61 protein-coding genes (2 of these 61 running past the window's edge) are annotated in these 57,671 nt (G+C 41.7%); 58 read left to right on the top strand and 3 right to left on the bottom strand.

What is annotated here, in order from left to right; translation table 11 throughout:
• From WJP93_RS01615 to WJP93_RS01340, 56 genes are all read left to right on the top strand, one after another.
• On the top strand, positions 1-32 hold the end of the coding sequence (locus tag WJP93_RS01615) for a hypothetical protein (RefSeq protein ID WP_337546520.1). Its footprint begins 115 nt before the window's first position; only the last 32 of its 147 coding nucleotides appear in the window; its start codon lies off the left edge, out of view; its stop codon occupies positions 30-32.
• Positions 33-57: 25 nt separating this feature from the next.
• Positions 58-1,281, top strand: coding sequence for a hypothetical protein (locus WJP93_RS01610; RefSeq protein ID WP_337546488.1), 1,224 nt, complete (start codon positions 58-60; stop codon positions 1,279-1,281).
• Between the two features lie 15 nt (positions 1,282-1,296).
• On the top strand, positions 1,297-1,425 hold the full coding sequence (locus tag WJP93_RS01605; protein ID WP_262536554.1) for a hypothetical protein: 129 nt from the start codon (positions 1,297-1,299) through the stop codon (positions 1,423-1,425).
• Between the two features lie 54 nt (positions 1,426-1,479).
• Positions 1,480-2,775: a hypothetical protein gene (locus WJP93_RS01600; protein WP_337546484.1), complete on the top strand. Its 1,296-nt coding sequence runs from the start codon at positions 1,480-1,482 to the stop codon at positions 2,773-2,775.
• A complete protein-coding gene (locus tag WJP93_RS01595; protein WP_337546483.1) occupies positions 2,765-3,040 on the top strand; it encodes a hypothetical protein in 276 nt (91 codons plus the stop codon). The genes WJP93_RS01600 and WJP93_RS01595 overlap by 11 nt, the downstream gene beginning before the upstream one ends.
• A 100-nt stretch (positions 3,041-3,140) precedes the next feature.
• Complete coding sequence (locus WJP93_RS01590; protein ID WP_337546481.1) at positions 3,141-3,314, top strand: hypothetical protein; 174 nt, start codon at positions 3,141-3,143, stop codon at positions 3,312-3,314.
• A gap of 22 nt (positions 3,315-3,336) precedes the next feature.
• Positions 3,337-5,862, top strand: coding sequence for a type IV secretory system conjugative DNA transfer family protein (locus WJP93_RS01585; RefSeq protein WP_337546479.1), 2,526 nt, complete (start codon positions 3,337-3,339; stop codon positions 5,860-5,862).
• 21 nt (positions 5,863-5,883) lie between these two features.
• Complete coding sequence (locus WJP93_RS01580; protein ID WP_337546477.1) at positions 5,884-8,319, top strand: hypothetical protein; 2,436 nt, start codon at positions 5,884-5,886, stop codon at positions 8,317-8,319.
• 27 nt (positions 8,320-8,346) lie between these two features.
• Positions 8,347-8,658, top strand: a complete 312-nt coding sequence (locus WJP93_RS01575) for a DUF5592 family protein (protein WP_337546476.1) — start codon at positions 8,347-8,349, stop codon at positions 8,656-8,658.
• Positions 8,655-11,105: a hypothetical protein gene (locus tag WJP93_RS01570; RefSeq protein ID WP_337546474.1), complete on the top strand. Its 2,451-nt coding sequence runs from the start codon at positions 8,655-8,657 to the stop codon at positions 11,103-11,105. The genes WJP93_RS01575 and WJP93_RS01570 overlap by 4 nt, the downstream gene beginning before the upstream one ends.
• Before the next feature lie 4 nt (positions 11,106-11,109).
• Complete coding sequence (locus WJP93_RS01565) at positions 11,110-11,790, top strand: phage tail tip lysozyme (protein ID WP_337546472.1); 681 nt, start codon at positions 11,110-11,112, stop codon at positions 11,788-11,790.
• Between the two features lie 15 nt (positions 11,791-11,805).
• On the top strand, positions 11,806-12,372 hold the full coding sequence (locus WJP93_RS01560) for a C39 family peptidase (RefSeq protein ID WP_337546470.1): 567 nt from the start codon (positions 11,806-11,808) through the stop codon (positions 12,370-12,372).
• A gap of 20 nt (positions 12,373-12,392) precedes the next feature.
• A complete protein-coding gene (locus tag WJP93_RS01555) occupies positions 12,393-12,662 on the top strand; it encodes a hypothetical protein (protein WP_337546468.1) in 270 nt (89 codons plus the stop codon).
• Positions 12,652-12,825, top strand: a complete 174-nt coding sequence (locus WJP93_RS01550; RefSeq protein ID WP_337546466.1) for a hypothetical protein — start codon at positions 12,652-12,654, stop codon at positions 12,823-12,825. Before WJP93_RS01555 ends, WJP93_RS01550 begins: the two co-directional genes overlap by 11 nt.
• A complete protein-coding gene (locus WJP93_RS01545; RefSeq protein WP_337546465.1) occupies positions 12,786-13,658 on the top strand; it encodes a hypothetical protein in 873 nt (290 codons plus the stop codon). Before WJP93_RS01550 ends, WJP93_RS01545 begins: the two co-directional genes overlap by 40 nt.
• On the top strand, positions 13,655-14,737 hold the full coding sequence (locus WJP93_RS01540; protein WP_337546463.1) for a hypothetical protein: 1,083 nt from the start codon (positions 13,655-13,657) through the stop codon (positions 14,735-14,737). The genes WJP93_RS01545 and WJP93_RS01540 overlap by 4 nt, the downstream gene beginning before the upstream one ends.
• Positions 14,734-15,651, top strand: coding sequence for a hypothetical protein (locus WJP93_RS01535; protein WP_337546461.1), 918 nt, complete (start codon positions 14,734-14,736; stop codon positions 15,649-15,651). The genes WJP93_RS01540 and WJP93_RS01535 overlap by 4 nt, the downstream gene beginning before the upstream one ends.
• A 44-nt stretch (positions 15,652-15,695) precedes the next feature.
• Positions 15,696-16,292, top strand: a complete 597-nt coding sequence (locus WJP93_RS01530) for a hypothetical protein (protein ID WP_337546460.1) — start codon at positions 15,696-15,698, stop codon at positions 16,290-16,292.
• A 328-nt stretch (positions 16,293-16,620) separates the two neighbouring features.
• Positions 16,621-16,893, top strand: a complete 273-nt coding sequence (locus tag WJP93_RS01525) for a hypothetical protein (RefSeq protein ID WP_227100417.1) — start codon at positions 16,621-16,623, stop codon at positions 16,891-16,893.
• Positions 16,894-16,898: 5 nt separating this feature from the next.
• Positions 16,899-17,312, top strand: a complete 414-nt coding sequence (locus WJP93_RS01520) for a hypothetical protein (RefSeq protein ID WP_337546458.1) — start codon at positions 16,899-16,901, stop codon at positions 17,310-17,312.
• A gap of 36 nt (positions 17,313-17,348) precedes the next feature.
• Positions 17,349-18,587: a MobP2 family relaxase gene (gene mobP2, locus WJP93_RS01515; protein ID WP_337546456.1), complete on the top strand. Its 1,239-nt coding sequence runs from the start codon at positions 17,349-17,351 to the stop codon at positions 18,585-18,587.
• Positions 18,588-18,609: 22 nt separating this feature from the next.
• Positions 18,610-18,918: a BlaI/MecI/CopY family transcriptional regulator gene (locus WJP93_RS01510; RefSeq protein WP_227100414.1), complete on the top strand. Its 309-nt coding sequence runs from the start codon at positions 18,610-18,612 to the stop codon at positions 18,916-18,918.
• Between the two features lie 27 nt (positions 18,919-18,945).
• The gene (locus WJP93_RS01505; RefSeq protein WP_262536557.1) at positions 18,946-19,077 is read left to right on the top strand and encodes a hypothetical protein; all 132 of its coding nucleotides are present in this window, start codon (positions 18,946-18,948) and stop codon (positions 19,075-19,077) included.
• Positions 19,067-19,840 carry a DUF5688 family protein gene (locus tag WJP93_RS01500; RefSeq protein WP_337546454.1) on the top strand — a complete coding sequence of 258 codons (774 nt, stop codon included), beginning with the start codon at positions 19,067-19,069 and terminating at the stop codon, positions 19,838-19,840. The genes WJP93_RS01505 and WJP93_RS01500 overlap by 11 nt, the downstream gene beginning before the upstream one ends.
• Positions 19,841-19,894: 54 nt before the next feature.
• Positions 19,895-20,035, top strand: a complete 141-nt coding sequence (locus tag WJP93_RS01495; protein WP_337546453.1) for a hypothetical protein — start codon at positions 19,895-19,897, stop codon at positions 20,033-20,035.
• 1 nt (position 20,036) lies between these two features.
• Entirely contained in the window at positions 20,037-21,104 is a 1,068-nt protein-coding gene (locus WJP93_RS01490; protein WP_337546452.1) for a zincin-like metallopeptidase domain-containing protein, read from the top strand.
• A gap of 139 nt (positions 21,105-21,243) precedes the next feature.
• Positions 21,244-28,197: an SNF2-related protein gene (locus WJP93_RS01485; RefSeq protein WP_337546450.1), complete on the top strand. Its 6,954-nt coding sequence runs from the start codon at positions 21,244-21,246 to the stop codon at positions 28,195-28,197.
• Between the two features lie 70 nt (positions 28,198-28,267).
• On the top strand, positions 28,268-28,864 hold the full coding sequence (locus WJP93_RS01480; RefSeq protein ID WP_337546448.1) for a hypothetical protein: 597 nt from the start codon (positions 28,268-28,270) through the stop codon (positions 28,862-28,864).
• Between the two features lie 21 nt (positions 28,865-28,885).
• Positions 28,886-29,473 carry a 3'-5' exonuclease gene (locus WJP93_RS01475; protein ID WP_337546446.1) on the top strand — a complete coding sequence of 196 codons (588 nt, stop codon included), beginning with the start codon at positions 28,886-28,888 and terminating at the stop codon, positions 29,471-29,473.
• 119 nt (positions 29,474-29,592) lie between these two features.
• Positions 29,593-29,814: a helix-turn-helix transcriptional regulator gene (locus WJP93_RS01470; RefSeq protein WP_337546444.1), complete on the top strand. Its 222-nt coding sequence runs from the start codon at positions 29,593-29,595 to the stop codon at positions 29,812-29,814.
• Positions 29,780-30,010 (top strand): hypothetical protein, encoded by a 231-nt coding sequence (locus WJP93_RS01465; protein ID WP_337546442.1) that lies wholly within the window; start codon positions 29,780-29,782, stop codon positions 30,008-30,010. The genes WJP93_RS01470 and WJP93_RS01465 overlap by 35 nt, the downstream gene beginning before the upstream one ends.
• A 41-nt stretch (positions 30,011-30,051) precedes the next feature.
• The gene (locus tag WJP93_RS01460; RefSeq protein ID WP_337546440.1) at positions 30,052-30,429 is read left to right on the top strand and encodes an XRE family transcriptional regulator; all 378 of its coding nucleotides are present in this window, start codon (positions 30,052-30,054) and stop codon (positions 30,427-30,429) included.
• Positions 30,419-31,210 (top strand): DUF6036 family nucleotidyltransferase, encoded by a 792-nt coding sequence (locus tag WJP93_RS01455; protein ID WP_337546438.1) that lies wholly within the window; start codon positions 30,419-30,421, stop codon positions 31,208-31,210. The genes WJP93_RS01460 and WJP93_RS01455 overlap by 11 nt, the downstream gene beginning before the upstream one ends.
• A 66-nt stretch (positions 31,211-31,276) precedes the next feature.
• Positions 31,277-31,507, top strand: coding sequence for a hypothetical protein (locus WJP93_RS01450; RefSeq protein ID WP_337546437.1), 231 nt, complete (start codon positions 31,277-31,279; stop codon positions 31,505-31,507).
• A gap of 26 nt (positions 31,508-31,533) precedes the next feature.
• Positions 31,534-32,739: a hypothetical protein gene (locus WJP93_RS01445; protein ID WP_337546435.1), complete on the top strand. Its 1,206-nt coding sequence runs from the start codon at positions 31,534-31,536 to the stop codon at positions 32,737-32,739.
• Positions 32,740-32,911: 172 nt separating this feature from the next.
• Entirely contained in the window at positions 32,912-33,463 is a 552-nt protein-coding gene (locus tag WJP93_RS01440; RefSeq protein WP_337546434.1) for a recombinase family protein, read from the top strand.
• Between the two features lie 299 nt (positions 33,464-33,762).
• The gene (locus tag WJP93_RS01435) at positions 33,763-34,791 is read left to right on the top strand and encodes an IS30 family transposase (RefSeq protein WP_337546433.1); all 1,029 of its coding nucleotides are present in this window, start codon (positions 33,763-33,765) and stop codon (positions 34,789-34,791) included.
• Positions 34,792-35,001: 210 nt separating this feature from the next.
• Positions 35,002-36,285 (top strand): dihydroorotase, encoded by a 1,284-nt coding sequence (locus WJP93_RS01430; RefSeq protein WP_227100457.1) that lies wholly within the window; start codon positions 35,002-35,004, stop codon positions 36,283-36,285.
• A 34-nt stretch (positions 36,286-36,319) separates the two neighbouring features.
• Positions 36,320-37,237: an orotidine-5'-phosphate decarboxylase gene (pyrF, locus tag WJP93_RS01425; protein ID WP_066561904.1), complete on the top strand. Its 918-nt coding sequence runs from the start codon at positions 36,320-36,322 to the stop codon at positions 37,235-37,237.
• Positions 37,238-37,265: 28 nt separating this feature from the next.
• Positions 37,266-38,036 carry a dihydroorotate dehydrogenase electron transfer subunit gene (locus WJP93_RS01420; protein ID WP_337546431.1) on the top strand — a complete coding sequence of 257 codons (771 nt, stop codon included), beginning with the start codon at positions 37,266-37,268 and terminating at the stop codon, positions 38,034-38,036.
• Between the two features lie 2 nt (positions 38,037-38,038).
• On the top strand, positions 38,039-38,974 hold the full coding sequence (locus WJP93_RS01415) for a dihydroorotate dehydrogenase (protein WP_337546519.1): 936 nt from the start codon (positions 38,039-38,041) through the stop codon (positions 38,972-38,974).
• A gap of 101 nt (positions 38,975-39,075) precedes the next feature.
• The gene (gene pyrE, locus WJP93_RS01410) at positions 39,076-39,750 is read left to right on the top strand and encodes an orotate phosphoribosyltransferase (RefSeq protein WP_066561964.1); all 675 of its coding nucleotides are present in this window, start codon (positions 39,076-39,078) and stop codon (positions 39,748-39,750) included.
• Between the two features lie 38 nt (positions 39,751-39,788).
• Positions 39,789-39,950 carry a hypothetical protein gene (locus WJP93_RS01405; protein WP_227100459.1) on the top strand — a complete coding sequence of 54 codons (162 nt, stop codon included), beginning with the start codon at positions 39,789-39,791 and terminating at the stop codon, positions 39,948-39,950.
• Positions 39,951-39,968: 18 nt separating this feature from the next.
• Positions 39,969-40,295, top strand: a complete 327-nt coding sequence (locus tag WJP93_RS01400) for a hypothetical protein (protein ID WP_337546429.1) — start codon at positions 39,969-39,971, stop codon at positions 40,293-40,295.
• Between the two features lie 48 nt (positions 40,296-40,343).
• Entirely contained in the window at positions 40,344-41,078 is a 735-nt protein-coding gene (locus WJP93_RS01395; RefSeq protein WP_337546428.1) for a hypothetical protein, read from the top strand.
• 58 nt (positions 41,079-41,136) lie between these two features.
• Positions 41,137-41,661, top strand: coding sequence for a 5-(carboxyamino)imidazole ribonucleotide mutase (gene purE, locus WJP93_RS01390; RefSeq protein WP_066561898.1), 525 nt, complete (start codon positions 41,137-41,139; stop codon positions 41,659-41,661).
• 96 nt (positions 41,662-41,757) lie between these two features.
• Complete coding sequence (gene purM, locus WJP93_RS01385; RefSeq protein WP_337546426.1) at positions 41,758-42,783, top strand: phosphoribosylformylglycinamidine cyclo-ligase; 1,026 nt, start codon at positions 41,758-41,760, stop codon at positions 42,781-42,783.
• Entirely contained in the window at positions 42,780-43,412 is a 633-nt protein-coding gene (gene purN, locus WJP93_RS01380) for a phosphoribosylglycinamide formyltransferase (protein WP_337546425.1), read from the top strand. The genes purM and purN overlap by 4 nt, the downstream gene beginning before the upstream one ends.
• A gap of 29 nt (positions 43,413-43,441) precedes the next feature.
• Positions 43,442-44,713, top strand: coding sequence for a phosphoribosylamine--glycine ligase (purD, locus tag WJP93_RS01375; RefSeq protein ID WP_066561887.1), 1,272 nt, complete (start codon positions 43,442-43,444; stop codon positions 44,711-44,713).
• A gap of 179 nt (positions 44,714-44,892) precedes the next feature.
• Positions 44,893-46,479 (top strand): hypothetical protein, encoded by a 1,587-nt coding sequence (locus WJP93_RS01370; protein WP_337546423.1) that lies wholly within the window; start codon positions 44,893-44,895, stop codon positions 46,477-46,479.
• 255 nt (positions 46,480-46,734) lie between these two features.
• Complete coding sequence (gene purH / locus WJP93_RS01365) at positions 46,735-48,300, top strand: bifunctional phosphoribosylaminoimidazolecarboxamide formyltransferase/IMP cyclohydrolase (RefSeq protein WP_337546421.1); 1,566 nt, start codon at positions 46,735-46,737, stop codon at positions 48,298-48,300.
• 76 nt (positions 48,301-48,376) lie between these two features.
• The gene (locus WJP93_RS01360) at positions 48,377-48,988 is read left to right on the top strand and encodes a cyclodeaminase/cyclohydrolase family protein (protein WP_337546419.1); all 612 of its coding nucleotides are present in this window, start codon (positions 48,377-48,379) and stop codon (positions 48,986-48,988) included.
• A 27-nt stretch (positions 48,989-49,015) separates the two neighbouring features.
• Positions 49,016-49,894: a bifunctional 5,10-methylenetetrahydrofolate dehydrogenase/5,10-methenyltetrahydrofolate cyclohydrolase gene (locus tag WJP93_RS01355; protein ID WP_337546418.1), complete on the top strand. Its 879-nt coding sequence runs from the start codon at positions 49,016-49,018 to the stop codon at positions 49,892-49,894.
• The gene (locus WJP93_RS01350; RefSeq protein ID WP_308731563.1) at positions 49,875-51,785 is read left to right on the top strand and encodes a YgiQ family radical SAM protein; all 1,911 of its coding nucleotides are present in this window, start codon (positions 49,875-49,877) and stop codon (positions 51,783-51,785) included. Before WJP93_RS01355 ends, WJP93_RS01350 begins: the two co-directional genes overlap by 20 nt.
• A 2-nt stretch (positions 51,786-51,787) precedes the next feature.
• Entirely contained in the window at positions 51,788-53,029 is a 1,242-nt protein-coding gene (gene glyA, locus WJP93_RS01345; RefSeq protein ID WP_227100466.1) for a serine hydroxymethyltransferase, read from the top strand.
• A 24-nt stretch (positions 53,030-53,053) separates the two neighbouring features.
• Positions 53,054-53,488, top strand: coding sequence for a deoxyuridine 5'-triphosphate nucleotidohydrolase (locus tag WJP93_RS01340; RefSeq protein WP_118612824.1), 435 nt, complete (start codon positions 53,054-53,056; stop codon positions 53,486-53,488).
• 203 nt (positions 53,489-53,691) lie between these two features.
• Here the strand turns inward: WJP93_RS01340 and WJP93_RS01335 are convergent, their stop codons facing one another.
• From WJP93_RS01335 to WJP93_RS01325, 3 genes are all read right to left on the bottom strand, one after another.
• Complete coding sequence (locus WJP93_RS01335) at positions 53,692-54,312, bottom strand: hypothetical protein (protein WP_066561874.1); 621 nt, start codon at positions 54,310-54,312, stop codon at positions 53,692-53,694.
• Between the two features lie 114 nt (positions 54,313-54,426).
• Positions 54,427-55,239, bottom strand: coding sequence for a diaminopimelate epimerase (gene dapF / locus WJP93_RS01330; RefSeq protein WP_066561872.1), 813 nt, complete (start codon positions 55,237-55,239; stop codon positions 54,427-54,429).
• 253 nt (positions 55,240-55,492) lie between these two features.
• Positions 55,493-55,984: a TetR/AcrR family transcriptional regulator gene (locus tag WJP93_RS01325; protein WP_066561870.1), complete on the bottom strand. Its 492-nt coding sequence runs from the start codon at positions 55,982-55,984 to the stop codon at positions 55,493-55,495.
• Between the two features lie 307 nt (positions 55,985-56,291).
• On the opposite strand from WJP93_RS01325, the gene WJP93_RS01320 reads away from it, so the two are divergent.
• Together WJP93_RS01320 and WJP93_RS01315 are read left to right on the top strand one after the other, a co-directional pair.
• Entirely contained in the window at positions 56,292-57,242 is a 951-nt protein-coding gene (locus WJP93_RS01320) for an alpha/beta hydrolase (RefSeq protein ID WP_066561963.1), read from the top strand.
• Positions 57,243-57,591: 349 nt separating this feature from the next.
• On the top strand, positions 57,592-57,671 hold the beginning of the coding sequence (locus WJP93_RS01315) for an alpha/beta hydrolase (protein WP_082868646.1). Its footprint extends 868 nt past the window's final position; the window shows 80 of its 948 coding nt (coding positions 1-80); it begins with the start codon at positions 57,592-57,594; its stop codon lies off the right edge, out of view.

Genomic DNA, 57,671 nt, shown 5'->3' with positions numbered 1-57,671 from the left:
ACAGATCCTATGCAGAAGTCAAAGAAAAATAAGGAAAGACAAAGGAGGCATCAAGGAATGAGCAAGAAAATATCAGTTGATCTTACCGACGAGAATGCAGGAGCCTTGTACCAAAATAAGAAAGTACACGGACTAGGTTATGGTCCAACAATCAATATGTTAATTCGGATTTTTTTTAGATCGCCTGATATTCGCGACGATCTAATTGAGATATGCAAGTCAAAAATACAAAGCGGTAATCTTGTTTATCTTGATATGCTACAGTTTCTGACATATGACACACAGCTTACACTTGATGCTGTTTTAGACGGAGTGAGACTTATGAAAAAAATAAATCGAAGGATCTTTCAACCGAATCAGTTTACAGATATTATGCTTAATGGAGCTTGCGACAAAAATAAAGCCAATTTAAGTGATTTTATTAACGATGTTATTGAAGAATATTATAGACCTCTCAATTCACAGTTAAAATACGAAACAGAACTTTTATTTATGAAGCTGAAAATGTCGCAACAGGATAACGGTTTGGAAGAACTGTGTTCTGAAAACGGGACGCAGTTGCAGGCATCGAAACAGGAGACTATATCTCCAAAAGAATTAAAGTCAACTCTTGCGCGATGTGTAGAGATCCTCAAGGATTATCCGATCAGAGATGTCACACCTTTACGCCAGATTTTCACCCATTTTACAAACAGGAGTGGACTTGTATTAAGGTACGATTACATCAACATTGTTAACAGTTGGCAGGATGAAATGTTACATCACCTTAATGATGTGATCAAAACTGTTGATCCAGATTATCCTCTTGGCACTCGCGAATTTGGTGAAAGAAGTAAATATATATTCGCCCATTGGTCAGAACTGTATCAATACTCTGAGATCTATATCGCTTTAGCTACTATTATTGAATGCGAAAAGGTCTACTATCCATTGGATGCTTTTACAACGATCAGCTTAATAAAGCAACTCGATAGAGCAATCATGGAATCATCAAACATCGCCCCTGTTAAAGAACCTTTTGCAATTGATATCTCAAATAGGGACAGATATTATGGAATCCGCTATGAGATAACTATGTATTATACCCATATCGGCTATAGTATATTATCCGGTGATGGTCACTGTGAAAACATACCATCGGGGTTTCAAGCATTCTTGTTGAAAGTGGTAAATATCAATACTCCGCCTGATCCAATAACAGAGGACAATATTGACGCGATTGCAAAGCTCGAAACAGAAGGTCGACGCTTACTTAAACAGTTGGCAACAGCAAGTAATTAACTAGGAGGACAAAACATGACAGTTAGCATTGGTACATTATTGATAGGTGGTATTTGCTTGTTTCTTGCAGGGACATTTGTTGGAGTCGGATTGACTTCGGTTGTGTCGGCTGGAAAGAAAACACAATCGGCTGATACGCTTTGATAACAGCCGTTTATTTCGTGTCCGATTCGGACACGGGAAGGGAGTTAGAAATCTTTGAGAAAGAAAAGAAGAGAACTTATATTGTTTTGCAGTCTGCTGTTGGCAACGACACCAGCATATGCAGAGAATGCAACAGAAGCCGTGTCCATTTCGGACACGGCTTCTGACATAGGATGGACAATAGATGCAAATGAAGAGGTTCAAAGCGTGTCTGAATCGGACACACCGAAAACTCTTGCATCAAATGAAGAAACATCCTCTCCGGAAATTTGGCAGGAAACATATACCTATCTTGCCGATACACAGGATTCACATGCGTTTCCAGACCGGGTTGAAAAGAATGGGGTGCAGTATCAGTTAAAAGATACCCAGTATCAAATCACAGAGCTGACGAAGGAATATAGAAAAAGCAGCACCAATCTATGGGCATATGCAGAATATAATCCAGAGCAGGAAATTGAAGTAGATGGACTGCATTATACACTTGTGGATACCTCCAAAGAAGAGTGGACAGAAAGTGGGCGAAGTAAGACAGTCTCAGTTGATCGTACCTATTTGGAGGGGCAGGAAATTCCAGAAGCCATTGATATTGAATCGACCGATGATATAACAGGAGAAACAATATATGGTAATATTCCGCGAACAGATCTACAAGATGATGGAGCAGGTTGGTGGGAAGGCGGTCTGGAGCAATGGGTAAAGTACAGATGGAACGATGAAACAAGCCAATGGGTATTTGAAGTCGGTGATGAAACCTTTCCGGCAGCATCTGATGATAGTCCGTGGTTTGACGGGTGTGAAAGTAAAATTTTGCAATCATTGAATCTGGATGGAACATTCAATCAGATTACTGGAATCGCATGGGATAGTGACGGCTGGCAGGATGAGAATGGCGGTTGGTGGAAAACCGTGAAAGCAACCGGAAATCGAATGATTAAGCGCTCTCGTGCATGGTTTTCTGGAGAAGTGGCAGAAGCGGATCTACCAATGGTGCGCTATACCAGTCGTTATGTGTCGGACGTAACAGGCTATCTTATTACAGCAAATGTTACTTATGAGGAGATACAGAAGGAAGAACCAATTGTTGAAACGCAAGCACCGACTCAATCAGAACCGACAACTGAGCCTATAACGGAACCGACAACTGCAAGCGTGTCCGATTCGGACACGAAAAACACAATAGCAGGAATGCCGTGGCAGGATCTGGTATTGCTGTTCTTGGAGACAGGAAGCGTTGCACTCGGACTTATTATGATTGGTCTGTTAGCAAAATATCGTCCGAAACCGAGAGCATGGCTTACCGTACCGAAAAAAGAAAGCAAAGGAAAAGGAGAAAAGAATGATGACTAATACAATGAATGTAATGTTACCAGCAGCAGGATCGTTAACCGACTTTTTTACGGCAATTTCGACATTAGCACACGAGTATCAGGCAGCAGGAAATGCAGTGCTGATCGGAATTGCATTACTGATTCTTGGAAGCAAATTTTTGATTGGAGATGATGAGAGTAAGGCGAGAGGGAGAAAGCAGGTTCCATACATTATTATTGGAACTGCAATTATCATGTCAGCTTTTAATATTGCTGCGTCAGCAGGTGCATCGTTAACATTCTGAGTACTGCGAAGGGAGAAAGGGAAGGTATGACAGTGCCTGCATACCTTCTCAGAATAAAATGGATTTTATTAAGATTATATTTACAATAATGGTGAGTGGAATGGCAGTTAGTATTGGCTTTGCTCTTGGAATAGTAGCAGGTGCAACTGTCATTACACGAATTACATTTTCAAAACAAACAGAGCAGAAAGTTCTATACATATTTGGTGTAATAGGTATGGTAATCGGTACTTTATGCAGCCTGTGGTTTGTAGTAAAGCTGTTTTGGAAATGAGCAGGCAAAGGAGGGAGAAAACATGCAGCAGAAGAAGCAGCAAAAACAGGGAAAGAGACAGGAATGGAAAGACCAGATGAAGGAATCAGATCGTATGCTGAAAGGAAATGTACTTCTGGAAAAGCCACAGTGGGTACTTATGCTGACACTTGCAGCAGAGTTTTTGTTGCTTGTTGTACTGCATGTATTGGTTAATACGTTTATTCGATTCTGTAAAGGACATTTAACAGACTGTTTTTCTTGGAGTTGTCTAACGACTTTTTATCCGGCTTTAGCTCCAGTGTATATTTTTTTGGTTATTGTGGCGATTGCAGTAGCAATATTGAACGTATATCGGTTTCGCAATGCTTTTCGTAGTTTGGAGGCAGGGCAAAAAGGAACCAGCCGTTTCACAACAATGGAAGAAATCAAGGAGCAGTATCCGGCAGTATCGGAAATTCCTCAGAAAAATGAAGACGGAAGTATTAAGAGGATACCGGGAAATGGTGGACTTCCGGTTGCAAGTAAAGACGGCTATATGTATTTGGATGAAAGTGCAACCAATGCATTGATTCTTGCGATTACCAGAGCCGGAAAAGGAGAAGTTTTTTCGCTGCGTATGCTGGATAGTTACAGTCGCAGTGAAAAGCAACCGTCACTTATTATACTGGATATGAAGTTTGATCTGAGAAAGATGTGTACGAAAGCATTTCAGGATCGTGGATACGAGGTAATGTCAATCAACTTGGAAAATCCAATGCGCGGTGTTGGATACAATCCACTATATCTGATTACACGTTATTATCAGCAGGGACGAGATTCAGATGCAGAACTTTTGTGTAAAGCATTTGCCTATCCGCATTTTGCTAGTGCAGGTGGAAAGAGCGATGATAATTCTGATTTCTTCCTATCAAACGCGACCAGTGCGTTAGTGGCAACGATTATGGCACATACTGTTGATTGCTTGAGACAGGATAAGAGAGAAAATGCAAAGCTGGCTATGCAGTATCTTACGAAGCGGCAGGCTTATGAGCAGCTAACTGAGGAAGAAAAAAAGAAAGCAAATCAAAGTTATGAAGAGCTGCGCAAAGAAAAAACATTTGTCCAGTGTGTTTTAGAGGCAAAAGTAATACCGGATGATGTCCCGTTTGAAGTACAGGAAACAAATGCAAGGAAAAACAACATGGCATCCGTGATGAATATGTTTACGAACCTTGCTGGAGAGACAGCAGGTAAAAATAAAACGAAGTTGGATGAATATTTTGATTTGAGAGGCAGATTTGATCGTGCAAGAGCTGTATATAGCAGTATTAACGTATCGGGAGATAAAACAAAGGGCAGTATTTTCAGTCAGATGTTGACAAAGCTGAGTCAATATACGTTTGGTGGTATGGAGCAGCTGACGCGAGAAAGCACCTTTTCACCAGAAGAACTTGGCTTTGGAAAAAAGCCAATTGCTCTTTTCCTTCAAGTCCCTTTTTATGATCGATCAAAGGATGCAATTGCTATTTCCATGATTGATCAGCTGTATCAGGCTAATGCAAGAGCCTGTGTGCAAAGTCCGTCTGGAAAGTGTGACCGACGAATCATCTTTCACTTAGATGAGGTTGCACAGTTTCCACCAATTGAAAATTTGGATTCTAAACTTTCAATTTGTTTGGGACTGAACATGGCGTTTAATCTGATCATTCAGACCGATGCGCAGCTGACGCTGAAATATGGCGAAGCTGCGAAAATCATCAAAGGAAACTGCGGTAATCAGGTTTATCTTCAGACAAGCGAGGAAGAAACGGCAAAACTGTTTTCATCATTGCTTGGGTCAAAGACAATCACAAATGTAAATCGAGTAGGAACAAGATTTGCACTCAATAAGAGTTATACGGAAACGCTGGAGGAACGTCCATTACTTAATCCGCGAGAACTGATGGATTTGGAGGAGGGTGAAAATGTGGTTTTGCGAACCATGTATCGTCGCGATATGCAGGGAAATAAGATTAAACCTCGTCCGATCTTTAATTCACGAAAGGAAGGACGTGCTTTTTTATATCGTTACCAGTACTTACAAGAGTACTTTCCTGATGCAGATACCGTATCAGAAGAATCGTTGCATCTGCCAACACTGAAAGCCGTTCGTGCAGATGAGATGATGTATGATTACGATATTAGCTTTGAAGCTGCAAAATTTGCACAACTTCCCAAACAGATGGAAGAGATTCAGGATGAAATAAAGCGAATGGAAGACGGAGGAGCATTAGAGGAGGACATAGAAGACTTGGATGAAGTATACCGGCAGATGGAAGAGGAAAAAGAGAAATTGGCAAAGAAACAGTTGTATCAGTGGGATACACCAATGGCGCAATCGGAAGATGAAGAAATGGCAACACATGAAAAACAACTTTTGCAGTTTTGCGAAAAACTGGGAGAATATGATATTGAAATTTTTAAGTTACTAAATCAAACCTGTACAGCAGGAGAACTTCTGGTACAAGTAACAAACAGTACGAGCATTCCATTTAAGGAAAAGTATAATCTACTGTTACAGTTAAAAGGAAAGCTGGGACTGGCATGAAAGGAGGCTTGGTGAGCGTGTATGGACTACAAGGATATCTTGTATAACTATGCTGAATATTTTGAGCAGAGTGATGTCGCATCTAACGTGATACGTTGGATTGGATGGCAAATCATTAAGCTGTTGCATGGTATCTGTGATATGTGTCAGGGACTGTGGGAGGCTGTCTTTCAAGCACTAGACTTTACAAAGACATTTGCCGATAAACTGGGAGTTTATTATCCGATATGGTCTGCCATTTTTTTGATTACAATTCTGGCAGTTGGAACGGTGTTTCTATATTCAGAACACCGTCCCCCTTTTTTGAAAAACTTAGTTATCACAATGGCAGTAGTAATGCTGCTTCCGAGCGGAGTGCGCTTGAGTGCGCAGTTGCTTCAGATAGAGCAGACTGTTTTCATGGCGAATGGAAACAGTGTTGCAGATACAACCGTAATCACAAATGTTACTGATCTATTGTATCAGAAAAACAATGACTGGAGTTTTGAGTCACCAAATTGTTTCTCAGGTGCGACGATTAAGTACATTGATCCCAACGAGCAGGTAGAGAAGAAAACAGCTAAAGTTTTTAAGTATTACATGGTAGTAGATGAGGCAAGTGGTGAGGTTACTTATAAAAAGATTGGAAAAGGCTTTTTTGGACTTTTGACACCGCTTTACTATCGGTATTCCATCCACTTCATGGCGATTATTGGTGAGTTAATTGTTAATTCATTGGTGTTGATTTTTGCATCATATCGTTTGTTTCGATTGATTTGGGACATGATATATGGCGAAATTTTGGCATACATATTGTCAGGTGATGTGGTATCCGGTGAAAAAACGAAACAAGTACTTCAATATCTTTTGAATCTGTTTTGGAGCATATCTATTATGATATGGGGCTTTGCGATTTGGAGAGAGTTTGAAATATGGGTAGCAAGCCAGTACACCAATAATTTCATCCGAATCATAATGATTGCATTTGGTGGTGTTGCAATGATTGATGGACCAGATGTTGTTGAGCGTGTCATGGGAATTGATGTCGGCGTGAAGGATGGTATGATGAAAACCATGGGAGCAATGCATTTGATGCAGTCTGGTATTGGAGCTGCGAAAGCAGGAGCAGGAGCCGCAAAAAAAGCTGCTGGGGTTGCAAAAAAAGCAGGCGAAAGCATGTTGAATCCGGGCGGACAGGCACAGCAAAGTCGAATGCAGGAGGCGGCAGGAACAAATGGAAGATCACAGCAGGCACAAGAACCGCCGGGAGGTGCTGGAAATCCCGGAGGACAGGGATCAGAAGACAATGCAAGGAGAGAGCCGCCGGGAGGCACACAGACTTCGGAGCAGCAAATGTCCAATCCTAGCGAGCAGACTGAAAACAGACAGGATGTAGGAAACGAGCAGTCAGGCACAGATTTTTCCGCAGGATCTGGCACAGAAAGTGGAGAAAAACAAGCGGATTCGTCAGTTGCTAATGCAGAAGCGGTACCAACGAATGCAGCAGGAGCAGGTGATGCCACACAGAGTATGCCGGAAATGCCAACAAGCCAGTCAGAATCAACTCAGGGAGCTGGAAAAGAATCATCATCTGGTGATCAGTCACAAAATGGCAATGCTCAAAATAGCAATGCTCGAAACGGACACGCAAATGAGGCAGCTGGTAGCAAAACAGGAAATGAACCACCGGGAAAGGCAAGCACTCCATCTGACAAGCAGGCTACAGCAGAAGGAACGCAAAAGACTACAGGCGAAAACAGTAAGTCAGAGTCAGCAGCACAGAAGAAAGCAGAAAAAACAGAGCAAAGAGGCAATGAGCCACCGGGAGGCGCTTCTAAATCAGGAAAAAGAGGAGAAGCGAATGCAGCAGTCGGAAGGAAAGACGATCAAATGCGACAGGCTGGAGAGAACGATCAGCCGTCCGTTTCCTCGACAAGCGCAGATGGAAGCAATGAGCCATCGGCTATGTCAGAAGGCATAGATGGAGGGAATGAGCCAACGGTTACTTCTGAAGAAACAGGAACAAACGGAGAGCCATCACTTGCATCGGCAGATGCAAATGGGGAGCTATCTGGTACATATTTCGCATCAGAAGAAATTCCTAATTCTGTTGCTGCGGATATGGAAGGTAGTTCAAATGGAAAATCCGGCAGTGGATATACGGATATGCCAGGGAAATCATCTGAGCGTGTCCAAAACGGACACACTCAAAATACAAGAACTGGTAAGAGAAACACACAAGACCACAAGATGTTGAATCCAGAAATGAAGGATGCACCTTTCAATGAAAAATCATTCTCAAATGTTTCAAAAAGAACTGCTGGGCAAAAGGCAAAGACTGCTTCACAAAGCAAAAAAAGCTTAGGCAGTCGTGGACAGAAAAGCTTGAATCAGTCATTGCCATCGGATTCAGAAAAGCGTGTCCGAAACGGACACACTCAAATCAGTGAGCCACCAAAAGAAAACAAGCAGGAATAAAGGCGCAAGAACCGCCGGGAGGAAAGAATGGCATATCATGTAACGAAAGACTTAAAAGCCGAAATTAAGGTTGGCGGAAGTCTTTTTCTGAAGGATTTGATGGGGTTGATTTTGTTTCCGGCAATCATGTATTTTCTGACTGGAGCGATTGTGGCAGACGGATTGAAGATTGTCTATATCGTTTACAACGTAGTTGTTGTGTTAGCGTTATTGCAGCGTCCGAAAAGCAATCCGGGAAAACAGGTGTGGCAAATCTTTCTCTTGATAATGAAAGAGGATGAACAAACCTACCATATGATTAGCCAATGGACAAAATCTGACAGGGAGGACAGAACATGAAAAAAGCAAAAAAAACGATTGCCGGAATGGAAAGCCTGTTCGAGATTCGGCAATATGACATGAAAAATTCATGTTTCAAACTGCAAGGGGGTCGATGCATGGATTTGGTTCGTGTGATCTGTACAGACTTTCAATCCATTCGAGAAGTGGATCTGGAATATGAAAATTTGAAGATGGAGCAGTTTTATAGCAGATACCCTTCCGATATTAAACTGGTTTGCGTGAATATGCCGGAACGCTGTACGGAGCAATTAGCATTTGTTTCCCATAAACTGGAAAATTGTCAGCATGAGTGGAAAAGAAAGGCATTGAGGGCAAGGAGAATGGAGCTGGAGTGGTTGGAAAAAAATCGGCAAAGAAAAGAATATTACTTGTTTCTATATACCGATTCCCCAGAGCAACTTTCCGATGCAAGAGGTGGAGCGATTGCCCGCCTAGAGGATGCCCGTCTGGTGATGTCAATCACCAGACAGGAAAAAATAGAAGTATTAACAAAGATGATGAATCCAGAACAGACTTTTTTTAACAAGATCAAACTGGAAGAAAAAGAAACGATGGATCGAGATGGATATGATTCCCGTCTGTTGGCTGCAATTCAGCCCGCAGGCGGGATTCGCTTTCATTCGGCTTACATCAGAACAGGAAGTAATTACGGAGCCATTCTGACAATCTATGATTGGAAAAATGAACTGGATTCGCATTGGCTGTCCCCTCTTGTCAATCAAAACAATTTGATTGTGTCGGCAGACTTTGGAATAGCTGATACACGAGAAGTGAAACGAATGATAGATCGTTCTTTTACGGAACAAAAGATTCGTTTTCAAACGGAGCATAAAGACGGAGAGCAGATGGACGCAGGGCGACGTTATCAAGAACTGAAAGAGCTGCGAGATGCCGTGGCAAATCAGGGAGAGACACTTCGCTTTGTAACAATCCGACTATACGTTTCAGCAAAGAAATTGGATGAGTTGGAAGAGCGAGTCACCAAAATTCAGAGCGCAGTAGAGACAGCAGAGTATCATTGCACGGTACTTTTGCATGAGCAAAAGCAGGAATGGCAGGCTTTGTTACTGCCATATAAAAGGCAGCAGAAATTGTCAAATGCACGAGACGGTCAGATTCTTCCCGGCAGTGCAATCAGTGACGGGAATCCATTTAACTTCTCCTACCTTTCTGATCCGTACAGTTGCTATATGGGATCAACTCCTACAATGGGAAGCTTTAATTTCAATCTGTTTACAAAGACGAAAAAGCGATTATCCTACAATGCACTGGTCTATGGTGCTATGGGAAGTGGAAAGTCTACGCTTTTAAAGAAGCTGATTGAGGTGCAGGCTTTGTTTGGCGATTACGTTCGCATACTGGATCCGTCTGGCGAATATCAGCCGCTTGTGGAGGCATTGGGGGGCAAGTATCTATCCTTGGACGGCAGAGACGGTATCCTTAATGAATTTGAAATTCAAAAAACAGACGAGAATGAGGGCACATGTTGGGTACAACATGTTTCCAAATTAACTGCCATTTATCGTCTGCGACGGCAAAATCAATGTGGACAAAACGAACTTAATACATACAGTAAGCTGCTGCTTGATTTTTACATAAGTTTTGGCATTATTCCAAAGGATGGAAAGATCACACAGCAGACTCCTGTTTGTGGTTTGCCGTCAGAATATTATCCCACCATGTCGGATTTTTTATCTTATTTAAACAGGCGCATTCAGGAATATGAACCATCAGCAGATGCCGAACATGGAGAGTTGGGAAAGAAGTTTCTTCTGCAGGCGGATGAGATACGCAGCACTTACGAAAATCTGGTACGAAACTATGGAAGTTTGTTGGATGGTCATACAAGCATCCAAAACATCAGCCAGATACAAGTACTGTGTTTCAATGTCTATACTGTGTTGAAGCTGGAACCAGCAATCTGCTCTGGTATTTTGTACAATGCATTGATGATGTACTGGGATCATTGTGTTCGAGTCGGAAGCAGAATGAAGGCTTTATATGAGAAACGAGAAATTGCAGAGCGTGATGTTATCCACAGTATGGTTGTGGTAGATGAGTCGCATCATATTTTGAATGCACAATTTGTTGATTGCGTGCGCCAGATGACAGTTATGGCTCGTGAAATGCGAAAGTACTTTTCTGGCATCATTTTTGCTACACAGTTAATTACAGATAACCTCAAAGGTGATAATGCATCATCAGAAGAGAAAGCCGTGCAGGACTTATTTGATCTTGCTACCTATCGCTTTATCGGAAAACAGACAGCAACATGTATTCCAGTGCTGGAAAGCAAATTTCCGGGTATGTATACGGAAACGGAATTGTATCGAATCCCTTCGTTAGACATGGGGTCATTTATGGTAACGGCAGGGGATCAAAATTTGGAAGTAAAGTTTTTTATTACGGAAACGGAAGATCGCTTGTTTGCCGGAGGACGATAAGTGAATGAATCATAAAAAAGCATTGTTGAAGATTCTGAAATGGGCAGGATCTTTTTTAATTTCTACGTTGTTTTCAGCACCAATCATTATTGTGCTTCTGATCGGTGGCATGGTAATGGCTTTGTTTGGAAAATCTTCAAGATCGTCTAGTGATGTAACATTTAAAGATAGCGTTTCTGTTACAAATACTGCAGCACTCATTTGCGAGTATTTTTCAGAGGCAGGATATACTGATATTCAGATTGCTGCTATTTTAGGTAATTTGGAGTGGGAATCCCGATTGGATTATAACTCATATACACAATTAAAAAAAGGTGGAACTGCAATGGGAATCGCCCAGTGGACAAACTACAGTGGAACAAATAGTCTGGAATTATTCGCAGAATCAAAAGGCATGGAATGGAATGATCTGGAACTGCAATGCATGGCAATAGATGCCACGCTGCACAACCAAAATCCTTATTCTGGCTGGTATGATACCGGGATGGGAAAGTACTATGGAGTCACGAAAGCAGATTTTTGGGAAGGTGATTTGTATGACGCAACGATGTCTTTTTTCTGTTGTTTTGAAGATCCAGAGGAATATCCGGCTGGCTGCAATAATCATGGATATGCATCGGCATCGGGTTGTCTGTCAGTGTCGTTTGACTGTGGAAATGGTCATGGACGTTATCCATACGCTTAAAAATATCTTGAGAATATGGAAAACGGCGATTTGAGTGGTGATCGTGATGAAGAGGAACGCGAATCGGATGCAGATGGAGAAGTTACATCGGAGGAACCATCAGGCGGCATGGAGATTCCGTTATATTTGCAGGGAAACTATGCATCAGTAGCATGGGGAGACACCAACCTTGCAAAGTCAGGATGTGGTCCGACCAGTCTGGCGATGGTGATGACATATTTGACAGGTGAGACGGTTACTCCGCCAGATATGATTGCATGGAGTGGTACTGCATATTTGACACCAACAGGCAGCTCATGGGAATTTTTTCCGGCAGCAGCGGCACACTACGGAGTAGGGTATCGCAAGGTAAAAGATCGGGCAAGTGTAGTAGAAGCATTGGAAAATGGCTATCCAATCATTGCCAGAGAACAGCCGGGAAGCTTTTTTTCACCTGTTGGGCATTTTATTGTTTTGCGTGGAGTAACGGATGATGGGCAGTTTTTGGTTAATGACCCAGCCGGAAAGTATTCTGTAAACCGAGAGTTTACATGGGATGAGATTGAGCGAACAGAAAATTTCTATATGATCTTCGGGGAGTAACCGAAGAGAAAGGAGACATTATGGATGGCGAACAAAAACGTGTGTTTCTTGTGCTGGCGGATGATGAGATAGCTGGAATCCGACCGCCAAAGGGAATTTATTTTACAAAGTTTTTGTCAGCAGCGCAGGAAATGTGGATTTCAGAAAAGATGATGAAACAAAAGAGAAATCCATATGTTTTGACAGCAAGAAGTATGTTGATTCCTGTTTTCGAATGCCGAATGGAGGAAGGAGTCCCTACCATTCGCCCGAAAAAGGAAAGAACAAAGGAGAATGCTTATGAGCTTTAATAATTCGACACAATGCCGAAGAGAGCAAAGCAGCTGCAAACAGTGTATTTATAATAAGCATTGTATGGAGTATGATCGGCAGTATACATGCAGTTGGTTTCAGCAGAAGGAGGAAGAAAATAAGTGCGGTTGGAACATGCAGGAAAAAAGAAATCCTATTTAATGGCAGCAGCAGGTATTCTAGTTGGGTATCTGTTTTTCTTCACATCATCATTGTGGTATCCGGGTCAAAACAACGCATCAGAGTATACACCGATTGGACAGTTACAGAAGATCGGTGAGACAGAGAATAGCGTTACGATTGAATATTGGGCATATGCATCAGAACAGCAGGCAATGTCTGTGGAATTAGATGTAAATACAGCAGAGAAAGTATCTTTTGAGGCAGTTGATAAAAAAAGGAGAGAAATTCCAGTTACTGTGAAATTATCACAAGCAGGTACCTATGTACTGGAGCTGGATTCCGTGCAACCGGATTTTCAAGCCGTATCCTTGCGTGTGACCGTAGAAGGAAAAATCATTCGATTGTATACCAATGAGAAGCAAGTTGACCAGGTTAAAGAATTGAAGTTTTATCAAGATTTAGATGGATATTATCAAGCCAGAATCAATCGAAACATTCAATCGCTGGAGCAGGAAATTGCAGACCAGAAAGAGTTGATTCAAAAGCTAAATGAGGAAATTTCTTCCTGTCAGAAACAGATTGACCAGACAAATGAGCGTTTACCGTATCTGTCCAGACAGCAGCGAACTGATGCAGAAAATTCGATAGAGGATTGGAAAAAGCAGATAGAAAGTTACCAGACTCAGCAAAAGGAAGCAAAGGAACGGATTACAGAGCTGACAGATGAAATTGAAAACCAAAAGAAGTTAATTTCCGGGGAAGGTGGTGTGCCCGAATCGAACACAGAAAATTCGGTAACAGGTGAAATAAAAGAAACAGATTCAAGCGTGTCCGAATCGGACACGGAACAAGTGGAAGGAGAGTCAAAATGAAATGTATCTTTGTTGGAGATTTAGAGGATGATGCAGGATTTGTTGCGGAGGTCTTGCAGGAAAAGGGAATTGAGTTAATTGAAGCCGGAGTTTACGACCAGATTGAAAAGACAATCAATCCAGTCATTGAGGCACAAGCTGAGATTGTTGTTTATGATTTACTAGTATTATCGGATCAGCCGGATGAATTGGTTGATATTATCAATCGAATCCAACAATCCAGAAACGGTGCAAAAATTATTTTCTTGGCAGCTGGAAAAGGAACTAACACACCAGTTATTGATAAGCTGCTAAAGGCAGGATATGTAAATTTCGTATTGGAGTCGACTTATGGTGCGAAGAAAACAAAGTTCGCAAGATGCCTTACGAACTACTATGAGAGCAATGCAGGAAATGTAAACCAAGAACTGAAAGAAGCGGATTTGCCGCATGAACTTCATTTCATTGCATTTGCAGGCACACAGTCTCGGATTGGAACAACCACTCAGGCATTACAGTATGCTGGATATTTGGCAGACTGTGGAGAAAAGGTATGCTATGTGGAAGAAACTTCTGATGGTTTTCCGCATTGCCTGTTGGGACTGTATCAGTATGCAGTAGAGACGGGAGACTGCATTACTTATGCAGGTATCCCAATGTATGAGAGAAAGCCGATGCAGGAACTTCTAAAAATGGACTATGAGTATTTTGTTTTGGATATGGGAAGCATGAAGCAGGAGCAGTTTTTATCAACTCTATTTTTCGATAGCAGAGTAAAAAGAGTAATTGTTGCCGGAGCAAAACCGCAGGAGTGGATACATACCAAAACTGCACGAGCAAATGTATTGTGTAGGGATGCAGCCTACATTATTTCGTTTGCATCCAATGAGGATATAGTGGGGATCAGCAGCAGCTTTGCAAATCCACCACTATTTGCAGCATGGATTCCTGATATGTTTGCAAGAGATCAAGAGGATCTGAAAGCAGGATATGGATATTTGTTTTCAGAAGATAGAAAAAAGAAAAAATCTGTGTCCGAATCGGACACGGGAAAGCATCGTAAGCACAGCAGAAGTTCACGGGCAGGGAGGACATCATGATTACCCAATATTCGCATCAGCAGATCACACTTTCCGATAGGGAAAAAGAGTATGCATGGTTTCACTATGCAGCGCAAATTATCAATGCAGGCTGTATGGATCAGAGTCTGAGCGGATACAGTATAACAGGAACTGGAAGTGATGGAAAAACAGTTTCGGCAGAACTGACAAACGAGGAACTGTTTCAAATTTTTTCCGAAGTGACAACAAAGTATGGAAAAGAACTTATAAAAGCACGAATGCAGGAAGAAAGTCAGATGGAACAATCCATGTTGCAGGAAGATGTGCAGCCAGATCCACTAGAACGAAAAGACTTTCAGATCCAGATCGTGCGACACAAGTTAAAAACGAGAAAAGCAGATGTCAGTATCGCATGGGGTAACAATATAAAGGTAGAAGGGATCAGCATTAACAGCAGAAGCCGTGGAGGAGTCCGACTGGTGCAGCCAACACTGTTTGGCACAGATGGACAACGTACCCAACTAATTCATGTTGGAGATGCGCTTCAAAATGCAATTCTGGACGCATATAACAAAATGCCGGACGAGCAGGAAATGCTTCGTACAGTATATATTGCAAAGCAGACAGGATTCTTTGTTCGTACCATTCCAGTGCAGGAAGGAAAGGTAATTGGATATGCAGATATTCAGATTGGTAACGAATTACGAATTGATAAGGTAAGAATCCGAAACAATGAAGGAAAAAAATCAGTTATGTACCCGTCAGAATCAATGGGAAGCGGAGTAAACCGCAAATGGCACAACTTGGCATCTGAATTACCAGATAGTCGTTTGCATGAAAAAATCCTACAAGTGTTCGAAGAAGAACAGAGAAAACATCAGCGTCAGACAGGTCGTTCTCACTCACACCGATCTGAAAGAGAACCAGAAGAGGAGGAAGAATGGGAACGATGATAGAAAGCGTGTCCGAATCGGACACGGAAAGGAGGCAGTGAGAAATGAAGGATCAGCAGAAAAGCAAACGGCAGTTCTTTGGCATATTGGTTGTATCATGGGTGCTGATGTTGATATTTGCAGCGCTATATGTGCAGCAACTTCAAAAGGAGAAGGCTTGGAATGAAGCAGGAGAATTGACAGACGTATCGGAATTGGAAGCATTGAGGGCGGACTATGCATCGGCAGTTGCCAGATACGATCAAGCGGAGGAAAAAGAAGCAGAACGTAAGAAAGTCAATGATACCGTGCTATCCTTCCTTGATGCGTATTTTCTTTTGCCGGACAGCCGAGAGGCGCTTTTGTCCGGCTGTGAAAATTATGTGGCAGAAGATGCATGGCGGACACTTGAACTTTTGTCGAAAAATAAAAAGTACAACTCAAACGAAAGAGAACTGTTTTACTACAGAGAGGATTGTACCGAGCATGAGGAAGATGATGGCATCTATGAAGCATTTGCTATTTTTACAATTCGAGAAATAGATGGAAATGAGGCAAGTGATCAGAGTTATATGTTGGCGGTTACAGTAGAGGCAGATGAAGAAAGTACCGAGATTAACGACATTCAAACATTGACTGAAATTTATTTCCATGCAGACTGAAAGTGTGCAAAAACGACTCTATTTTTGTTAAACAAATGTAAAACAAAAATCCAGTTTAAAAAGAAAGATCAAGGATTCGAGTAATTTTATGTTAAACAAATGTAAAACAAATAAAGAAAAAGTGATATCAAGGATTTTGTAGGCTTTGCCTACTATCAGCCGCAGGATGATATCAAAATCCCTTATGCTCTTTTCAGTCTCAGACCAGATATTGGTCGGAGACTGAAAACATGCAGATTTGACCTTGCGGTCAAGAAAAAAAGCCGCGAAAAACTGTGTCCGATTCGGACACATGCGGCGAAAAAAGTCATCAAGGAAGGTGTTTGCAATGAATATTTGCATTCGTGGGATCAACGAAAGCGTTATAAAGTCACTTGATCAAGCAGCTGGAAAACGTGATATTAGTCGAGAAGAGTATCTTAGACAATGCTTGGAACGAATTGCATATGATGATCGCGCACTAGAAAATCGTTATGTGCAACAGTTGCAGAAATTAACGAGTTGTATTCAACAACAGCAAAATCAATTAAATATATTGACTGATTCAATAAAAGAAATTGCAGAATATACGATTCAAAAAGAATCAGAGTTTGAAGGATAAGTGAAATGGAAAAAGAATATAAAAGTAGCATTAAAGGAGTCAGGTTAACACAGGAAGAAAAATCAATTGTCGAGAGTATCCAGAATGAACAGCAACTTTCTGATTTTTCAAAAGCGGTTTGCTACATATTACATGATTACCTGAGACAGCAGGAAGAAATTCAGAATTTGCAGCAGAAAAACCAAAAACTAGAGGAAGCAAATCAAAAGCAGATGACAAGAATCCGTTTGGCAAGTAATGGAGCAGATGTCAGTACGCAGACGGTTATTGAAGTTTTAAATACACTGTGCTGGCAGATGCAGATGAAGGATTTTCGTTCAACAGACCAAATGCTGCATCCGGTAGTTGAGGAGGCACAGAAAACGGTGAAAGAAAGAATTGCCAATTACAAACAGAAGAAGGACTTCAAGCAAACTTAAAAGGTGTGTCCGAATCGGACACAGAAGGGAAGATGTATGGCAGAGACACCAGGACTGGTTGCAGTCACGAAATTTGTCCGACCGGGATCAAAGACCTTTGCATCCTATATTAACTATATGGATCGCGATGAAGCAATAAAAGGTGGCAACGTCAGAGCCAGTTATAGTGCATATTCGGAAGAATACATGGGAAATCCAGAAAAATCAACTGGGTTATTTAGTATGGACTATGACCAGTTATCAGCTGATACCGCTCAAATTTATAAGGAGCAATTCCAAAAAGCACAAGATGATGGTTCGTTGCTCTGGCAGACAGTTATCAGTTTTGATAATAGGTGGTTGGAAGAATTAGGTATTTATGACTCATCAACACAAGAATTAGATGAAGCTCGTATTCGCGGTATGACACGAATATTTATGAAAACGTTACTGGAAAAAGAAGGATTGCATCTTGCTTCTTGGACAGCAGCAGTCCACTACAATACAGATAATATCCATGTTCACATCGCAATCGTAGACCCAGAGAGCGAACGGGAAAAGGTGAAAGATGGAAAGTATGCCGGAGAACCCAAAGGAACATGGAGTATCCGTTCCATTCGGTATGCAAAATCGGCTGCGGTCAATGAACTCCTTGAGCTGGATCAGGAGATGAAGCGGCTAAACGACTTGGTTCGTGAGTGTATTGTAAAGCCACTTCGGGAACATGGGCAGGAAGAAATGCTTTTGCAAAACGATTTGGAACAGTTGCTTGCAAAGTTAGAAAATGAAGTACCAGACTTCCATAAATGGAAATATGGGCTTACCGATATGAAACCATACCGGAGTGAAGTAGATCGGATCACCAGCCAGTGGTTACAGCAGGTGCATCCAGAAGAATATAGAGAAATTCAAAAGCTCTGGAATCACTTGCAAAGTCAACAGGAAAGAGCGTATGGAAGCAGCAGTCAGAAAAAATCGTATCAAAACAATCAGGAATCAGACTTGTACAAAAGATGTGGAAATGCGATTTTACAAACTTTAAGAGAGACAGAGCAACAGAAGCGGCAATGGGATAAGAAACAGCAGACTGTCAGTAAGCGTGTCCGAATCGGACACGGTATTTCAAGGCTTTCGATAAGAAAGTTAAGTCGTTATTTCGAAAACAGTTATCAGCATTATAAAAACGTTGCCGCATATGAGTATGCGCAACGTCAAATTAAGTGGCAACAACAGCAGGAGATTCAAGAGGAAGACGCGCAGATTCAAGAGGCAGTCTGGTTGGATCAGCAGACGTAATAATGAAGGGAAGTGATGGAAGATGGAGGAAGAATGGAAAAGATTGTCTGAAAAGGAATTTCAGATCATGACTTACATATGGGAAGAAAATCGTCCACTTACCATGAATGAAATCCGAGAAAAAATAGGTACACAAGGAAAACCAGCAAATGTGTCTACTACCAGTTCGCAAATACGAGGATTGATTGAGAAAGGTTTCATCAGCCAATCAGGACACCGAGGGCAGATGGCAAGATATATGGCATCGGTGTCAAAAGAAGCGTATTACAAGTGGGAACTTCATGAATTTCGGAAACGATGGAACTTAACAAGTGTCCTTCGGGTTATATAAAACTACAAAGACAGAAAGGAAAAACCAATGGAAGAAACGATAAAGATTCAAAGAGCAGAAACAGAAGAAAACAGAAAGCAACGCTATTGTGACTATGAAAGAGCATTGAAGCAGTTGAGGAAAATGAAGCAACAGGAGGAAAAACAACATGCGATTTGAAGAATTTAAAGATATGCTGAAAAGCGGAGATTTGGAACAGATCCGTCCGCATCTTGCATTTGAGATGATGCCAGCAGATTCACCGAAAACAGAACGATACAACGATTGCCCGTATATTGCCATTCAAGACATGTATGCAATACCTATCATATGGGCATCACTTGATGATCATGCCGGAAGCCTTGCAAAAAAGCCATTTACAAGAGAACTCTGTGGTTATTTTGGAATTGGTTGCGGAGAAGCAATTCAACTGGTTCAAGATGAAGTGGCGAAGAAAGCACTGACAGTTTGCGAATTGCAAAGCTTTATGAATCAAGATTTTGAAAAAGGAATGTCCGGGGCAGCACGAAATGAAGCATTGTATGTGGCAACGACAAAAGATTTTTTCTATGGTGCCGGGGTAATTTGCACTTATCATTTTTTGCAGGATGCAGAAAAACGTATGGGAGGAAATTATTATATTCTGCCGTCATCTGTTCATGAATGGATGATTGTAAAAGAGGATAATGTGATTGAACCGAAGCAGTTTTTGGAAATGGTCAGAGCGGTTAATCATAATCCTTATGCAGTAAACGAATCAGAGCGTTTGACGGATAATGCATATCATTATGATGCAAAAACAAAACAGTTGGAAACAGCTGAGGAATATGAAGCCAGACTTGAAAAGGAGAGAACAGAAAGAAGAAGATCTCGCTACAGTCGAAAGAAGGAAAAGCAACAGGAACGTGAAGAACCAGAAGAAGAGGAAGAATTGGAAAGATAAGCAATAGAGGAGCGTGTCTGATTCGGACACGCTCTTGTTAGGAAAGGAGTTGCAGTGAAGAAAATGTCAATGAAAACCGATAATTATAACAAAAGTGTTCGGGAAGAACAAAAAAGACGCTATGCAGATCAAGGCGAGGATATTTCGGAGGTTGAATTAGAAGAAACATCTGATCCAGTAACGGAGGATATGTAATATGGGAAAAGCATATGATCGTGTTATGGAGAGTCGAAAAGAATTGACCAAACAGCTGATCTCGGAAATGTCTCAGGGGGAATTATGCTGGATCAAGGGGTGGAACAGTACGGGAAAAAGACCGTACAATCCAATAACAAAAGCCGTTTATAAGGGTGGAAATCGCTTTCGGTTGATGTTAGCAGCTCACATTGAACAGTATACCGATAACAGATGGGTTACATTTGCACAAGCACAAGAAAAAGGCTGGACGGTAAAAAAAGGGGAAAAAGGAATGCTCTGTGAAAAGTGGATATTTGAAGAAAAGAAAACGATAAAGGATCCGATTACTGGTGAGAAGGAAACAGTCTATGAAGAATTGGAGCATCCAAAGGTAAATTACTTCGTTTTATTTAATGCAGCACAAGTGGAGGGTATGCCTGTACTGGAGAAACAGCCAGAGCTTCCTAAAGACGAACAGTTGATGTTAGCAGATCGGTTTGTGCGTTCATCTGCTTGTCCGGTAATTGAGCAGCTAGATGAAACAGAAGCATACTATAGTCCGGCACGGGATGAAGTTCACCTTCCGATGAGAAACCGTTTTTATTCTTCTACTGAATTTTTGGCAACTGCGATCCATGAGATGAGTCACAGCACCGGGCATCCGTCACGGCTAAACAGACCACAAAAAAATGTGTTTGGAAGTAAAGAATATGCGAAAGAAGAACTAATTGCAGAGTTATCTTCCGTGTTTGTGCAGGCAGACTTAGGAATTGATATTGGTGCAAAACAATTATCGAATCATGCAGCGTATCTTCAGAACTGGATCGGAGCGCTAAAAGAAAATCCCAATGTGCTATTTCAGGCGAGTTCGGATGCAAGTCGGGCATCTGATTTTTTGATGGAACAGTATCAGAAGAGCCTGATCATGGAGCAAAAGAAGGAAAAGGGAATAATACAAAATGCGGATGAACAGAAAGAAGAAAAGCCAAAAAAAAGAAAATTTGTCAGCCATTTGACGGAAAATCCCTATTCACGGAGACTAAAAAAGGAACAGGAAACGGAAATCGAAGAAGAATTAGAACGATAACACGCGAGTGTGTCCGAATCGGACACGCTGATAGAGTGATAAAAAAACATGTTTGAACAAAAAAGCCTATTGACAGCATGTAGATTATACGCTACAATTAAAGCAAAGGGCAGAATAGGTTCAAGCGGAAAGGAAGAACATGAACAGAAAAAAAGTAGAAGAGTATAGCACATTGTTAAGAGATAGTGCTACGATTCTGCAATCGGATACCGAGCTATGGAAACAATTTCTGCACTTTGCAACTCAATTTACGCACTATCGTTTCCGCGATCAGCTGCTGATCTATGCACAAAATCAGAAGGCAACAGCTTGTGCAACATTTGCCCAGTGGAAGAAAATCGGACGTTATGTCAGGAGCGGAGAACACAGTATTGTGCTGCTTGATGAGACAGGAAATCGTCCCAGATTAAGACATATATTTGATGTGACATCGACTGGTCCCACACAAGAATTTGCTTACAAACCGAAGCCAATATTGCCGGAAGAAAGAGAAGAGTTGGCAAAAAGATTGAGTACGTCTTATGCAAGAGAAAATTCATTGTATGCAGCGGATGCCAAAAGATGGGACAATAATCTGGAGCAAACATTGTCTCAGGTTGCAATGTATATGACGCAGGAATACTACGGTGTATCGTTGGAACAGGCAATGGAACAGTCGGGCAAAGATGAATTTCCGGCATACTATGTGGCAACAGCAACGAGTGCAATGTATTTGCTGCTTTCAAAGTATGGATTCGAGCAGGAGGCAAATCAACTTGATTTTTCCTGCATGAGCCAGTTAGATGAGCAGAGTTTTGAAAATGTAGGAACCGCCGCATCTGCAATTTTAAGCCGAACGGCACGGATGGTTCGACAGATTCATCCGCAAATTCAAAGAGAATCGCAAAAGCAGACAGAAAGGAGCGAAAGTTATGAAAAAGATGACAATGGAAGATCTGCGCAAGAGAATCACCTATCATCAGGAGGGGGACTTCATGGTACCGGACATCGGGCTGCCGGAGGAAGAGGAGGACGAACCGGAACTGAGGAAATACGGAATGATGAGAAAGAAATATCTGGAGGAGAATCAATTTCTGCTGTACGAGCGAATGGCGATGAACGGGACTCTGTTTCCAGAAATGAGGAAGGTGGACGAAGCAGCAGACCGGATCAAGAAGCAGATGTTACCGAAACTGGCTCAGGAAGCAGGAGCAACGGACGAGCTGAAACGGACGGATCAGTTCGAGTGGGTTCGCAGAATGGAAGCTTGCAACCATCAGGTAGAAGAAGTAATTCTGGCGGAACTGGTGTACAGCTGACATTATCCGATTATTTGGAAATGCGACCGACAGATCGCGAGAGCGTGTCCGATTCGGACACGCCGAAAACAATGGAAGAGGAACAGGAAGCAGGCGGAGAGAGTCCGGCTGCTTCTTTTATGCCTAAAAACGAGATACCGGAATCAGAAGTGGTAAGAATACTTCAGTCTGGTTCCGGTATTGAAAATGGGAAGATTCGAATTGCAGCTCTTTTTCTAAGTGAATCAGATGCCAAAAAACGTGTGGATTTTTTAAAAGAGGAATACGGAACCGGAGGACGTACACACTATTTCGAGGATGGGACGCATGGTTGGGTAGACTGGGATGCAAAAGGAATTTTGATTTCCAAATCTTATTCATCAGATGCAGCCAGATTACGTTTGCCATGGACACAAGTGGAAAAAAGACTGGGTGAATTGATTCGCTATGACCAATATCTTAAACCAGATGAAAAAGAAGAACTCTCTAATATTGAGAATAAATATGGGACACTTCCACTTCCAATGGTGAGATTTGAATATCCTTATGAGGACAGAACATCGGAGCCAACAGAAAGTGAAACACAAAATTTTGGCTTGGCGGATGATTTACTTACGGTAAGGGAAACAGAAGATGGATATGTTGTATGGGATAGTATGCAGGAAGGTATACATACGGAACCGGACGGAACTATAGGCGGTCCATATGCTGATAAGGCGCAGGCTCAGTTGCATAAATATGAGTTCGAGAAAAAAATTCTGGAGAGATCAGAACAGAATAAAAGTCATGTGCTTTCAGAACAGGAGGAAACGCAGGCTGCACCAGAAAAAGAAGGTGTGTCCGAATCGGACACGCAAAAAGCAGACGGACAGGAAGAAACAGAGACAGGCATATCCGACAGCTTAATCGAGCCGGATCAGTTCATCCAATCAAAGCCTGTTCCGGCACAAAACTTCCATATCACAGATGACCACATTGGAGAAGGTGGAGCAAAACAGAAGTTTCGAGCCAATATGGATGCCATCCATACATTACATCAACTTGAAATTGAGAATCGAAATGCAACTGAGCAGGAACAGGATATATTATCAAAATATGTCGGCTGGGGTGGCTTGGCAGATGCGTTTGATGAGAAAAGGGATGCATGGGCAGACGAGTATCACGAGTTAAAAAACACATTGACGGAGGGAGAATATACAGCTGCGAGAGAAAGCACATTAAATGCACACTATACCAGCCCTGTAATCATTAGGGGAATCTATCGTGCATTGGAGCAGATTGGATTCAAAGGCGGAAACATACTGGAACCATCAATGGGCATAGGTAACTTTTTTGGAATGTTGCCAGATTCGATGCAGAATAGCAGGTTGTATGGTGTGGAGCTGGATTCTGTCAGTGGTCGCATTGCAAAGAAATTATATCCAAAGGCTCAGATTACGGTAGCTGGATTTGAAACGACAGATCAAAGGGATTTCTATGATTTGGCGATTGGAAATATTCCATTCGGAAATTATAAGGTGAATGACCGGGCTTACAATAGACTAGGTTTTTCTATCCATAATTATTTTTTCGCAAAAGCACTAGATCAGATACGAACAGGTGGAATTATTGCATTTGTGACAAGCCATTACACAATGGATTCTAAAAATCCGTCCGCACGACGTTATCTAGCTCAACGTGCAAAGCTGCTAGGCGCAATTCGGCTGCCAGATAATGCCTTTCGAGCCAATGCAGGAGCAGAAGTTGTTTCGGATATTTTGTTCTTTCAAAAAAGGGATCATATCATTGATGTAGATGAAAATTGGATTCATCTCGAAACAGCAAGCAATGGATATGCGATCAATAGTTATTTCACAGAACATCCAGAAATGGTACTTGGAACACTGGAAGAGCAAAGCACACAGTTTGGAATGAGCTGCACGGTAAAAGCAGATCCAAATCGCAAGCTGTCGGATGCACTTGAAGAGGCAGTCAGCCGAATTGCAGGGCATTACGAATCAGTCCAATCAACTCGAAGTAGAAGCGTGTCCGAATCGGACACGCAAAAAGTAGAGGAAACTATTCCGGCAGATCCGTCAGTCAGTAACTATTCTTACATACTAGAAAATGGTGAAATTTACTATCGTGAAAACTCAATTATGCGAAGGATAAATCGTTCTGGTGCTGCGAAGGAGAGAACAAAAGGACTGCTGCAAATTAGAACCGCGCTAAAACATGTCATGCAGCTCCAAATTGAAGATGCACCGGATGAAGAAGTCCATCGTGCGCAAGAACAACTTGGAAGCGTATACGATGCGTTTACGAAAAAATATGGTCTGATCAATTCCAGACAAAATGCGCAGGTATTAGACGGAGATTCTTCTTATTTTTTAATGTGTTCCTTGGAAAATATCAACGACAAGGGTGAGTTAGACTCAAAAGCGGACATTTTCACAAAAAGAACCATTCGCGCACAACAGGAAATCACAACCGCAGAAACACCAGAGGATGCATTGGCAATTTCCATCAGTGAAAAGGGTCATGTAGATCTAACCTATATGGCAGAACTGCTTGGAAGAAAGGGAGAGGAAAGTGAGATTGCGAAGGCTTTAAACGGAATCATCTTTCACGATCCGCAGGCAATAGACGAACAGTTAGCATGGAAAACAGCTGATGAGTACTTATCTGGCAACGTCAGAGATAAGCTCCGTGCAGCAGAATTGGCATATCAAGAGGATGAGACTTATTCTGCCAATGTAGAGGCATTGAAACAGGCACAACCAAAGGACTTGACGGCTTCTGAGATTGATGTACGTCTTGGCGCAACATGGATTGATAAAAACTATATCGAACAATTTATGTATGAGACATTCCATACACCATATTATCAGAGAAGGCATATTCGAGTTTCCTTTGCAACAGTGACAGGGGAATGGCAGATCAGCTCAAAGAACACAATATACGACGGTGATGTGAGTGCCTACACACAGTATGGCACAGAGCGGATGAATGCATACGCCATTTTAGAGCAGACATTAAATTTAAGAAGCGTTACCGTGTATGATCGTGTAACAGATGCAGATGGAACGGTAAGAAGTGTTGTGAATCCGAGGGAAACAATGCTTGCCCAACAGAAGCAATCTGCAATAAAAGAAGCATTTGCAGCATGGATCTGGAAAGATCCGCAAAGGCGAATGGCTCTGGAGAAGGAATATAATGAACGCTTTAACAGTTTGCGTCCGGCAGAATTTTCAGGCGAACACATTAACTTCGTGGGAATGAATCCATTGATCGGGCTTCGTACTCATCAAAAAAATGCAATCGCACATATTTTATATGGAGGGAATACACTTTTGGCACACGAGGTTGGAGCCGGGAAAACCTTTACAATGGCAGCTGCTGCGATGGAAAGTAAACGTCTTGGATTGTGCCGAAAGAGTCTGTTTGTGGTCCCAAACCACCTTACGCTTCAATGGGCAAATGAATTTCTGCATTTATATCCGGCTGCAAATATTTTGGTTGCAGGAAAGAAGGATTTTGAAACGGCAAATCGTAAAAAATTCTGTGCGAGAATAGCAACCGGAGATTATGATGCAATCATCATCGGTCACAGCCAGTTTGAACGAATCCCCGTATCTGCAGAACGTCAGGAACGAGTGCTTCAAAAACAACTTATAGAAATTGAGCAGGCAATTCAACAGGCTGCATATGATCGTGGACAGACATTTACGGTGAAGCAGCTAGAAAAAACAAGGAAGTCGCTAAAATTGAGACTGGAAAAGCTGCGAGCTGAAGACCGCAAGGATGATGTTGTAACTTTTGAAGAATTGGGTGTAGATCGTCTTTTTGTTGATGAAGCACATGCATATAAGAACCTTTTTCTATTTACAAAAATGCGCAATGTTGCCGGATTGTCTACGTCGGAGGCTCAGAAATCATCTGATATGTTCATGAAGTGCCAGTACATGGATGAGCTGACAGGTGGAAAAGGAATTGTATTTGCGACAGGAACACCAGTGTCCAACAGCATGACGGAGCTGTATACAATGATGCGGTATCTACAGTATGGAGAATTGCAAGAAAGAGGCTTGACACAATTTGATGCGTGGGCATCTGTATTTGGAGAAACAGTAACGGCAAGTGAGCTTGCACCGGAAGGAACCGGATATAGACAGAAAACACGTTTTGCAAAATTTTTCAATCTGCCGGAACTGATGAATCTTTTTAAGCAGGCAGCAGACATACAAACGGCAGATCAGTTGAAGCTTCCAGTGCCGGAAGCGAACGTGCAGACTGTTGTTGTTCCGCCATCGGAAATACAAAAAGAAATGGTAGCCAATCTTTCAGAACGTGCAGCTCTGGTACATAATGGAGTTGTTGATCCGACGCAGGATAACATGCTTAAGATCACGTCGGATGGACGTAAGATCGGACTGGATCAGCGCCTGATGAACCCACTTTTACCAGATGATCCGGGCAGTAAAGTAAATGTGTGCGTACAAAATGTGATTCGTATTTGGGAGGAAGGAAAGGAAGGACGCTTGACTCAGCTGATCTTTTGCGACAACAGTACACCGAAGGCAGGAATTTTTAACGTGTACGATGATGTTAAAGCAAAACTTTTAGAAGCAGGCATCCCAAAAGAGGAAGTGGCATTTATTCATGATGCAGATACAGAAATCAAGAAAAAGGAACTGTTTTCAAAAGTAAGAAACGGACAAGTTCGCATCTTACTTGGAAGTACACAAAAGATGGGTGCAGGAACTAATGTTCAAGACAAGCTGATTGCAGTGCATCATTTGGATGTAGGCTGGCGACCAGCAGACATGACACAAAGAAATGGAAGAATTATTCGGCAGGGAAACAGCAATCCAGTCGTACAAATTTATAATTACGTCACGGAAGGAACATTTGATGCCTACCTTTGGCAGACACTTGAAAACAAACAAAAATTCATCAGCCAAATCATGACAAGTAAATCGCCTGTGCGTTCTTGCGAGGATGTGGACGAACAGGTTTTAAGTTATGCGGAGGTAAAAGCTCTGTGTGCAGGTGATGATCGAATTAAGGAAAAGATGGATCTGGAAGTCGAGGTGGCAAGACTGAGAATGTTAAAAGCTGAGCATCAGTCAACACTGTATCGATTGGAGGATCAGCTGCTAAAGACATTTCCGGAGCAGATCAAAAGGAAAGAAGCAATATTACAATCGTTGAGCGTTGATATAGATACAGCCAAACAGCATCCGGCATTTACAGAAGATACCATTTCCATTGAACTTTTTGGAAAGACCTATACCGACAGAAAGGATGCAGCGAAAGCTCTGCTGGATGCAGGAAAGACCTGTCGAACAATGGAAACGGCACATCTTGGCTCTTATCGTGGGTTTGAATTGGAAGGATATGTTAACATAATCACGTCAGAGATTCAGATTTCAGTGAAAGGAGAGTTGGGACATCCATTTGAATTATCGTCAATTGCAACATTGAATTTAACACGTTTGGATAATGTGATTCAGAAAATGCCGGAGCAAATGGAACTGGAGAAAAGCAAGCTTGATGCACTTTATCAACAAAAGGCAGATGCAGAAAAACAATTAAAAGAGCCATTTCCACAAGAGGATCAGTTAAAGGAAAAGACAGAACGGTTGGAAGAATTGGCTGCTGCATTGGATATAGACTCACATGGCAAAAAGGAAAGTTCTCATCCAGATGAAGATATGAAGGCAAAGCAGGAAAATCAACGACGGACAAGATCCATACCTTCTCGGCAGTCAAGATTTTCACGCTTCCGTCAGGAAAGGGAGGAGGTGGAAATTGAGGAGGAAATGGAATATTGATGTACTTTGATGTTAGCTTAGGAGCGTGTCCGAATCGGACACGCTTCTTGTATATGACAGAAAGGAAGATATGAAGATGAAAAGAGTGTATGCTAATGCATTTAAACATTATGACAGAACAGTTTATTGCCAGACAATGGAAGGAGGGCATTTTAAGGATTTTTTAAAGTCGGAAAAAGTTAATTACATAGAGCTTCCGATACTGGATCAAGATGTTGTATATTATAAGATAGGTCTGAAAAAAGAAGCATATGCATTGATTAAGAGCGGAGAATATGAGAATGTATATATCACAGATTCTATTCCGCTCGATATGAACTGGAATTTGTTGGTGAAAGATTGTGAAGCACAGAAGTCTGGCAAACAACCGATGGAGATGGTTACAAAGGCAAAGATAATCGTTGATAAAGCATGTAACGATGCAACGAAAAGCACGGATGATTTGTTTGAAGTCCCCAAGAAGCCAGATGCAGCAGCTATAAGGGTAGCACTTGCCGGAATGGGATATGGAATTGATGACTTAAAACAGATGGATCATCACGATATTGATGATGATTTTTGGAAGAAACTTGTAACAAAGAAAGACTATCATAAGAAATCTGCAAAGGCAGCCAGAAAGCAGCCAGATGAGCAGCAGATCGAAGAAGAGGAAGAATTAGAACGATGATGAAAGAAAGGAATAGAATCAATGGAAAAAATCACAGAAGGAAAGATAAGACTAGCACAAGCATCAAAATTGCCAGCGATTCCATACAAGTTAAAGGGAGCGAGGATAATCGTTTTTGATACAGAAACAACAGGAGTAACCGAAGATGATGAGATTATTCAGCTTTCGATTATTGATGGAAATGGTAAGACGTTGATAAATGAATATGTACATCCTTATTGGAAAAAGGACTGGGCAGCAGCTGCACGGGTAAATGGAATCACTCCAGAGATGGTGAAAGATGCACCATATCCGCATGATTTGATTCCTAAAGTCAAAGGCATTTTTGAAGCAGCTGATCTTCTGATTGCTTATAACAATCAGTTCGATTTATCTTTCTTGAGACGATGGGGAATTTCAGATTCTGGAAAAGAACAATATGATGTAATGCTGGAGTTTGCGCAAGAGTATGGTGAATGGAATGAGTATTTTGGAGACTATAAATGGCAAAAATTAAGTACAGCAGCGTCCTATTATGGATATAAATTTAAAGCACATGACAGTTTAGAGGATGTCCGAGCAACTTTGTATGTGTACAAGAAACTGCAAGCACAAGAGTCAGAGCTGTGATTAAAAGCGTGTCCGATTCGGACACGGAATAAAAAAGCATTTGTCAGCAAAAAATAGTAGAAGTGTCTTGCAAATATTTCGACATACCGATATACTAAAGATAGTAGGAGGTGTGGCAAATGCTTTTAAAAGAACTGATGAAAGAAGCTGGTTTTTCTCAGTACCGTTTGGCAGTGGAATCAGGTGTTCCACACGCAACATTGAGTGGTTTACTGACAGGAAAAACAAAGATAGAACGCTGCGAATCGGGAACGCTTTATAAGCTGGCAAAAACTTTAGGTGTGTCAATGGAAATCTTAGTAGAAGATGGTATTCGCAGGACAGAGAGAAAAATCGTATGAGTATGGTCTGCCAGGATATTTGCAGCATGATTTGGATATGTATAAGGAAGGGTTAAAGACACATTCCAATCTACTGGATTGCTATTGGGGAGAGTTATACGGAAGCATTAACAGTGCAGAAATTGATGATGGAGCAATCACAGCAGAACATGCAAACTATTTGCGTAACAAATTTTTGTGGGGGAAGGAAGTTTAAGCAAAGAGCGTGTCCGAATCGGACACAGAAAGGAGTGGAAAATGGAAAAGCGTTGTAGTTTTGAACTATTTAAAAGCAATGTATGCCATCGATTAAAAGAACAGGGTGATATTGATTTTTTGATAGAGACACTGAAAGAAGATATGATACGACAGTATTATGATAAAAAATGGTATCCAGAGAGCTTTTATCTATTGGCAATGGTAGATTATATCAGTCGAGAAAACAATGTGCCTATTTGCAATGATTACGATGATTTAAGACAGCAAAAGATGCAGAAAATGATATATCCGGTAGGCATTCTTATTACAGCAAGTGTACTGAACGATGATAGTGTGAAAGAAGATGCAGTTAAACATGCAATTCCTGAGTTTCTAAAATATAACATTGTGGAAAGTGAGGTAAGAAATGTCATCTGACGGATCAGTGTTCACAAGCGATAATTTGGATGAATATTTGAAAGAGATTGCGAAGGAATATAGAAAAATGGGTGGGAAATTTATGCCTGCTGAAATTATTTTGATAGGCGGAGCAGCAGTGATTGCAAATTATGGATTTCGAGAGATGACAACAGATATTGATGCGATTATCCATGCGTCATCGGCAATGAAAGATGCAATCAATGTTGTTGGAGACAGGCATAATCTGCAAAATGGCTGGTTAAATACAGATTTTTTAAGAACGTCCTCTTATTCTTCAAAATTGGAACAGTATTCTACATATTATCGAACTTTTGGTGGAGTAATGAGTGTTAGAACGATTCGCGCCGAATATTTGATTGCAATGAAATTGCGCTCTGGTAGATTGTATAAAAATGACCGTTCGGATATTGCAGGAATCTTGGCAGAACATGAAAAGCGTGGTGAACCGATTTCAATGAATAGGATAGATCAAGCCATTATAAATTTGTATGGAGGATGGGAGCAGATACCAGAAAGTTCTCAAATTTTTCTTAGAGAAATTATAGGGAGAGGTAAATATCAGGACGAGTATGGGATTGTTAGGCAAGAAGAAGTAAATAATAAAAAAATGTTAATTGAATTTGAAGATCAATATCCGGGGGTAACAAATTCAGAAAATGTTGATTCTATTATAGGTAATTTAAAAAGAAAGCATCAAAATAGAAAACAAACAATTGATTTATTGCGTCATTTAAAGCAGGAAGAACAAGAAATTGATGAAGATGAGTTGGAACGGTAATTAGAAAAAAGAAGATGATGTGTCCGATTCGGACACATAATTGGATTGTCATAAGGAGTTTTTGATATGATGGAAGATATAAACAAGAAATTTTTTGTACAAGACATATCATGTACAATTCAGCTTAAAGTACATCAATGGAAAGTTGTTTTTAGCTATCACGGTGAGGTGGTGTGCTTGAAGATATGTAGGGAAGGTGCGCTGCCAGAATATTATGTTCGGACGGCTGCCGAATGGATGGTTGAAGAATATTTGGAAGATCGGAGGTTTGAAGAACTGTGCCAGTCTATGAGTTGATGCGGAAAAATGAGAGAGTCACGCTAATGGCATTAAACAAATCTGGGGGAATTGAAAAGTGTGATTATAAAAATATCAATCGAAGAATTGCCCCATTGCAGGAGCAGATATGTGTAGATGGGATTCAGCGCTGGTGGGGAAAAAGGGCAGTTCCATTGAATCAGGGAAAAATCAAACATATTTTGGAACAGCAGGGAATCTTCTATCCAGAAGAATATTTGGTTAAGAATCTTGGACTTAGTCTGACGGACTATTACTGGATTCGCCCGATAGATTCCGGTCTTACATGGGAGATGGTCAATTTGTATCAGAATGACTTTTGCGGAAGTCTTGAGTTGGAAGATCGCATAACATCAGGGAGAAAGCCACTTAGTACTTATACACCGGATAGTACTTTGCAGGGAGAACTAGAAAAAAGTTGGATCATATTAGATAACAAGAGGTATCTGGTTAAAGGAAACAGAGACTATCTATCTGCGGAAAGCATCAATGAGGTATTTGCATCTTATTTGCATCAGAAGCAGGGATATGATAATTATTCTGGTTATACGCTTTTAAAGATAAAAGGAGCAGCATATGATTATGGCTGTTGTACAGAAGCATTTACCAGTGAACAAAAAGAGTTTGTGTCTGCCTATGCGGTCATAACATCAGAGAAACAGAAAAATGATAATTCTACCTACGAACATTTTATTCATGTTTGTGAACAGCATGGAATAGATGCAGGACAGCTTCGATATGATCTGGAGTATCAGATCATGTCCGATTTTATCATCTCAAATGTGGATCGGCATTTAAATAATGTTGGCATTCTTCGGGATGCAGACAGTCTTTGCTTTGAACGGATGGCACCAATCTTTGATAGTGGAAAATCATTATTTGTATCAGAAGCCGTGCCAACAGACAAGGAACTTCTAAAAATCAAAACAGCAAGCTTTACCGGAACTGAACTGGGGTTGCTTAAATATGTGAAGGATCGTTCGCTTGTGGATGTAATAAAATTGCCGACTGCACAAAAGCTTTGGGAATTGTACCATAAGGATTCAAAAATGGATGAGAAGCGTATTGAGCTTATTTGTGAGCGCTATGAAAAGAAAGTCGAGTTGTTTCAGAGATGGCAAAATGGGCAGGACTTAAATCCTAGAAAGAGCTATAACAGAGGCATTGAAAGAAGTGCCAGAGTGCAAAACAAAGAGCTACAGATTGAAGAAGAGGAAGAATTGGAACGCTAAGGCAAGTGTGTCCGAATCGGACACGGAAGAAATATTAAGTGCAGAATAGGGTATACCTTAATCTGCAAGAAAAAAACAAAAGATAATTGTAAAAATAGAGCCTGATTTTGAAATAAATGCAGTTTGCAGGGAAAATCAAGACTCTATTTTTACGTTTTTTGGAGGTGGGAATATGCGGATAGCTTATGTGCGTGTCAGCACGGAAGAACAGAACGAAGCCAGACAACGAGAAGCATTGGAGTCGTATAATATCGAAAAATGGTATTGTGAGAAGCGGTCTGCAAAAGATACAAACCGCCCACAGCTTGAGGCAATGCTTGCATTTGCCAGAAGTGGGGATGTTATCTATATTCATGATTTTTCCCGTTTGGCAAGGAATACGCAGGATTTGTTAGAGTTGGTTCAAAGAATGCAGCAAAAAGGGATTCAGTTAGTAAGTTGCCGAGAAAGTGTTGATACGGAAACGGCAACCGGAAAGCTGATGTTAACGATGATAGCAGCAATCAATGAATTTGAAAGAGCTATTCTTCTGGAAAGACAAAAAGAAGGAATTGCCATTGCAAAGAGAGAACATCGGTATAAGGGACGTAAGAGAATATCGAAGTCTGAGGATTTTGAACAGCTATTTGAAAAATACCAAAAGCATGAAATTAGTAAATCTGAAATTGCAAGACAATTGAAAGTTAGCCGTCCGACTGTAGATCGGCTGATCTTGGAGGAATAAGTAGTATGGAAAGATGATGTAATAGTGTTACTTAGTGGAATGGCAAGAAATAAATTATCAATAGGATCAAAGAATTTATCCTGGCATTGAATTAACAACCGGGAGTCAATGCAAGATCCTGAAAGGATATTGCATTGCTTGCCGGAAGCAAAGGGGGAGCTGCCGAATGGCAGCGTAGGGGAATTGCAGATTCCCCTAATGAAATAAGGGGTTGAAATTTTTAAGTAAGTTTGCTATGATTGCATTAACACGTTAATTCACGAAAGCAATAATGATTTAAGAAAGGAATAGGTGAAATCATGGCGAGACTTACACACGCAGATCGAATCAAAATGGAAGCTTTGTTAAATGCAGGGCATAGCGTACAAGAAGTGGCAGATCAGCTGCATGTACACCGAGCAACAGTATACCGTGAGTACAAGCGAGGAAAGTATATGCACCGGAATACGGAATATATTGAAGAAGAACGGTATAGTAGTGATTTGGGACAAAAAGCGCATGACTGGTATGTAACAGGAAAGGGTCGTCCATTAAAGGTACGTAATAATCTTCAATACATTCAGATGTTGGAACAAAAAATTTTAAAGGAAAAATTTAGTCCAGAAGCAGCTTTAAAAGCATTGCAGGAAGAGGGTTGTGAGATGCGTGTCAGTGTATGTACGGTATATCGTTATATTGATGATGGTGATATTTTTCCAACACTTACAAATAAAGATCTTCCAGTGAAGGGAAAACAGAAAAAGAAAGAAAAACAAAAAAAGATTCAGAAGAGAGCCAGTGCTGGTGTGAGCATCGAGAAACGTCCATTAGAAGTTGAAACGCGAGAAGAGTTTGGACACTGGGAAATGGATACCGTGAAGGGAAAACGAGGTGTGACAAAATCTTGTTTGCTGGTTTTGTCAGAACGCAAAACCAGAATGGAACTGATATTTAAGATGGCTAATCAAGGAGCTGCTGCTGTAGTAGAGACACTTGATTCACTGGAAAGAAAGTGGGGAGAACAATTTCCAATCATGTTCAAAACGATTACGGTAGACAATGGTGTGGAATTTTCGGATACGGAAGGAATTGAGCGTTCTGTATTTGATAACCAGAAAAAACGCACCTCATTGTTTTATTGCCATGCATACTCAAGTTGGGAGAGAGGCACGAATGAAAATATCAATAAGATGATTCGTCGGCATATTCCCAAAGGAGTTGATTTCGATGATAAAACCGATGATGATATTATATATGTAGAAAATTGGATCAACAGCTATCCGCGAAGGCTATTCCGTTTTCAGACATCAAAAGCACTCTTCGATGCAGAAATGGAGAAACTAGGATGATTTAGTTGGGCTTGGCAGTTAATATGGACTTGACAAACTGCCGAGCCTATAAAAGCTGCCGTCAAAGGCAAATTTTTTTCAAAAAAATGTCGCGAAACTATTGACAACTAAGGATATAATAATCGAAGAAAAATATCTCTTGTGCAACGCCTGTATTTATGTTATGATATTTTAGATAAAAACGAAAAAAGTTGAAATGGAGGAGAAGCAATGCGTATTTTGGTTGAAAATGGACGGCTTTTGGACCCTTCCAGGGAACTTGACGTTCAGGAAAGCCTGTGGATCGAGGATGGCATCATCTGCGAGAAACAGGCTTTTTCTGCGAATCAGGCTGATCGCGTGATTGATGCAGCCGGTGGTTGGGTTGTGCCAGGTTTGATCGATCTTCATGTTCACTTCCGTGATCCGGGACTTGAATATAAGGAAACTATTGAAACGGGATGCTTGGCAGCAGCACATGGCGGTTATACAACTGTATGCCCTATGCCAAACACAAAGCCTTCAACTGATTGCCCCGAGGTGGTAAAGGAAGTTCTTGACAAGGCATCAGCAGCATGTGGTGTTCATGTTCTTCCGGTTGGTGCTGTTACGGTAGGTCAAAAGGGTGAACAGCCAACTGATGTTGCAGCATTAAAGGCAGCTGGAATTGTTGCAATCAGCGAGGATGGAAAATCCGTTATGAATTCTGAGGTTTATCGTGAAGCAATGCTGCAGGCAGCTGAATGTGATATTCCAGTATTTGCTCATTGTGAGGATATTAATCTTGTTCACGGTGGCTGCATGAATGCAGGAAAGCGTGCAAAAGAACTGGGTCTTCCAGGTATCTCAAATGCAGTAGAGGATATTATTACAGCAAGAGATATTCTGCTTGCAAATGAAACAGGTGCACAGCTTCATTTGTGTCACTGCTCGACAAAAGAAAGCGTTAATCTGGTAAAGTGGGGCAAGGAGATGGGTGTTAAGCTGACGGCAGAAGTCTGCCCGCATCACTTTGCACTTTCAGATGAGGATATTCCATCAGCAGAAGATACGAACTATAAAATGAATCCGCCGCTTCGTTCTAAGGAAGATGTAGAGGCTATTAAGCAGGCATTAAAGGATGGCGTTATGGAGGTTATCTCAACAGATCATGCACCTCATCATGCTGACGAGAAGGCAAAGCCATTTACACAGGCACCATTTGGTATTGTTGGATTAGAGACAGCAGTTGCACTTACAATAACAAACCTTGTCCGTACAGGTTGGCTGACACCAATGCAGATGATCGCTTATATGAGTACAAATCCAGCAAAGGTTCTTGGAATTGATAAGGGAACATTAAAGCCTGGAAGCTGTGCAGACGTCACAGTCATTATGCCAGATGAATCTTATGTCATTGATGCAGCTTCTTTTGCTTCAAAGGGAAAAAATACCCCGTTTGATGGTCAGAAGGTGTGGGGACGTGTTGCATTAACTATTGCCGATGGAAAAATCATTTATGAAAATGAGCAATAAAAATTGAAAATCAAATACAGGAAGGAGATAAAAAATGATTAACAAACTTGTTAGCAAAATCAAAAAAATGGGAGCACCGGTTGTAGTAGGTCTTGATCCAATGTTAAATTATGTGCCGGAATTTGTTCAGAAGAAGGCATTCGAGGAGTATGGAGAGACCTTAGAGGGAGCAGCAGAAGCAATCTGGCAGTTTAATAAGGCAATTGTAGACCAGATCTATGATATCGTGCCTGCTGTAAAACCGCAGATTGCTATGTATGAGCAGTTTGGTGTTCCGGGCGTTGCTGCATATAAGAAGACTGTTGATTACTGTAAGTCAAAGGATCTTGTTGTAATTGGTGATGTAAAGAGAGGCGATATCGGTTCTACCTCTGCTGCATATGCAGTCGGTCATCTGGGAAAAGTAACTGTTGGAAGCAAAAAAATTGCTGCATTTGATGAAGATTTCGCAACTGTAAATCCTTATCTTGGAACTGATGGCATCAAGCCGTTTGTTGATGTATGCAAGGAAGAAAAGAAGGGTATTTTTGTTCTTGTTAAGACTTCTAATCCTTCAAGTGGTGAGTTCCAGGATCGTCTGATCGATGGAAGACCGCTGTATGAGCTTGTTGGCGAGAAGGTTGCTGAATGGGGTGCTGATGCAATGGGTGACGAATACAGCTACGTTGGCTGCGTTGTTGGTGCAACATATCCAAAGATGGGTGAAATCTTACGTAAGGTAATGCCAAAGAGCTACATCCTTGTTCCAGGTTACGGTGCTCAGGGCGGTACTGCTGCAAGTCTTCGTCCATACTTTAATGAGGATGGTCTTGGTGCAATTGTAAACTCCTCAAGAGGAATTATTGCAGCTTATAAGCAGGAAGCATACAGCAAGTTTGGACCAGAGCATTTTGCAGAAGCATCAAGAGCAGCGGCAGAAGCAATGATCGCAGACATTGCATCCATCTTCTAAAATTGATTAGAAAGGGTTTTGATAACGTATGAAAAAGAAGGAACGTGCGGTTGTTCTCTCACAGGAATGTATCGCTACCGATATTTACAGCATGTGGATTGAGACACCGGACATCGCAGCAGAAGCGATTCCAGGTCAGTTTATAACATTATACACAAAGGATGCAGACAAGCTTCTTCCAAGACCAATCAGTCTGTGTGAAATTGATAAGGAAAATGGACGTTTGCGCATCGTATATCGAATTGCCGGAGCAGGAACAAAGGAGTTTTCTGCCTATAAGGCAGGTGATGCTGTCGATATTATGGGACCGCTTGGAAATGGCTTTTCGGAAACTGGAAAAAAGCCAATGGTAATCGGAGGTGGAATCGGTATTCCGCCAATGCTTGGTCTGGCAAAAAGCCTTAAGGAATCTGGAAGTGATGTGACTGCCGTTTTAGGCTATCGAAGCGAACTGTTTTTACAGGATGAGTTCGCATCCAGCAGCAGCGTTTACAATGCAACAGAGGATGGAAATAGTGGAACAAAGGGTACTGTAATTGACGCAATAAAGGAAAATAACCTTGATGCAGATATAATCTTTGCCTGTGGTCCAAAGCCAATGCTTCGTGCAATTAAAGAGCTTGCTGCACAAAAAAAGATTCCATGTTATATTTCTCTTGAGGAGCGTATGGCATGTGGAATCGGAGCTTGTCTTGCATGTGTATGTCAGACAAAAAATGTGGATGGTCATTCAAATGTGCATAACGCCAGAGTCTGCAAGGACGGTCCTGTATTTAAAGCAGAGGAGGTAGAGCTGTGAGTATGAATATGACTGCAGAAAAAAATGCACCTGCTTTTGATACAAGTGTTACAATCGCAGGCGTAACCTTAAAAAATCCAGTTATGACTGCATCAGGCACATTTGGTTCTGGTGCGGAATATAGTGAGTTTGTTGATTTGAACAAATTAGGAGCTGTTGTGACAAAGGGTGTAGCCAATGTACCGTGGCCGGGCAATCCAACACCAAGAATTGCAGAGACACATAGTGGTATGCTCAATGCGATTGGTCTTCAAAATCCTGGTATAGATCTGTTTTGCAAGCGCGATATTCCGTATTTAAAGCAGTTTGATACAAAGATCATCGTAAATGTGTGCGGAAGAAGTACAGAAGATTATTTAGAGGTAGTGGAGCGCCTTGGAAATGAGCCTGTTGATATGCTTGAGATTAACATTTCCTGCCCAAATGTTAAAGAGGGCGGAATTGCTTTTGGACAGGATCCAAAGGCAGTCGAGGCAATCACAAAGGCTGTAAAAGCAAAGGCAAAGCAGCCTGTAATTATGAAGTTAAGCCCTAATGTAACAGATATTACTGTTATGGCAAAGGCAGCAGAGGCCGGCGGTGCCGATGCAATTTCTCTTATTAATACTCTGACAGGAATGAAGATCGATATTAACCGTCAGTGCTTTGCACTTGCAAATAAGACAGGCGGTCTTTCAGGTCCGGCAATAAAACCTATTGCTGTACGTATGGTTTACCAGGCAGCAAATGCAGTTTCGATTCCTGTAATCGGAATGGGAGGTATTGCTTGTGCAGAGGATGCACTGGAATTTATTCTGGCAGGTGCAAGCGCAGTAAGCATTGGAACAGCAAACTTCTTTAATCCATATGCAGCAGAAGAGACTGTGCAGGGAATTGAAGCATATATGCGAGAGAAAAAGGTTGACCGTCTGACCGATCTGATCGGAATTGTAAAGTAAAAGATGGAAAGTCTTGAATATTATGGAAAGTCTTGAATATTAAGGTATTCTATGATATAATCATTTGCCGTAAAACGCAAATAAAAAAGGAGATTTCTGGGATGGAACAGTACAAGAAGGAATTTATTGAATTTATGATTGACTGCCAGGTTTTAAAGTTTGGCGACTTTGTAACTAAGAGTGGCAGAAAGACACCATTTTTTGTAAACACAGGTTATTACCGCACAGGTTCTCAGTTAAAGAAGCTCGGTGAGTATTATGCAAAGGCAATTCATGAGAGCTTTGGCAGTGATTTTGATGTGCTGTTTGGACCTGCTTATAAGGGAATTCCACTGTCTGTAACAACTGCTATCGCTCTTAGTGATGAGTTCGATACCGATGTGCGCTACTGCTCTAATCGTAAGGAAGTAAAGGATCACGGCGATGTCGGCATTTTGCTTGGCGGTCCGATCAACGATGGCGACCGTGTTATGATGATCGAGGATGTAACTACATCTGGCAAGTCCATTAATGAGACAATGCCGATCATTCAGGCACAGGGCAACGTGACCGTAACTGGTCTTTGCGTTTCTGTTGACCGTATGGAGAGAGGAACAGGCGAGAAGAGCGCTATTGCAGAGCTTGAGGAGAAGTTTGGCATCCGTATCCGTGCTATTGTTACAATGCAGGAAGTAATTGAACATCTTTACAACAAGCCATACAAGGGCAAGATCATTATTGATGATACCATTAAGGCAGCAATTGATGAGTATTATAAGCAGTATGGTGCAAAATAAAAATCAAGCAAAAATTGAAGAAAGGTTTGGGTGATGATATGGAACAAAAGCTGTATAAAACGGTTAATTCCGCAGGAATCTCCAGTATTGTTACTGGTATCATTGCAGTAGTAGCAGGACTTGCCTGTGTGGCTGGCGGTATCTTGGCATTGATTCAGGGTGGCCGTCTCTTAGGGGCACGAAAGAATATCCTGTTCTGATAAGCCAAAGGGGTTTTTATGGAAGCACAGAAAGTTGAGCGCAGCAATGCCGCACGATACGGTGTGCGCAGAGTTTCCTGGCAGGGAATTGCTTCAAGTATACTTTTAATCATCCAGATCATTCTTCTTTTTTCTGCCGTTTATCTGTCATATCTGGCAGAAGGAAAGGGTGGACTTATTGTCGGTATACTAGGAGTAGCAGCCTTTGTTCTGGCGATTGTCAGTGTCGGATTTTCCAGCTGGGGACTCTTAAAAAAAGAGCAAAATCATGCAGGCTGCATGGTCGGAGGAATCGGCAGCCTCTTGATTGCGGCAGGAATTATAATAATCTGTACGATATTGTAAATACATATTCGTTCAAATGATTTTAATTGAATTGAAAGGAAACTGTCTATGACATCAAATAGAAAGGAAAGGTTAGCACTCGTTACAAAAAGGCTGGAAGATGAACTTGTGCAGCAGAATGATTTTTTCCATTCCTGCTGTGAGCTGGCACTTGGCTGTAAAATCAGCGAAGAATCACACGCATACTTAAGCTATCGTGTATGCCGCGAAACACTAGGACATAAAAACGGTGTTTATCTGTGTCTTCTTTATGCACAGCTATACGCTGCAAACTGCCTGCTGACAACATACGGCAGCCAGATTGATGAGCAGCTGCGTGACGAGTTTACCTGCGTTAACAGGGAGCTTCTTTCACAAATTCTTTTGATGACAGCGCAGCATGACGGACCTGAGCAGATACGTGATGCACTGTATTGGTTTTACAGTGATTACTGTGAACTATTTGTACAGCTGCATGCGGTACTGCTTTCTAATAATGTTTCGCTTACATTTGGCGGTCCCTTTTTAATTAGTACATTACAGGACAACAATCTAAAACAATGGCAGCAGCATATGTGGGACTGTGGACTTTATCTGGGAAAACGCTTTGAGGAGCGCTTTTTTCAGTCAGTAAAAAAAGTCTTTTCTCAGCCTGAAAACACAAATTGTTTTGACTGCTATATAAACCTGTTTCCAAAGCAGGTATCTATTGATACACCTGTAAATGAAGGCTTTCTGCTGACTTTGTGGCAAAGAAAGCAGTGGGAGCAAATGACTACACAGCTTCGCCTTATGGCTAAGTGATAGATTAAGCAACACCAAAATAGCATTACCATCATAATAACAACTAGGAGGAATCAAAATGGAACCATTGGTAGGTATTATCATTGGCAGTGACTCTGACCTTGGTGTCATGAGTAAGACAGCAGAGATTTTAGACAAACTGGAGATCCCGTATGAGTTTAGCATCATCTCTGCACACCGGACTCCGGACAGAATGTATGAATATGCAAGACAGGCAAGAAAAAGAGGTTTAAAAGCAATCATTGCAGGAGCCGGCGGAGCAGCTCATGTTCCAGGCATGGTTGCCGCTATGACAACCGTTCCTGTAATTGGCGTTCCGATTCAGGCAAAAGCACTTGACGGCATGGATGCACTCTTCTCTATCTGCCAGATGCCTCCGGGAATCCCGGTTGCCACTGTTGCCATTAACGGTGCTTTAAATGCAGGTATTCTTGCAGCAAAAATCATTGCTACAAATGATGAAGCACTGGCAGACCGCCTTGAGGCTTACGCTACAAATATGAAGGAAACCGTTGAGAAAAAGGCTGCAAAGCTGGAAAGCATCGGTTACAGCGAGTATTTAAAGCAGATGCAGTCAAAATAATTATTAAAAATGACTCGCACAAATTAAAAATCACAAAACACGTATACCACATCACTACTACATAAGTGCTGCAAAAAGCAGCAGAAGGAGATCAACATGGATTACAAGCACGCTGGAGTTGACATTGAGGCAGGTTACAAGTCAGTTGAACTGATGAAGGAGCACGTTAAGAAAACACTTAGACCAGAGGTATTAACCGGACTTGGCGGATTTTCAGGAGCATTTTCTATGGAGCGTTTCAAGCAGATGGAAAAGCCAACTCTTGTTTCTGGAACAGATGGTGTTGGAACTAAGTTAAAGCTTGCTTTCTTAATGGACAAACATGACACGATCGGTATTGACTGCGTGGCAATGTGTGTAAATGATATTGCATGTGCTGGCGGTGAGCCGCTGTTTTTCCTTGACTATATCGCATGTGGAAAGAATTATCCGGAAAAAATTGCAGATATCGTAAAGGGTGTAGCTGATGGCTGTTTACAGTCTGATGCAGCATTGATCGGCGGTGAGACTGCTGAGCATCCAGGTCTGATGCCAGAGGAAGAGTATGATCTGGCTGGCTTTGCAGTTGGTATTGTTGATGAAAAGGATATGATCACTGGACAGGATCTTAAGGCAGGCGATGTTTTAATTGGCGTTGCTTCCAGTGGTGTTCATTCAAATGGATTCTCTCTTGTTCGTAAGATTTTTGAGATGACAAAGGAAAGTCTTGATACCTACTATGACGAATTAGGAAAGACTCTTGGTGAGGCACTGCTCACACCTACCCGCATCTATGTAAAGGCAATGAAGAGTATGAAGGATGCTGGCGTAAAGGTAAAGGCATGCAGCCATATTACTGGAGGCGGTTTCTACGAGAATATCCCGCGTATGCTCAAGGATGATACCGTTGCTGTAATCGAGAAGAACAGCTACCCGATTCCGCCAATCTTCACTTTAATGGCAAAGAAGGGAAACGTTGATGAGCAGATGATGTACAACACCTACAACATGGGTCTGGGACTTGTCATCGCAGTGGATCCGGCACAGGCAGATGCAGCCATCGCAGCTATCGAAGCAGCTGGTGAGAAGGCATACCGTGTTGGAAGCATTGAAGCTGGAGAGAAGGGTGTTATCTTAAAATGAGTAAGTTAAAGATCGCAGTGTTAGTCAGCGGCGGAGGCACCAATCTGCAGGCTATAATTGACAAGATCGCGTCTGGCGAAATCACAAACACCGAGATCGCACTCGTTTTTTCAAACAACCGTAAGGCATATGCATTGGAGCGCGCAAAAACGGCAGGGATTCCTGCCAAAGCGCTGTCTCCAAAGCAGTTTGAAAACAGAGAGGCATTTAACGATGCCGTGCTTGAGGTGATTGAAGAAAGCAAAGCTGATTTGATCGTACTTGCAGGCTGTCTTATGTATATCCCGCCAAAGCTGATTGAAAAATATCACAACCGGATTATCAATATTCATCCATCCTTAATCCCGTCCTTTTGCGGAAAGGGTTATTATGGCCTGACAGTACACGAAAAGGCACTAAAGCGCGGTGTGAAAGTGACAGGTGCTACAGTTCATTTTGTGGATGAGGTACTTGATAATGGACCAATCATTTTACAAAAGGCAGTAATGATTGAAGAAGGCGATACACCAGAAGTTTTGCAGCGCCGTGTTATGGAACAGGCAGAGTGGGTTATTTTGCCAAAGGCAATTGATTTGATTGCAAATGGAAAAATATCGGTTGAAAATGGAATTGCCCATATCAAAGAGTAAATAAAAAGTGAAGGAAGGTTGCAGGCAATATGAAGGTACTGATTATAGGAAGTGGCGGAAGAGAGCATGCCATTGCATGGAAGCTAAGTAAAAGCCCAAAGGTAACGAAGTTATATTGTGCACCAGGAAATGCCGGAATTGGACAAATCGCTGAGTGTGTTCCGATTTCTGCCATGGAATTTGACAAGCTGGCTGATTTTGCACAGGAAAACGGCATTGATCTTACAGTTGTAGGTATGGATGATCCGCTTGTAGGCGGCATTGTTGATGTATTTGAGGCGAGAGGCCTGCGTGTATTTGGACCTCGCAAGAATGCAGCAATTTTGGAGGGTTCCAAGGCTTTTTCCAAGGATCTCATGAAAAAGTATGGTATTCCAACTGCCGCATATGAGAATTTCCATTCTCCAGAGGATGCAATCGAATATTTAAAAACTGCGAAAATGCCAATCGTATTAAAGGCTGATGGACTTGCACTTGGAAAGGGCGTTTTAATCTGCAATACAAGAGAAGAAGCCATGGAAGGTGTAAAGACACTGATGCTTGACAAGCAGTTTGGTGCTGCTGGTGATACTATTGTTGTTGAAGAATTTATGACAGGAAGAGAAGTTTCTGTTCTTACCTTTGTAGATGGAAATACCTATCGAGTAATGACAAGCGCACAGGATCACAAGCGTGCAAAAGACGGCGATCAGGGCTTAAACACAGGTGGTATGGGAACCTTCTCACCAAGTCCATTTTATACAAAAGAAGTTGATGCATACTGCAGAGAGCATATCTATCAGCCAACGGTTGATGCAATGCGTTCTGAAGGACGTACCTTCCAGGGTATCATTTTCTTTGGACTTATGTTGACCAAAGAAGGACCAAAGGTGCTTGAGTATAATGCGCGTTTTGGAGATCCAGAGACACAAGTTGTTCTTCCACGTATGAAGAATGATATTGTGGATCTGTTCGAAGCCTGCATTGATCAGACACTTGACAAAATTGATCTTCAGTTTGAGGATAATGCAGCTGTATGTGTTGTTTTGGCATCTGACGGCTATCCAGTTCACTACGAAAAAGGTCTTCCAATTTCTGGTCTTGAAGCTTTTGATGGCAAAGATGATTACTTTGTATTCCATGCTGGAACAAAGAAGCAGGGCGATACATTTGTGACAAACGGAGGACGAGTTCTTGGTGTAACAGCAACAGGAAAAGATCTAAAGGAAGCGCGTTCAAAAGCTTATCAGGCAACCGAGTGGATCTCATTTGACAATAAGTATATGAGACATGATATCGGAAAGGCCATTGATGAGGCATAATACAAAAAAGAACTCCTCTTTGAGGGGTTCTTTTTAATTCTGGTTTCTTGCAATTATCTTAACAATTCAAGCAAATCTATTGACAGAACACATTTTGTGCTTTAGTATAGACAAGTACGGTAAATGTTGATAAAACAAAGCAACACAAAAAAAGAACAGATAATTTGGAGGATGAAAACATGAGACGTTTTGCAGGGCTGTTTATGGCAGCATGCATGACCGTAGCTGTTCCTGCAGCAACGGTTTTCGCAGACGAAGTCGCAACCGAGTCAGTTGAAGCATCAGCTGAGACTGATGGTGAGACAAACGCAGAAGAACAGGATTCAAACGCTGAGAGTCAGGAAGAATCTCAGGAAACAACAGATAATACGACACAGGAATTAAATATTGCACAGTCACTTGACGGAGTAACACTTCCGGCAGACTCTGAGCAAATTACGTATACTTATCATGGAAATGTATGCAACGCTGCTAAGACAGCAACAGGACTTTATCTGCTGCCAGTTGTACAGGATGATTCAAGCGTTATATGGTATGTATACAATGAGGAGACGGATAAGGCTATCCCATATGTAGCATTTACATCTGTAACAACTTCTTATGCAATTGTTCTTCCTAATGATGATGTAACTGTTCCAAGCGGATATGAGCGTGTAGATATTAATGTCAGCGGCCGCGTTGTTCCAGCATGGTTTAAATCAGCAGCTGGTGACGAAAATATGTATCTGATTTATGCACAGGATTCTGATGGAAATCAGGGCTTTTATCGTTTTGATGGATCAAATGGTTCCTGCCTTCGCTATGTAGCTGATCCTGATACTGATCTGCAGGCATCAGCAGACAGCTTAAGTGCAGAACTTTCAAGCTTACAGGAAGACTATAATTCCATGTCTTCCCAGAATAGTGATGAGATTGAGAAATTAAATAATTCTGCAAATCTGCAGCAGCAAAATTATAACAATCTGAAGGAAAAGGTAGAGAAGTATGGTATGATCGGTGTTGCAGCATTGGGAGCTGTGACATTACTGATGCTGATTTTCTTTATCCGTATGATCTCAAAGTCTTCTAAGCTTAAGAAAGCAAATAAGAAGGTTACTGAGCTTGAGAACGCAGCTAAGACACGTGCACAGCAGGCAAGACCAAGATCAAGCCAGCCATCTACAAGAAGAGTACGCAGCGAGAATATGGGTGATACAAGAATGACAGAAGGCCGTGAGGAGGGTACTTCCAGTGTACGTCGTGTGCCAAGAAATTCTGATAGAGGTTTCGAGCAGAGTACAACTACATCTAAGGTTACACGTGTATCAAGAGAAGAAAGTTCTGAGCGTACACAGGGGGCAAGACCTGTAAGACAGCAGCCTTCAAGACAAGCAGGACAGACTGCTAGTCAGGCAAGACCGGCTAGAAGACCAGAGACAGCTGCTCCAAGAGCACAGCGTCCGGCTAGACCGACAAATGCACAGCAAAGACCGCAGCGTCCGAATAGACCAGCTGATTCCCGTCCATCTGGCGAGACTAAGATTTTTGATAAGGCTCCTGCAGAGTTAAATGATCTTGATGATGTAACACAGAGCACATCTTCAACACAGTCAAACGTTGCAGCAGCTGATATTGATAAGATCAGCGAGCAGTTAAATAGTCTTCATGCAGCAGAAAGCTCACCGATTGAAGATGATTTCATCGAAGTAGAGAGCACAACTCCAGAAGATATTTATTCAGATGATGACGATGATGATTTTTCTTTAACAGATTTTAAGGATATCTGATTCTAATAAATTTTGATACTAATTTGATATTAAGAAGGAATTAAGCAAACCAATTGGTGGGCGAAATTCCTTCTTTTTTTTGTAACTATTTAAAGCAGTACAAAATTTACTGAAAGTAATCTTCTTTCTTAAACTTTTTGGATTCTTTTATACTTGCATTCTATGAAGATTTGTGTAATAATAAATTCGTTGCAGGCAAAAAATGCCGCTAGGAATAAAATAATCGAATATGCAGTTGAAACGAAGGAGAGGACAATGAGAGCATTAATCAGTGTATCAGACAAAACAGGCGTAGTAGAACTTGCCAAAGAGCTAGAGGCGCTTGGGATCGAACTTATTTCAACAGGAGGAACCTATAAGAAGTTAGCAGAGGCTGGCGTAAAGGCGATGGAGATCTCCGAACTTACAGGCTTCCCGGAATGCCTTGATGGCAGAGTAAAGACATTGCACCCAGTTGTACATGCTGGATTATTGGCAATGCGTTCAAACCCAGAGCATATGAAGCAGCTTAAGGAGTTAGGTATTGAGCCAATTGATCTGGTAATTGTAAATCTATATCCATTCAAGGCTACTATTTTAAAGGATGGCGTAACAAGAGCAGAGGCTGTTGAAAACATCGATATCGGCGGACCAACCATGCTGCGTGCTGCTGCTAAGAACTATCAGGATGTTGCTGTTGTGACAGATCCATCTGATTATGAGAAGATTCTTGCAGAGCTTAAGGCAGACGGACAGGTAAGTCTTGATACAAAGTTTTATCTGATGCAGAAGGTATTTATGCATACCTCCAGTTATGACACAATGATTGCAGATTATTTAAAGAAGGAGCGCGGTGATGACAGTCTGCCAGAGACGCTGACTATGACCTTTGAAAAGGTTGAGGATATGCGTTATGGTGAAAACCCGCATCAGAAGGCTGCTTTCTACCGCGAAATCGGCAAGAAGAAGGGTTCTTTGGTTGATGCAAAGCAGTTAAATGGAAAGTCTCTTTCCTTTAATAACATCAATGATACAAATGGTGCATTAGAGCTTCTTAAAGAGTTTACAGAGCCAACTGTTGTTGCATGCAAGCATGGAAATCCATGTGGTGTTGGAAGTGCTGATACTATTGAGGAAGCATGGAAGAAGGCATTTGCAGCTGATAAGGTATCTATTTATGGTGGTATTGTTGTTTCAAATCGCGAAATCAATGAGACCATTGCAAAGGATATGAAGTCAATGTTCCTTGAGGTAATTGTTGCACCGTCTTATACAGAGGGCGCACTGAAGATGTTAAGCTTCAAGAAGGATGGTTCTATGAGAAATGTCCGTGTTCTTGAGCTTGCAGATATCAGTGAAAAGCAGCCAGCAGAGGCACTTGATTTAAAGAAGGTAAATGGCGGACTGATTGTTCAGAACATAGACAGCAAGCTTCTTGACGGAGATGTTAAGGTGGTAACAGAAAAGGCACCGACTGAGAAGGAGATGGAAGATCTGCTCTTTGCATGGAAGGTTGTTAAGTTTGTTAAGTCAAATGGTATTGCAGTTGCAAAGGATCTTCAGACTGTCGGTATCGGACCTGGTCAGGTAAATCGTGTATGGGCGATTGAGCAGTGCTTCGAGCATGCAAATGAGCTGATCGGACCAGATGCAACAAAGGGTGCTGTATTGGCATCTGATGCATATTTCCCATTTGCTGATAATGTAGAGGCTGCTCATAAGGCAGGCATTACTGCAATTATTCAGCCAGGCGGATCTATTCGTGATAAGGACTGCATCGACAAGTGCAATGAATATGGAATTGCAATGGTGTTTACAGGAATGAGACACTTTAAGCACTAAAAATGAAATAATAAAAGTACCAAAGGAGGTGCTGCGAAACAGCAGCATCTCCTTTCTGTAAAGGAACAAGTAACGTATGGAAAATTTGAGTTTAAAAGAGTTTGCAGCGGCGCTTTCTGGAAAAGAACCAGTACCGGGCGGCGGCGGTGCAAGCGCCTGCACAGGTTCTTATGGATGTGCCTTAGGAATGATGGCTTGCGCACTGACCCATGGAAAGAAAAAGTATGCCTGCTATGAACAGGATATCAAAAGGATTGAGGGTGAGTTAGCAGTATGCAGGGACACACTTCTTAGCTGTATAAATGAGGATGCTCAAGGCTTTCTTCCGCTTTCAAAAGCGTATGGACTGCCAAAGGATACACCAGAGCAAAAAGCAAAAAAAGATGAGGTTTTGGAGAAAGCACTGTATCAGGCCAGTCTTACTCCTATGAAAATTTTAAAAAATTCTGCTTATGCCATGACACTTTTGGATGAGCTTTCGGGAAAATGTTCGAAGCTGATTTTAAGTGATGTTGTAACAGGAGCAGCTCTTCTTGCAGCCTCTGCCAATGGCGGCTTTATAAATGTCGGTGCAAACACGGGGATGATGAAAAACACTGAAATAGCGCAAAAGCTTAATGAAGAAGCTAAAATGCTTCTTTCCCAAACAATGAAGCTTCATGATAGCATCAGTCAGCTTATGGCATAAGAATAAATTAAAAAAGGAAGTGTGTCTATGCAAATCTTAAAAGGTGCGCCGGTCGCAGCAGCGATCCGCGATGAGATAAAAAAAGAACTAGAAGGGTGTGAGACAAAGCCTTGTCTTGCCATTGTTCGTGTAGGTGAAAAACAAGAGGATCTTTCCTATGAGAGAAGTGCCCTCAAGCGAATGAGTGGTGTTGGAATAGAGACAAAACTGTTTGTATTTCCGGCAGACATTTCAATGGATGATTTTTCAGCAGAATTTGCTGCCATAAATGATGATCCAACGATCGATGGCATTTTACTGTTTCGTCCGCTTCCGGCACAGCTTAATGAGTCACAGATTGTTGAATCAATTGCTCCAGAAAAGGATGTAGATGGTATATCTAGTGCAGCGCTTGGAAAGCTGTTTTCAGGAGATAAACATGCATTTGCTCCGTGTACTGCGCAGGCTGTCATGGAAATTATCCATTTTTATGGCATTGAGCCGCAGGGAAAACGAGCAGTTGTACTTGGACGAAGTCTTGTAGTAGGAAAACCGCTATCTATGCTCTTATTAAACGAAAATGCGACAGTAACAATTTGTCATTCCCGTACAGCTTCCCTGCCAGAGGTATGCCGTGAAGCCGACATTCTCGTAACGGCGATTGGCAAAGCAAAATGGGTAGATGAGCGTTTTGTTTCAGAAAAAACAATTGTTATTGATGTAGGAATTAATGTAGATGAAAATGGAATGCTTTGCGGCGACGTAAACTTTGGACAGATTGAAGATAAAGTTTCTATGGCAACGCCAGTTCCGGGTGGTGTAGGTGCCGTAACGACAGCAGTTTTAGCAAAGCATGTATTGGAGGCGGCAAAAGGACGCCGTGCTTTAAACAGCAAAGGAGGAAAAAATGGGCTTTCTGCCGATTAATCGCCGTGAAATGCAGCGGCTTGGCTGGGAACAGCCAGATTTTGTCTATGTGACAGGTGATGCCTATGTAGATCATCCATCCTTTGGACATGCCATAATAAGTCGTATTCTGGAATCTCACGGCTATAAAGTTGCTATATTACCGCAGCCTGACTGGCGTGACGATAATGCAATTCATGAGTTTGGCAAACCGCGCCTTGGTTTTTTAGTATCCTCTGGAAATATGGATTCTATGGTAAACCACTATTCTGTTTCCAAAAAAAGACGTCAGATGGATGCATACACTCCAGGTGGGGTGATTGGAAAGCGCCCAGATTATGCAGATGTTGTTTATGGAAATTATATACGCCGTAATTTTCCAGACAGTCCAATTATTTTAGGCGGAATCGAAGCATCTCTCCGTCGCCTGGCACATTACGACTATTGGTCAGATAAGTTAAAGCGTTCTATTTTGATAGAAGCACAGGCGGATATCATCTCGTATGGAATGGGAGAGCATTCCATTGTCGAGATTGCAGATGCATTAAACAGCGGTCTGCCTGTAAGTGAACTTACCTTTATACGCGGAACTGTATGTAAGGTGCGTTCACTTGACCGTGTGCCGGATGCCTTAGTGCTTCCGACATATGATGAGCTGACAAAAGATAAGAAACAATATGCAGCCAGCTTTTATAAGCAGTACTGCAATACTGATCCATTTACGGCAAAACAGCTTGCTGAGCCATACGGATCACATCTTTATGTCATTCAAAATCCACCTGCCTATCCGCTTACAACACAGGAGATGGATGACGTGTATGAGCTTCCTTATATGAGAACGTATCATCCGTCTTACGAGGCGCTAGGCGGTGTGCCGGCCATCTCAGAAATTAAATTTTCACTTTGCAGCAATCGCGGCTGCTTTGGCGGCTGCAGCTTCTGCGCTCTTACATTTCATCAGGGACGAATCATTCAGACAAGAAGTCATGAATCATTGATTCGCGAAGCAAAACTGATGACACAGGAAAAAGATTTTAAAGGATATATCCACGATGTAGGAGGTCCAACGGCAAACTTCCGTCATCCAGCCTGTCAAAAACAGCTGACTAAAGGTGTCTGCACGGGAAAGCAGTGTTTATTCCCGTCACCATGTAAAAACCTTACAGTTGACCACCAGGATTATATCCAGCTTCTTCGAAAACTGCGCGCTCTTCCAAAGGTAAAGAAAGTTTTTATCCGCTCAGGTATTCGTTTTGATTATGTGTTGGCAGATAAAAGCGATGCTTTCCTTAAGGAGCTTTGCCAGTATCATGTCAGTGGACAGCTTAAGGTTGCCCCGGAGCATGTTTCTGACCGCGTTTTAAAATATATGGGTAAACCAGAAAATGCCGTCTACAAGCGTTTTACACAGCGCTACAAAGCAATGAATGAAAAGCTTGGACTCAAGCAATATCTGGTTCCTTATTTAATGTCATCTCATCCAGGTTCCCAGCTTACAGATGCGGTGGAGATGGCAGAGCATCTGCGTGATTTAGGCTACATGCCGGAACAGGTTCAGGATTTTTATCCGACACCGTCCACGATTTCAACCTGCATGTATTACACGGGCATTGATCCGCGTACAGGAGAGTCTGTTTATATTCCAAAGGATCCTCATGAAAAAGCCATGCAGCGTGCGCTTATCCAATACCGTGATCCAAAGCTTTATGATCTGGTAAAAGAGGCGCTTATAAAGTGTGGCCGTCAGGATTTGATTGGTTTTGGCAAGGAATGTCTGATTGCCCCAAGAAATATCAAACAGGGCAGAAATACAAATACGCAGTATGCAAAGAAACACAATGACAGCAGCAATACAAGACAACATCGTAGTGACAGCAAAGGCAGATATTCTGCGGGCAAAAGGAGGAAGTAAACATGTTAGGATTTGAGGAAGTAGAAAAGTATGACCCTGAATTGGCACAGGCAATGTCGGATGAGCTAACAAGACAGCGTACCCATATTGAGCTGATTGCCTCTGAAAATCTTGTAAGCAAGGCCGTTATGGCAGCAATGGGCAGCGTTCTGACAAACAAATATGCAGAGGGTTATCCGGGAAAACGTTATTATGGTGGATGCGAATATGTTGACGTAGTAGAGGAGTTAGCAAGAGAGCGCGCAAAGAAACTTTTTGGTTGTGAGTATGTCAATGTGCAGCCGCACTCTGGAGCACAGGCAAATATGGCAGTCTTTTTTGCCGTATTAAATCCTGGTGATACCTTTATGGGTATGAGCCTCGACATGGGTGGTCATCTTACACATGGAAGCCCGGTAAACATGTCAGGAAAGTACTTTCACGCTGTTCCTTATGGAATTAATGCAGATGGCTTTATTGATTATGACGAAGTTCGCCGTATTGCACTTGAGTGCAAGCCAAAGATGATCGTAGCCGGTGCCTCTGCCTACGCAAGAAAGATCGACTTTAAGCGCTTCCGTGAGATCGCAGATGAAGTAGGCGCAGTTTTAATGGTTGATATGGCGCATATCGCAGGTCTTGTCGCAGCTGGACTTCATGAAAGTCCAATTCCTTACGCACATGTAACTACTACAACCACTCACAAGACACTTCGCGGACCGCGAGGCGGCATGATCATGTGCAGCAACGAAGTTAACAAAAAGTACAACTTTAATAAGGCAATTTTCCCAGGCATTCAGGGCGGACCGCTTATGCATGTTATCGCAGGAAAGGCTGTTTGCTTTAAGGAAGCACTTGATCCGTCATTCAAGCTTTATGCACAGGGAATTATTGATAATGCGCAGGCACTTGCTTCTGGCCTTATGAATCGTGGCTTTGAGCTTGTATCAGGCGGAACAGATAATCATCTAATGCTCGTAAATCTGATAAATAAGGGTGTAACTGGAAAGCAGGCTGAAAAGATGCTTGATGCTGCCAACATTACATGCAATAAGAACACCGTACCGAATGACCCACAGTCTGCATTTACGACAAGTGGTATCCGTCTTGGAACAGCCGCTGTTACTACCAGAGGCTTTAATACAGCTGATATGGATGTTGTCGCACAGGCAATCTCTCTTGTTATCGACGATATGGAGAAAAACAAAGAAGAAGCAATGGCACTTGTTAAGAGCCTGACTGACAAATATCCGTTATACGAATAATTGTAATTTTAGTAATGAGGTATCATGGAAACATTAAAAATTCGCTATTTGAGTGACAAAATTGAAAAACTCCGTTTCATCGACGGAAAATCTGATTGGATTGATCTAAGAAGCGCAGAGGAAGTAAATATGAAGGCCGGAGAGGCTCGTCTTATTTCTCTTGGTATTGCAGTGCAGCTTCCAAAGGGCTACGAGGCACATGTTGTTCCAAGAAGCAGTACATTTAAGAATTTCGGTCTCATCCAGACAAATCATATGGGTGTGATTGATGAAAGCTACTGCGGTGATCATGACGAATGGAAAGTACCTGTGATGGCGGTACGCGACACATGTATTCACGTAAATGACAGAATTTGCCAGTTTCGTATTATGGCACATCAGCCAGCACTTCAATTTGAAGAAGTGGAGCATTTAGAAGGCTGCGACCGCGGAGGCTTTGGAACGACTGGGAAGCAGTAAGCAGTAATTTATCGTAATGAACGATTGTAATATTCGTGACATATTAGTAATATTACAATGGCAAGGGCAGCGGAGTGCAAAATGGCATTCCGCTGTTTTTTCATCACAAAGCTATTTGAGATTGATGAGCTATTGGCGCGCATTATTGTGCAGCTAAGAAAACAGCCAGATTCTCATCGAATCTTTTCAATTATAAGAGTATATTATGGCTCAAACGTAATCAACTGCTCTGCATATGGAAGTGTTTCAATCCAGTCACAGAAGGTATGCCACTCAGCTAGCTTATGATTCTTTCTTGCGCGATAAATGTTGATTAATGTCTCATAATTAAATGTGCAGGTGCGCATCTGGTTATAGCTGCTTGGAAGAAGCTGGATCATGTCATACCAGTCATCCTTTGATTTTGTCTCCTTAAAGCGAAGACGGATGTTTTCAAGCTCGGCAACAACTGTTTCCATAAATTTTTTTGTACCGTCTGTCATATGATCGCAGGAGAAGTCATCAATTGAGAATGGTTTGCTGTGGATTTTATGCATAGTACTTGTTGAGTTAGCAACAGTGGCTACCTTATAAGTATCATATTCCTTCCACCAGTAAAGTGGTGCAGTTACATCTACGCTGACAAAAACCATGCGCAGATATTTTCTATGATCAGAACCTGCTTTTGCAAGGCGCATTGCCAGATCAAGATCATTCGGTCCAAAAACAAAAGTGCCATCCGGCTCAGTATGGCTATCCATGCGGCCCCAGCTATTCATCGGATTTCGTGCTCCGCGAATGGCATTTTCAAAATTCATAACAGATGTATTTTTTAAAGTAAGCATTTGTGTCAATTCCTCCTGTACGATATTTTCACATCTGCCTTATCTTAACACATACAAAGCGCCTCTGCAACCTAATATTGCAGTTCACAGGACACTCATTCACAAAACAACACGTTACATATGCACTGTAACATCAAATACAAATTCCGCTGGGCCGCTTAAAAAAACGGCTTCTCCATTCCCATTCCAACTAATAGTTAGCGTCCCACCTGGCACCTCTGCCAAAACCTTATTTTCCAACCCCTTTTGCTGTATAGCACAAACCACCGCTGCACAGGCACCAGTTCCACAAGAGAGTGTTTCACCAGAACCACGTTCCCAAATGCGAAGACGAAGACGATCTTGTGAAACAACTTGAACAAACTCAACATTGCTGCGTTCCTTTAATCGTGAATGACACTCTAAAAACGGTCCCCATTTTTCAACTGGATACTCAGACGGCTGATTTGGCACAAAGTAAACAACATGAGGATTTCCGATTGAAACCGGTGTCAGCAAAAATGAATTGATTTCAATAGTTGGCAAAATAATAGGAATCCCCATATCTACAGAAACGAATCGAACATGATTCTCGTTTTCAATATCAAGATAGAGTGTTCGTATTCCTGCCATTGTTTCCACACAAATTACAGTTTTCTTTATTAGACTCCGTTCATACACATATTTTCCCAGACAGCGTATTCCATTTCCACACATAGCCCCCTCTGAGCCGTCTGCATTAAACATACGCATACGACAATCCGCGATATCGGATGGACAAATGAAAATCAAGCCATCAGAACCTATTCCGAAATGGCGATCACTAAGACGGATTGCCATCTGGCTCCAATTCATCTCATCAAATATTTCAGAGTCGCCTACGTCAAGCAAATTTGCAAAGATATAATCGTTTCCGGTTCCCTGCATTTTTGTAAGATTTAAATTCATCTGATTTCAACCCATTTTATGTAATTCATATCATTATATGCAGTACTACCCAGAAATTTAACAGATACCAAATTAATTAAATAATGGCAGGAGGAACGGATTGAAATGCAGGCATGGGTGGATTCGATTGACAGTTTGACAGCATGGTAGTAAAACATTATTCACTTGAATTATCAGTAACCGTAGAATTTCGGAAATTATAACAATCCCCTTTTCGTGTTAATTTACGGAAAGGGGATTGTTGCATAAGGGTTTAAGATTTAATGGACAAAATTTGCTCTGGTGTTTCCGAAAAATCATTATCAATCATCGCCCGGATGATACCATAAACCGAATAGGCAACCACATACAGAAGGTATTTTGCCATGCCAATATCTTCTGCTGGAACAATGACCTTTCTGAAAAGCTCCTCAATCAGATATACTTTATCGTGCTTTTTGATTGCCCGCACGAACTCTTTTTCCGCATAAAAGAACTGAATCAGTCTTTGCTTCAATACTTCTCCATCTTCTGGCGGCACAGGATTGATTTCACAATACTTTGCCCATTTCAAAATCAGGCAGTATATGATGATTTCATCTGTGGAATTGAAGTTGCGGTAATAGGCATTGCGTGACACTCCGGCTTTTTCACAAATCATGGTTACGGAGATATTCTGCTCATTTTGCAGCAATTCACAATAGGCAAAAGCAATGCTTTCTTTGGTAATGGCGTTGATTTCGTCGTTTCTTTTATTATATCCCATACACTTTGACTCCTTGATATCACAATCAGCCTATGATTGTGACTTTATCTTTTCCTCGTTCTGCTGTATATTATATGGTGTAACAAATGTTGTGTCAATGGTGAATAAAGCAAGGAGAAAAAATCATGTCTATTATGACAAAGCGGTTGATTATTTTAGCTATACTAATTATTGTTGGTATTGTTCTCGGCAGATTAGCAGTACGAGGATTTATGAATCTCTTAATGGGTGGCACTATGTTTTGGGGTAACATCTTATGATGAAAGAAGAGAATAAAACAGAAAAGGCAAAGAAAGGTCGAAGGATTATGTGGACATTTATTTATATCGGTGTTTTTATTGCCGCAGCAGGAATAGGTGTGGCAAGCAAGTTTGTCCAGCCGTCCTGGACGAAAGATTTTACGGCAGAGTGGAACGAGTCTGTCGGCACAGTTTATAAGGACATTTCATACGGAGAAATGGATGCCAACAAATTCGACCTCTATGTTCCGGCGGACAATACGAAAGAAAGTTACGGGTTGGTGGTTTATCTCCACGCAGGCGGATTTACTGCCGGTGATAAATCCGGCGATGAACAAATCCTAAAATGGCTGTGTTCCAAAGGCTATGTCGCAGCAGGAATTAACTATACATTGCGTGACGAAGCACATACGGAAGCAAGCGTTTATTCCCAGTCAATCGAAATCAAAGAGAGTATGCCCGTAGTCATTGCAGAATCGGAAAAACTCGGCTATCATATCGATGAGATGTCCATCGGCGGTGGGTCGGCAGGTCATTGTCTTGCCATGCTTTATGCGTACAGAGATGCAGAACTTTCTCCTGTTCCTGTAAGAATGGTGTTCGGTGCTGTCGGTCCCTCCAGCTTCTATCCGGAGGACTGGGGTTGCTACGGCTTGGATAAGAATACGGAGGAAAGCAAGGAAGCTGCGGCAGGTCTGTTCAGTGTTATGGCAGGAAAAGAAATTATATCTGATATGTTCGGCACACCGGAATATGATGAAGCAATCAAGGACATTTCTGCTCTTTTGTGGATTGACGAAAACACAGTTCCATCTGTTTTGGCATACGGAAAATATGACAAGGTGCAATCTTTTGAGGCATCCGTTCGTCTGGATCAGGCTTTGACGGAACATAATGTGCCGCACGAATATATTGTCTGCGAACATTCCGGACATGGCTTGCAGAATGATAACAAGGAATTTCTTCTGTATAATCAGAAAATGGAAGAATATCTTGACAAGTATATGCCAGTAAAATAATTGGAGAAATTACATAATAAACGAAATGGAAAAACGACAATCTTGTAAATATATCCGGCTCCGAAAAGGCTCTGTCGGTGTATGAAGAAAGTGATGCTTTTGCAAAGCTTGTTACCATTTCCGGGGCAGGACACATTTTCTTTAATGCAAAGCACAGAGAGCAGGCAATATCCGATATATTGGGCTTTCTCAAGCCGGACGAATGATAAGAGGGAATTATATGGATAAAAATAGAAAGAAACTATTCATCAACATCGGGATTACCGTTGCTGTAATTATCATAGCTGCTATACTCGGTGCGATTGTCGGGGAATTGCTTCTTGACAATCTGATATAAGGCGGTGGTGGTATGAAGAAAAGAACAAAAATATTACTGTGGTGCATACTGTTTGTTGTCGTATTCGTAATCAGTGCTTTAGTGAGGGTAAA

Source organism: Anthropogastromicrobium sp. (assembly GCF_037349415.1).
GTDB lineage: Bacteria > Bacillota > Clostridia > Lachnospirales > Lachnospiraceae > Anthropogastromicrobium > Anthropogastromicrobium aceti.
This window is presented reverse-complemented; position numbering and strand designations above follow the sequence as displayed.

Bases quoted from the DNA above. Each gene is read 5' to 3' on its own strand.
- WJP93_RS01610 (WP_337546488.1), top strand. From the start codon at position 58: ATGAGCAAGAAAATATCAGTTGATCTTACCGACGAGAATGCAGGAGCC.
- WJP93_RS01605 (WP_262536554.1), top strand. From the start codon at position 1,297: ATGACAGTTAGCATTGGTACATTATTGATAGGTGGTATTTGCTTGTTT.
- WJP93_RS01595 (WP_337546483.1), top strand. From the start codon at position 2,765: ATGATGACTAATACAATGAATGTAATGTTACCAGCAGCAGGATCGTTA.
- WJP93_RS01590 (WP_337546481.1), top strand. From the start codon at position 3,141: ATGGCAGTTAGTATTGGCTTTGCTCTTGGAATAGTAGCAGGTGCAACT.
- WJP93_RS01585 (WP_337546479.1), top strand. From the start codon at position 3,337: ATGCAGCAGAAGAAGCAGCAAAAACAGGGAAAGAGACAGGAATGGAAA.
- WJP93_RS01580 (WP_337546477.1), top strand. From the start codon at position 5,884: ATGGACTACAAGGATATCTTGTATAACTATGCTGAATATTTTGAGCAG.
- WJP93_RS01575 (WP_337546476.1), top strand. From the start codon at position 8,347: ATGGCATATCATGTAACGAAAGACTTAAAAGCCGAAATTAAGGTTGGC.
- WJP93_RS01570 (WP_337546474.1), top strand. From the start codon at position 8,655: ATGAAAAAAGCAAAAAAAACGATTGCCGGAATGGAAAGCCTGTTCGAG.
- WJP93_RS01565 (WP_337546472.1), top strand. From the start codon at position 11,110: ATGAATCATAAAAAAGCATTGTTGAAGATTCTGAAATGGGCAGGATCT.
- WJP93_RS01560 (WP_337546470.1), top strand. From the start codon at position 11,806: ATGGAAAACGGCGATTTGAGTGGTGATCGTGATGAAGAGGAACGCGAA.
- WJP93_RS01555 (WP_337546468.1), top strand. From the start codon at position 12,393: ATGGATGGCGAACAAAAACGTGTGTTTCTTGTGCTGGCGGATGATGAG.
- WJP93_RS01550 (WP_337546466.1), top strand. From the start codon at position 12,652: ATGAGCTTTAATAATTCGACACAATGCCGAAGAGAGCAAAGCAGCTGC.
- WJP93_RS01540 (WP_337546463.1), top strand. From the start codon at position 13,655: ATGAAATGTATCTTTGTTGGAGATTTAGAGGATGATGCAGGATTTGTT.
- WJP93_RS01535 (WP_337546461.1), top strand. From the start codon at position 14,734: ATGATTACCCAATATTCGCATCAGCAGATCACACTTTCCGATAGGGAA.
- WJP93_RS01530 (WP_337546460.1), top strand. From the start codon at position 15,696: ATGAAGGATCAGCAGAAAAGCAAACGGCAGTTCTTTGGCATATTGGTT.
- WJP93_RS01525 (WP_227100417.1), top strand. From the start codon at position 16,621: ATGAATATTTGCATTCGTGGGATCAACGAAAGCGTTATAAAGTCACTT.
- WJP93_RS01520 (WP_337546458.1), top strand. From the start codon at position 16,899: ATGGAAAAAGAATATAAAAGTAGCATTAAAGGAGTCAGGTTAACACAG.
- mobP2 (WP_337546456.1), top strand. From the start codon at position 17,349: ATGGCAGAGACACCAGGACTGGTTGCAGTCACGAAATTTGTCCGACCG.
- WJP93_RS01510 (WP_227100414.1), top strand. From the start codon at position 18,610: ATGGAGGAAGAATGGAAAAGATTGTCTGAAAAGGAATTTCAGATCATG.
- WJP93_RS01505 (WP_262536557.1), top strand. From the start codon at position 18,946: ATGGAAGAAACGATAAAGATTCAAAGAGCAGAAACAGAAGAAAACAGA.
- WJP93_RS01500 (WP_337546454.1), top strand. From the start codon at position 19,067: ATGCGATTTGAAGAATTTAAAGATATGCTGAAAAGCGGAGATTTGGAA.
- WJP93_RS01490 (WP_337546452.1), top strand. From the start codon at position 20,037: ATGGGAAAAGCATATGATCGTGTTATGGAGAGTCGAAAAGAATTGACC.
- WJP93_RS01485 (WP_337546450.1), top strand. From the start codon at position 21,244: ATGAACAGAAAAAAAGTAGAAGAGTATAGCACATTGTTAAGAGATAGT.
- WJP93_RS01480 (WP_337546448.1), top strand. From the start codon at position 28,268: ATGAAGATGAAAAGAGTGTATGCTAATGCATTTAAACATTATGACAGA.
- WJP93_RS01475 (WP_337546446.1), top strand. From the start codon at position 28,886: ATGGAAAAAATCACAGAAGGAAAGATAAGACTAGCACAAGCATCAAAA.
- WJP93_RS01470 (WP_337546444.1), top strand. From the start codon at position 29,593: ATGCTTTTAAAAGAACTGATGAAAGAAGCTGGTTTTTCTCAGTACCGT.
- WJP93_RS01465 (WP_337546442.1), top strand. From the start codon at position 29,780: ATGGTATTCGCAGGACAGAGAGAAAAATCGTATGAGTATGGTCTGCCA.
- WJP93_RS01460 (WP_337546440.1), top strand. From the start codon at position 30,052: ATGGAAAAGCGTTGTAGTTTTGAACTATTTAAAAGCAATGTATGCCAT.
- WJP93_RS01455 (WP_337546438.1), top strand. From the start codon at position 30,419: ATGTCATCTGACGGATCAGTGTTCACAAGCGATAATTTGGATGAATAT.
- WJP93_RS01450 (WP_337546437.1), top strand. From the start codon at position 31,277: ATGATGGAAGATATAAACAAGAAATTTTTTGTACAAGACATATCATGT.
- WJP93_RS01445 (WP_337546435.1), top strand. From the start codon at position 31,534: ATGGCATTAAACAAATCTGGGGGAATTGAAAAGTGTGATTATAAAAAT.
- WJP93_RS01440 (WP_337546434.1), top strand. From the start codon at position 32,912: ATGCGGATAGCTTATGTGCGTGTCAGCACGGAAGAACAGAACGAAGCC.
- WJP93_RS01435 (WP_337546433.1), top strand. From the start codon at position 33,763: ATGGCGAGACTTACACACGCAGATCGAATCAAAATGGAAGCTTTGTTA.
- WJP93_RS01430 (WP_227100457.1), top strand. From the start codon at position 35,002: ATGCGTATTTTGGTTGAAAATGGACGGCTTTTGGACCCTTCCAGGGAA.
- pyrF (WP_066561904.1), top strand. From the start codon at position 36,320: ATGATTAACAAACTTGTTAGCAAAATCAAAAAAATGGGAGCACCGGTT.
- WJP93_RS01420 (WP_337546431.1), top strand. From the start codon at position 37,266: ATGAAAAAGAAGGAACGTGCGGTTGTTCTCTCACAGGAATGTATCGCT.
- WJP93_RS01415 (WP_337546519.1), top strand. From the start codon at position 38,039: ATGAATATGACTGCAGAAAAAAATGCACCTGCTTTTGATACAAGTGTT.
- pyrE (WP_066561964.1), top strand. From the start codon at position 39,076: ATGGAACAGTACAAGAAGGAATTTATTGAATTTATGATTGACTGCCAG.
- WJP93_RS01405 (WP_227100459.1), top strand. From the start codon at position 39,789: ATGGAACAAAAGCTGTATAAAACGGTTAATTCCGCAGGAATCTCCAGT.
- WJP93_RS01400 (WP_337546429.1), top strand. From the start codon at position 39,969: ATGGAAGCACAGAAAGTTGAGCGCAGCAATGCCGCACGATACGGTGTG.
- WJP93_RS01395 (WP_337546428.1), top strand. From the start codon at position 40,344: ATGACATCAAATAGAAAGGAAAGGTTAGCACTCGTTACAAAAAGGCTG.
- purE (WP_066561898.1), top strand. From the start codon at position 41,137: ATGGAACCATTGGTAGGTATTATCATTGGCAGTGACTCTGACCTTGGT.
- purM (WP_337546426.1), top strand. From the start codon at position 41,758: ATGGATTACAAGCACGCTGGAGTTGACATTGAGGCAGGTTACAAGTCA.
- purN (WP_337546425.1), top strand. From the start codon at position 42,780: ATGAGTAAGTTAAAGATCGCAGTGTTAGTCAGCGGCGGAGGCACCAAT.
- purD (WP_066561887.1), top strand. From the start codon at position 43,442: ATGAAGGTACTGATTATAGGAAGTGGCGGAAGAGAGCATGCCATTGCA.
- WJP93_RS01370 (WP_337546423.1), top strand. From the start codon at position 44,893: ATGAGACGTTTTGCAGGGCTGTTTATGGCAGCATGCATGACCGTAGCT.
- purH (WP_337546421.1), top strand. From the start codon at position 46,735: ATGAGAGCATTAATCAGTGTATCAGACAAAACAGGCGTAGTAGAACTT.
- WJP93_RS01360 (WP_337546419.1), top strand. From the start codon at position 48,377: ATGGAAAATTTGAGTTTAAAAGAGTTTGCAGCGGCGCTTTCTGGAAAA.
- WJP93_RS01355 (WP_337546418.1), top strand. From the start codon at position 49,016: ATGCAAATCTTAAAAGGTGCGCCGGTCGCAGCAGCGATCCGCGATGAG.
- WJP93_RS01350 (WP_308731563.1), top strand. From the start codon at position 49,875: ATGGGCTTTCTGCCGATTAATCGCCGTGAAATGCAGCGGCTTGGCTGG.
- glyA (WP_227100466.1), top strand. From the start codon at position 51,788: ATGTTAGGATTTGAGGAAGTAGAAAAGTATGACCCTGAATTGGCACAG.
- WJP93_RS01340 (WP_118612824.1), top strand. From the start codon at position 53,054: ATGGAAACATTAAAAATTCGCTATTTGAGTGACAAAATTGAAAAACTC.
- WJP93_RS01335 (WP_066561874.1), bottom strand. From the start codon at position 54,312: ATGCTTACTTTAAAAAATACATCTGTTATGAATTTTGAAAATGCCATT.
- dapF (WP_066561872.1), bottom strand. From the start codon at position 55,239: ATGAATTTAAATCTTACAAAAATGCAGGGAACCGGAAACGATTATATC.
- WJP93_RS01325 (WP_066561870.1), bottom strand. From the start codon at position 55,984: ATGGGATATAATAAAAGAAACGACGAAATCAACGCCATTACCAAAGAA.
- WJP93_RS01320 (WP_066561963.1), top strand. From the start codon at position 56,292: ATGTGGACATTTATTTATATCGGTGTTTTTATTGCCGCAGCAGGAATA.